Genomic DNA, 52688 nt, shown 5'->3' with positions numbered 1-52688 from the left:
GGCGCCGTCGATCGCGTGATGTCGGTGTCGTGCAGTGATATCGAGGCCAGCGCATCCAGCTCGAGGAGGAGATCGACGGCCTCACGCTCGGCCGCCTCGACCACTCCCCCCGCGTCACCGACTCCGTTCAGGACGATCTCGGTGTCCCAGCCGTCGGCAGGTACCTCGTCGAGTGGCCACGGCAGTCGCAGCACGGGCGCGCCCACCGCCGGCTCGGGCAGACCTCGCGCCTGAAGTTCCGCGCGGGTCCGGGCTGCGTCGAACACGATCGATCCTGTCGTCGACCGGATTTCGACGCGGTCGGACAACGCCCGGACGGACGTGAAGCCGACGCCGTATCGGCCGATCGACCCGCCGTCCTTGTCCGACGCACGCAGCGCCGAGAGCGCCTGCACACCCGAGACTGTCAGGGGGGCACCGACATTGGCGATACGGAGCGTCGTACCGTCGTGCCGGATCGACAGGCGACCGTCGACTCCCGCACGAGTCGCCGCATCGGCAGCGTTCTGCGCCAACTCCGTGACGACGCGGTCGCGGTACCCGCCGGCCACCAGGTCCGCTTCGGTGGCCGCATCCTCACGCAGGCGGGTGGGAGACGACTCCCACGCCGCGAGAACCGACTCGCGAAGTGCAGCGGTCCCGAACGGGTCCGCTAGTCCGCCGACGACGACCCCGCGTCGGACTCGGCAGCGTCGGGAGTGGGGACGGTCTCGAGTGCACCGTCGTCGTACGCCGCGTAGGCGGGCGAACCTGCACCCGTCGGGCCCTCGGTGTCCGAATGGGCTCCGCATCCGTAGGACGCGTGGACGACGCGGCCGTCGGCAGCCAACTCGTTGCCGCAGACACCGAACGCCGCACTGAGCGAGCCCTGCAGAGCCAGGTAGAAGCCACACGTCACGCAGGTGCTGGGTGCGGCCTTGGCCATCGGGGCATCGGGACCGAAGTCGCCCTCCGCCCATCGCTCCGCAGCCTCGAGCCGACCCTCGCGGCTCATGACCTGCTTGCGGCCCAGGCCGAGTTCGAGCGCGACGTCGTCGACCGCGGGATCGCCGGTGGCCAGGTATCCGGGCACCAGACGCACGTCGTCGTGACGAGGAGGGAGCAGGTCGCCGGGCGCCAGATCGCCGGGACGAATCCGTTCGTCCCAGGGGACCCAGGTGGGGGCGACCAGCGCGTCGGGGCCGGGCAGGAGAGCGAGCTCACTGATGGTCACGGACTCGGCGCCGGGGTGGGCGGCGACGACGACAGCCCACTGCCAGCCGCGGTAACCGGGCAGGTCGGCGGCGAAACGGTGGATCGCGGCAGAGTCGTCGACGGCCTCGACACCGAGGTGGTCACCGACAGCGCCCTCGTCCGTTTCGACGACGGCGGCACGCGCCACCTCGGTTGCTCCGGCCAGAAGCGGGCGGATCTCGGTCACGGAAGGGGCACTCACACCTCTATTTTGCAGCATCACCCCGCTGCGCGCGCCCACTGGGCCGTACAGCGCGGAGCCCGACGGTTCGGCCGGGTGGGCTGACAGGATGATCCGATGCGTCCCGGTCGAGCAGTCCACCGTCTGTTGCTCCCGGCCCTGATCGCCGGTGCCGCACTTGCCGCCGGGTGCGCCGGTGATCCCGACGCCGTCTCGACTCCGGCGGACGCGACGCTCGACGTGCGGATCGTCTCGACCCGCCCGCACGATCCGTCCGCCTTCACGCAGGGACTCGAAGTGGACGGGGATCGGCTGCTCGAGGGCACCGGGCGCTCCGGCCGATCGAGGGTGACGGCGTCCGACCTCGCGACCGGCGCGCCGCTGGCCTCCGTCGACCTGCCCGCACCGCTGTTCGGCGAGGGACTGACCGTCGCCGGGGACACCCTGTGGCAGCTGACGTGGCAGGACGGTGTCGCCGTGGCCCGCGACCCCGACACTCTGCAGGAGGTCCGGCGCGTGAGCTACGAGGGCGAGGGATGGGGACTGTGCTTCGACGGCAGCTCGCTGGTGATGAGCGACGGGACGGACACGCTGACGTTCCGTGACCCGGTCACGTTCGAGCCCACCGGCTCCGTCCGCGTCCGCGACGACGGACAGGCGGTCGAGGAGATCAACGAGCTCGAATGCACACCCGACGGTGTGTACGCCAACATCTGGAAGACCGACGAGATCGTCCGGATCGACCCTGCGAGCGGAACGGTGACCGCGGTGATCGACGCGTCGCCGCTGCGCGCGGCACTCGAGGACAGCGGCGCGGACACGTCGGGAATCGACGTGTTGAACGGGATCGCCGCCGTTCCCGACACCGATCGCTTCCTCGTGACGGGGAAGCTGTGGCCGACGCTGTTCGAGGTGGAGTTCGTGCCCCGCGACGCGGATGCGCCGTGAGTCCACCGCACAACCGCGCGTAGGGGACAATGAACGGGTGACAGGTCCGGAGAATTCGCGCCATCCGGGTTGGGACAACTACTCGCCGTCCGAGCGACTCCCCCCACGGCGATCACCGCTGCCCCCACTGCATCCGGTCGACGGCTCCGACGACGTCTCGGCTGCGCATGATGCGCACGCGACGACAGCGGGACCTGCGACCCCGGACGCCGGACCCCGGCGCCCCCGCGTTCCTCGCAAGCTGACCGTCACGCGTGTCGCTGCTATGCGCGGCCGGGAGATCACCGGCAAGGGCATCGCGACGTTCCGGCGGGCGGCGACGGCGGACGGCGCGGACAAGTCCGGCCTGACCGCCCTGACCTACGCGACGATGGCCAACTTCGCCTCGGACGCCGCCATGGCCGTCGCGCTGGCGAACACGTTGTTCTTCTCGGCTGCGACGGGTGAGGACAAGACCAAGGTCGCGCTGTACCTCGTCATCACCATCGCCCCGTTCGCGGTGATCGCGCCGTTGATCGGGCCGATGCTCGACCGCCTCCAGCACGGCAGGCGCATCGCACTGGCCGCGTCGTTCGTTCTGCGCGCGGTTCTCGCGGTCGTGCTGGTCTTCAACTTCGACAGTTGGCTGCTCTACCCGGCAGCGCTGGGGATGATGGTCCTCAGCAAGTCGTTCTCCGTCCTCAAGTCCGCTGTCACACCGAGGGTTCTCCCGCCCGACATCGACCTGGTGCGGGTCAATTCCCGCCTCACCGTCTTCGGCCTCCTCGGTGGCACCATCTCCGCCGGCGCCGTGGCGGCAGCCATCGCGTACGCGCTGGGATCGGCCGGCGCCCTGTGGTTCACGTTCGCCGTCACCCTGTTCGGCGCCTACCTGTCGATGCGCATCCCGTCGTGGGTCGAGGTGACGGAAGGCGAGGTGCCGGCCACTCTCGGGTATCACGCGGATGCCACCACCGATGCGATCGGCGTCGTCCCCGCGCCGAGCAAGCGCCGCCAGCCCCTCGGTCGCGACGTCCTGACCGGCCTGTGGGGTAACGGGACGATCCGCGTCCTCACCGGTTTCCTGACGCTTTACGTCGCCTTCGTCGCCAAGTCGCGCACGGAGCACGAACCTCTGCAGCAGGCGTTGATGTTGGCGTTGGTGGGCGCGGCCGCCGGTCTGGGCAACTTCGGCGGCAACGCGGCCGGCGCGCGCATCGCGCTGGGGCGGCCGTCCCTGCTGGTGCTGCGCAGCACCTTCGCCGTCACGGCGGTAGCCGTCGTCGCCGCCGTCACCGACAGCTTGCTGACAGCCGCCCTGGCCGCTCTGGTCGCGTCCGGCGCGAGTGCGCTGGCCAAGGTGTCGCTGGATGCGTCCCTGCAGAACGACCTGCCTCCCGAGTCGATCGCGTCGGGCTTCGGGCGCAGTGAGACCGTGTTGCAGCTCAGCTGGGTCATCGGCGGAACTCTGGGAGTGCTTCTCCCCACCGAGTACTGGCTGGGTTTCACGGTGGTGTCGGTCATCCTTACGATCGGCCTGGTGCAGACATTCGTGACCTACCGGGGTGGATCGCTCCTCCCCGGCTTCGGCGGCAACAGACCGGTCCGAGCCGAACAGGAGGTCGCGGGTAGTCGACGGCGCACCCCGACCGGCCGGATCCCGAGAGTCGACACCCCCACCACGAAGGATGCAGCTCTGTGACGCGACGGACCCTGATCGCACTCTCGGCGCTGGTCGCCGTCGTCGGCGTCGCCTTCGTCCTGGTGGTGGGCAACGCCATCCTGAGCGCTCCCGAGGAGCCGCCCCGGATCAGCGCCTTCGCCGACGGACGGTACGAGGAAGTCGAGCCGTTCCGGTACTGCCCCGTCCAGGAACCCTTGTGCGACTACGAGGGCACTACCGCGTCGCTTCCGGTCCGCGAGGGATACCCGCTGCAGCTCTCACTGCCGGGCGCCATCTCGGAGAACCCCTGGGGATTCGCCAGCGTCTACGCCGACGAGGCCACCGGCAGCGTCGTCGAAGCGGACGAGTACTACGCACCGGGCAGCCGCAACACCCTGACGGTGCCCGCGGTGAACGACGACGGACTCACCCTGATCGGCGTCGAGATCCGGCTGCCGTCGGGCGTCATCGACGTCGACACCGATCAGGAGGAGATCGTCAGTCACGCGATCTGGTCGATCGCGACGACACCCGAGACCGACAGCTAGCTGTCGAGCTCCCGAGCGACCGCGCGGACCACTTCGGAGATCTTCAGCGCGGTCTTGCGATCCGGGTAACGGCCCTTGCGGAGGTCGGGCTGAACCGTGGCCTCGAGGAGCGTGATCATGTCCTCGACCATCCCGTGCAGCTCGTCAGGTGTGTGCTTGCGCGCAGCGGGTTCCTTGCGGGCGGCAGTGTTCTGACGGACGGACGGCGCCGGTTCGAGCACCGTCAGACTCAGCGCCTGGGGGCCCCGACGGCCGGCGGCCATGCCGAACTCGACGCGCTGGCCCGCCTTCAAGCCCTCGACACCCTGAGGGAGCGCGGACGAGCGCACGTACACGTCCTCGCCCTCGTCCTGCGACAGGAAGCCGAAACCCTTGTCGACGTCGTACCACTTCACCTTGCCGGTCGGCACCGCACTCACCCGTTCAATCCGTTGGTCGTCTCACACGAATAATCGCGCCCGGGTCGCCGACTGCACTGCTCGGTCGGCTTCTGGACGCGACAACTCGAAATGCTACTCCGCACCGGAACGTGCGGGCACCGGAGTTTCTCGGCGCCGACGCCGGTCCGACTAAACTGGCCACCGTGACCGACTCCTCGCGCACCTCCATGCCGCCTCTGCTCGCTGCTGCGTTGATCAGCTTCGGCCTCGGTCTGCTCGCGATCGTCGTCATGTTCCTGGTGCTGCTCCTGTCGGACACGCCCCCCGGCCTGTGGCTCTACCTCTCGGCGATGCTGTGCCCGTTCGGATTCCTGCTGGGCCTCGTCCACGCCTTGCGGAGCGGTCGACGCGTCCGGCGCTGACCGCGGGCGAACCGGGCATACTGGTCACATGCGACTGCTGCTGAACATCATCTGGTTCGTTTTCGGCGGCCTGTGGCTGGCGCTGGGGTACTTCCTCGCCGGGATCGTGTGCTGCATCCTGATCGTCACCATCCCGTTCGGGATCGCAGCCTTCCGGATCGGCGTCTACGCGCTGTGGCCCTTCGGTCGGACCGTCGTCGACAAACCCACGGCCGGCCTCGGTTCGATGATCGGCAACGTCGTCTGGATCATCGTGGCGGGCATCTGGCTCGCGATCGGGCACGTCCTCACCGCGATCGCCATGGCGATCACCATCGTCGGCATCCCCCTGGCCCTGGCGAACCTGAAGATGATTCCGGTGTCGCTGATGCCGCTGGGCAAGGACATCGTCGATTCGGACGCGGTGGGCGTCGTCGGAGCGCCCGCACCGATGCGGTACTGACCACCTCGAAAACCCACCAACCGTAACGAGCGGTCGCGTTTCGGCGTGCCCTGACCGGCTGTCGGCTCCCTTTCGGTCTACGATCCTGTGCGTGATACTGAGGAAATCCGACGACCGCACCTTCGGATCACATAGGATCTTCGTCGCGCTCACGGTCCTCGGCGCCGCGATCGCGGTGTTCGCGCACGACCGGCTGATCCCGTTCGACGTCCCGAAGTTCGGCCTCTTCCAGTTCGGAATCGACGCGCTCGTCTACCGCGCGGGCGGCGCCACGGTGCTGGGCCCCGAACCGCTGTACGCAGGGAATCTCGTCGGCGAGCTGCCCTTCACCTATCCCCCGTTCGCGGCTCTCGTGTTCGCCCCCCTCGGGGTGATGTCCACCACGACGACGCACCTGCTGTTCTGGCTGGGCAACATCGTCCTGCTCTACTTCATCGTCCGGTCCTGCTGGCTGTTCCTCGGCTTTCGCGACGACCGCAGCCTGCGCATCGTCTGCCTCTCGTTGTCGGTGATCTTCACCTGGCTCGAGCCGATCCGTATGACGATCTGGCTCGGCCAGATCAATCTGGTGCTGCTGGCCCTGGTGCTGTGGGATCTGACCCGCCCCGAGGGAAGCAGGCTCCGCGGCATCGGAGTCGGCATCGCCACCGGAATCAAGATGACTCCGGGCCTGTTCCTGATCCATCTCGCGTTGACGCGGCAGTGGAAGGCCCTCCTGATCGGAGCAGTCACCGCCGCCGTGAGCGTCGTCCTGGGATTCGTCGTGCTCTTTTCCGACGCGGTCACGTACTGGTTCGGAGCCATCTCCGACTCGTCCCGGATCGGCGACATCGGCTCGGGCGCGAACCAGTCTCTGCGCGCCTCGATCCCCCGGTGGTTCGGCCTCGACGAAGCGCCGGTCCTGCTGTGGGTCGTGATCGCCGGCGCTGTCGGTGTGGCAGGCCTGTTCGTCGCGGCGGCTGCGCACCGCAAGGGACTTCAACTGCTCGGACTGATCGTCTGCGGGCTGACGGCACCTCTGGTGTCCCCGTTCTCGTGGGGGCATCACTGGGTGTGGCTCCTGCCGCTGCTGATCGTGTGCATGGACGTCGCTCTCCGGGCGAGCAATCCCGTCGCCTGGTTGCTGCCGTTGCTGGCCAGCGTTCCCCAGATCGCATGGTTCTGGGTGGCACCCGACAACGTCTACGCCATCGGCACGTTCATGCTCCCGCCGTCCAACCGACTCGAGGCCGTCGCACTTCAGACGGTGTATCCGACCACCGGCGTCGTGGTGATCGTGGTGGTGGCCGTGATCCTGCGCACATGTGACTTCCGCCACATAACGAAGCGGTCACGAACGGGTGACGACGCGGTAGTCAACACGTCCTCCCCGTCCTAGCTGCGGATACCCGTTGCGACACGTCACAACGGCGACGCGACGCGTACACCAGGCGAAGTTATCGAACAGTGACATCTGTGCCCGATTCGTAATAGTGTCCCCTTCGGCCGGAAGTTCGGCCGACGTTCGGCCCGCCGCGCCAAACCTCGTCCCGCGGGTACCGGACATCCCTCACAGACATGATCAGGGACGAGGGCGGGGGACCCACACGTCCTTCGTAGATATCCGGCCGGCTCTCGCGGCGCCCCACCGGGCCCCGAGCAGTCGACCTAGGGGTGAAGCCTCTCCGCTCCAGCCAGGAGCGCACCGAGGCCGGGCTACCTCTCAGCCCGAATCCGACAGCTGACCTCGCAGGCGCGTGTGGAGAGGATTTCTACCCTTATGAGCGGACGTCATCGCAAGCCGAGCACCACGGGCAAGACCGTCGTCAAGGTCGCCGTCACCGGCGCACTGGTCGGCACCGCAGGTCTCGCATTCAGCGGCACGGCCAACGCAGCCCCCGATTCCGACTGGGACCGTCTCTCGCAGTGCGAGGCCGGCGGCAACTGGGGCATCAACACCGGCAACGGGTTCCAGGGCGGACTGCAGTTCTCCCCGAGCACGTGGACCAGCCACGGCGGCGGCGAGTACGCGGCCACCGCCAACCAGGCCAGCCGCGAAGAGCAGATCGTCGTCGCCGAGCGCGTGCTCGAGTCGCAGGGTTGGGGCGCATGGCCGTCCTGCTCCTCGCAGCTCGGACTGAGCAGCGGCCCGACGCAGCGCGACGCACCGGCGACCACGGCGCCCACCGCACCGGCACTCCCCGATCTGACGAGCATCCCGTCGACCGAGCAGGCCGTACAGGGACTGACCCAGGTCGTCCAGAACTTCACCAACGACCCGGCGATCCTCGGATTCGTCCAGGCCGCAGCCGGAGACCCCCAGATCGCGAGCTTCATCGCCGCGAACCAGGATCTCCTGCCTCGCTGACGCTCCACTCGTACGAGAAGGGCCCCACCGCATGCGGTGGGGCCCTTCTCGTACGTCCGGGTCAGCGGTTGATGACCGTATGCGGATGTGCGTACGGAAGTGACTCGGCCGGCAACGGGAACTCGGTCTCCTCGCCGTACGGCGACAGACTGCCGGCGCGAGCGGACGCCAGTTCCGTCACGGGATGGTCGTCGTCGTCAGCACTGTGAGGCCAGCCCGGATCGACGTATCGCTTCTTCTCTTTGTTCGCCATGCTTCATTTCACCATTACGAAGGGCACGTCTGCCAGTCCTGGTCTGCAGTCGCCGCCACCGAAGTCTCTAGGCTTGACGGCGATGACCGACAACGAGGGCGATCGGGCGGACTCACTCACCGAGTGGCTGTCCTCCCGAAGCGACGACGAACTGGCCGAACTGCTGCGTCTGCGGCCGGACCTGACCATCCCGCCGCCTCCCACCCTCGACGTGCTAGCCGGCAGATCCCACCAGCGGGCGTCGGTGCTGCGTGCCGCGGAGGACCTGGACACTCTGTGCCTCACGGTCCTCGAACTGCTCGCTCACGAAGGCGGCGACACGGACCCGGTACCGCGGAGCCGCCTCGACGAGCTGGTGGACAAGCGCGCGACGAAGAAGGCCGTCGACGCGGCACTGGCTTTGCTCCGCACCCGCGCCCTGATCCGGGGAACGACGTCGCTGACGATGGTGGCCGCGGCGCGGGACGCGGTCCCCTGGCGTGTCGGCAGATTCCTGGACGCCGATTCCGGGTTGACCGCCGAGGTGGTGGCCGACAAGCTCGCGGCCGTCGACGACCGCAGTCGTGACCTGTTGACCACGCTGACACGCTCGTCGTCGATAGGACGCACACGCGACGCGGCGCCGGGCACCCCGGCGGACCGGCCGGTGCAGCAACTGCTGGCCTCCGGCCTCCTGACCTGGCTGGACGACAACACCGTCGAACTTCCGCCGCAGGTGTCCCAGGCGCTGCGCGGAGAGCCCGTGACCGACCCGCTCGCGCTCACGCCTCCGACTCCGTCGACCCAGCAGGTCAAGGTCAAGGTCGCCGACGTCGACGCCGCCGCGGCCGGCGAAGCACTCGAGCTGCTGCGGCAGAGCGAGAACATCCTCGCCGCGCTCGGCCGGACACCTGCCCCGGCGCTCAAGGCGGGCGGACTGGGTGTGCGGGAGATCCGGCGCATCGGGAAGTCGACCGACCTCGACGAGGCGCGGGTCGGTCTGCTGCTGGAGTTGCTGTCCGCTGCCGGACTCGTCGCGGTCGGCCTGCCGGACTCGGGCCCTGCCGGCGACATCGACGACCTCTGGGCCCCCACACCGACAGCCGACGCATGGCTCACGGCCGGCCCGGACCGCCGCTGGGCCGCGCTGGCGGGCGGATGGCTGGACCTCGCGCGCGTGCCGTGGCTCATCGGGATGCGGGACTCGAACGACAAGCCGATCGCGGCGCTGTCCGACGAGGCGAGGTCCGCAGCCGCCCCCCGCGACCGACGCGTCGTGCTGTCGGTGCTCGCGGACCTCCCGTCCGGTCGCGCAGCCACCACCGAGGACGTGGTGCGTATCGCCACGTGGCGACGGCCTCGCCTGGCCGGTCGACTCGGTGTCGGCCCGGTCTCGCGCTATCTCGCCGAGGCGACGACGCTCGGCATCGTCGGACGCGGTGCGCTGTCGACTCCCGGCCGGGCCCTGCTGTCGGATCCGGACACGGCGGCAGCCGCGATGAACCGGGTCCTCCCGGACCCCATCGACTACGTCCTGGTCCAGGCGGACCTGACTGTGGTGGCTCCCGGCCCGCTGACTCCCGAACTGGCCCAGCGCATGGCCGCGGTGGCGGACATCGAATCGGCAGGTGCCGCGACGATGTACCGCGTCGACGAGAAGACCCTCCGCCGCGCGCTCGACGGCGGATCCACCGCGGCGGAGATCCACTCGCTGTTCGGCGTGCACTCGCGCACTCCGGTCCCCCAGGCGCTGACGTACCTCATCGACGACGTCGCGCGTCGTCACGGCCGGCTGCGGGCCGGTGTCGCGTCCTCCTTCGTGCGGTGCGAGGACCCGGCCCTGCTCGCCGAGGTCCTCTCCTCCCCCGCGGCCGAGGCTCTGGCGTTGCGCGCACTCGCCCCGACGGTCGCGGTGTCGCAGGCCCCGCTGGCCGACGTTCTCGCCGGATTGCGTACCGCCGGGTTCGCGCCGGCCGGCGAGGATTCGTCCGGCACCATCGTCGACGTGCGCGAGCGCGGCGCCAGGGTGGTCCCGCGGCGGGGTCGGTCGCCGTACCGGACGCCCGCCGTGCCGACAGACGAGCAGTTGGGTCGGCTGGTGGCGGAGATGCGTGCGGGAACGAAGGCCGGGGACGTCCGGCGCTCGGAACGCGAACGGGTGCGCTCGGACGGCACCCGCGCGTCCGGAGCCGCCACGATCGCTCTGCTGCAACGTGCCGCGGTCTCCCGGTCCCCGATCAGCATCGGATACGTCGATGCCGCGGGTGTGTCGAGCAATCGCGTCGTGGAACCGGTCGGCGTGGGCGGCGGCCAACTGGACGCGTGGGACGCCGATGCCGGTGTCATGCGTCACTTCACCCTGCACCGCATCACGTCGGTTGCTCTGCTGGGGTGAGGCCCTGTCGTACGCAGAGGGCACAATGGACTGGTTGCGCCCCGGACTCGTCCACACGGGGTGCGTGAGGAGACACCCGTGACCGACGGACCGTTGATCGTCCAGTCCGACAAGACCCTGCTGCTCGAGGTCGACCACGACCTCGCGTCGCAGGCCCGCGCGGCCATCGCTCCGTTCGCCGAACTCGAGCGCGCGCCCGAACACGTCCACACCTACCGCATCACCCCGCTGGCCCTGTGGAACGCACGCGCCGCCGGTCACGACGCGGAGCAGGTCGTCGACGCGTTGGTCACCTTCTCCCGGTACGCGGTACCGCAGCCGCTGCTCGTCGACATCGTCGACACGATGGCCCGCTACGGCCGGTTGCAGCTGGTGAAGTCGCCGGTGCACGGCCTGTCGCTCGTCAGCCTCGACCGCGCGGTGCTGACCGAGATCATGCGCCACAAGAAGATCGCGCCCATGCTCGGCGCACAGGTCGACGACGACACGGTGCTGGTGCACCCCAGCGAGCGCGGCCGCCTCAAGCAGATGCTGCTCAAGGTCGGCTGGCCCGCCGAGGACCTCGCCGGCTACGTCGACGGTGAGGCCCACCCCATCGATCTCGACTTCTCGGGCGGCCACTGGGAGCTGCGCGACTACCAGCAGATGGCCACGGATTCGTTCTGGGCCGGTGGTTCCGGCGTGGTGGTCCTCCCCTGTGGTGCGGGCAAGACGATGGTCGGAGCGGCCGCGATGGCCAAGGCCGGCGCGACCACGCTGATCCTGGTCACCAACACGGTCGCCGGCCGTCAGTGGAAGCGTGAACTGATCGCCCGCACGACGCTCACCGAGGAAGAGATCGGTGAGTACTCGGGTGAGCGCAAGGAAATCCGTCCGGTCACCATCGCGACGTACCAGGTGATCACCCGGCGCACCAAGGGTGAGTACAAGCATCTCGAGCTCTTCGACTCGCGCGACTGGGGGTTGGTGATCTACGACGAGGTGCACCTGCTCCCCGCGCCGGTGTTCCGCATGACGGCCGACCTGCAGTCCCGTCGCCGCCTCGGGCTCACCGCGACCCTGGTCCGCGAGGACGGCCGGGAAGGTGACGTGTTCTCCCTCATCGGCCCCAAGCGGTACGACGCGCCGTGGAAGGACATCGAGGCGCAAGGGTGGATCGCCCCGGCGGAGTGCATCGAGGTCCGGGTGACGCTGACGGACGCCGAGAGGATGTCCTACGCCGTCGCCGAACCCGAGGAGCGCTACAAGCTCTGCTCCACCGCCCACACCAAGATCGCCGTCGTGAAGTCGATCCTGTCCAAGCACCAGGATTCGCCGACGCTGGTCATCGGTGCGTACCTCGACCAGCTCGACGAGTTGGGAGCCGCCCTCGACGCCCCGGTGATCCAGGGATCGACCAAGAACAAGGAGCGCGAGTTGTTGTTCGACGCGTTCCGACGCGGCGAGATCAAGACGCTGGTGGTGAGCAAGGTGGCCAACTTCTCCATCGACCTCCCCGAAGCCTCGGTCGCCGTCCAGGTGTCGGGAACGTTCGGCTCCCGCCAGGAGGAGGCCCAGCGCCTCGGTCGGCTGCTCCGCCCGAAACACGATGGTGGACAGGCGCATTTCTACTCGGTCGTGTCCCGGGACACCCTGGACGCGGAGTACGCGGCGCACCGCCAGCGATTCCTCGCCGAGCAGGGCTACGCCTACCGCATCACCGATGCCGACGACCTGCTGGGACCGGCGATCTGACATGAGACGCTTCGAATTCCCGGTCGACCGCCCTCATGCGAAGTCGGTCAACGAAACGCTCGGAGACGTTCGGCGACTGCAGCTGTCGTCCGTCGTCTTCGCGATCGTCCTGGGAGCGGGGGCAGCCTGGCTCTTCGTTCTGCAGCACCCGTGGTCCTACATCCTCGGCGCCGTCCTCGCCGTCGCCGCGGTCATCTCGCTCTGGGTGTCGGTGTGGGCTCCGCGCAAGGTGGGATCGATCGAGGAGCTGTACTCCAGCAGTGCCCTGGTGCCGGCGATGGTGTCGGAGACACGTCCGCGGGGCGCCACCATCCTCGCGCTGATCGACGTGGCGAAGCCGGACACGGCCGTGCCGCACTACGCCCTCGTCGTGCGCAACGTCCGCGCTCTGCCCGGCCACACGTTGACGGAAGGTGAACGGGTTCCCTCGGTAGCCGTCCTCACCGATCGCAGCACCAAGTCGATCTCCGAGACCTGGCAGATGGTCAGCCCGATGCCCATCGCGTGGGGCACCCGCGACCGCACGGTTCTGCGGACCGCGATCGAAGCCATCGACTCGGTGGAGTGGAAGTTGCTGCGCAAGAACCTGTCCCTGTCGGAGAAGGTGCGAACGGCGGAGAACAACCAGATCCTCATCGACCCGCACGATCTCCCCGAGGAACTGCTCCGTCCCGACCAGGGCTGACCCCGGCCGCTAGGCTTTGTCCATGTCCGTGACCGATGGTGAGGCTGTGAACGAGCGCGATATCCCCACGGTGGCCCGCCTTCGTCCGTTCGGCTCGACCATCTTTGCCGAGATGACGGCTTTGGCCGCGACGCACGACGCGGTCAATCTCGGTCAGGGGTTTCCCGACACCGACGGGCCCGCACGCATGCTCGAGGTGGCGCAGGAAGCAATCGCGTCCGGCCTGAACCAGTATCCGCCGGGCCCGGGCATGAAAGTGCTGCGCGACGCGATAGCCGGCGACCGCGCGCGGCGGTACGGCACGCAGTACGACCCGGACTCGGAGATCCTCGTGACCGTGGGAGCCACCGAGGCGATCAGTGCCGCGATGCTCGGACTGGTCGAGGCAGGCGACGAGGTGCTGTTGATCGAGCCGTACTACGACTCGTACGCCGCCGCGGTCGCCCTCGCCGGCGCACGACGACGCACGGTCCCGCTGGTTGTCGACGGCGACCGCTTCGCCCTGGACGTCGATGCCCTGCGCTCGTCGGTGGGGCCGCACACGCGGATGATCGTCGTCAATTCTCCGCACAATCCGACCGGAACCGTCTTCACGACACAGGAACTCGCCGCGATCGCCGAGGTCGCGTGCGAGCACGATCTGCTGGTGCTGACGGACGAGGTGTACGAACGGCTGGTCTTCGACGACGCCGTGCACACCCCTCTGGCGACGTTCGACGGAATGGCCGAGCGGACCATCACAGTCTCGAGCGCCGCGAAGACCTTCAACGCCACCGGCTGGAAGACCGGATGGGCCTGTGGGCCCGCACCGTTGATCGCGGCGGTCAAGACCGCCAAGCAGTTCCTGACCTTCGTGGGCGGCGCACCGTTCCAGCCGGCGGTGGCGCACGCACTCGAGCACGAGAGCGCGTGGGTCGACTCCCTCCGTGCGGGGCTTCAGACCAAGCGGGATGTGCTCTCGACAGCCCTGTCCGACGCCGGCCTGGGCGTCAAGCGCAGCGAGGGAACGTACTTCGTGTGTGCGGACATCGCCCCGCTCGGTGAGCACGACGCCGACGCGTTCTGCCGTGCGCTGCCCGAACGTATCGGTGTGGTCGGGGTGCCGGTGGACGCCTTCGTCGACCACCGCGAGGGGTGGAACACGTTGGTGCGCTTCGCATTCTGCAAGCAGGACGAGGTTCTCGCCGAGGCAGCCGCCCGCCTGGCTCGTCTCGCCGACACGGCATGACGAGCGAGAGTCCGGCGTCTCCGACCATTTCCGTCGAGTTCGTCCGCACCGCCGTGGCCTTGGCCCGCGAGACAGGGCTCGATCTGACTGCGTGTCTGCGCGAGGCCGACATCGACCCGCACGTGCTGTCCCGCCCGGGCGCCCGCCTCACCACCGATCAGGTGACCCGGTTGACGCGAGCGTTGTGGCAGATGACCGGGGACGAGCTGATGGGCCTGGGGTCCGCGCCGGTGCGACGCGGTACGTTCCGCGCCCTCAGCCTGACGATGATCCATCGCCCGGACCTCGGCAGTGCGCTCGAGCGCATGGTCGACGTGGGGCGAGCGTTTCCCGGCGTGCCTCGCGGCGTGCTGATGCGCGGGGGCGGCCGCGCTCGACTCGAACTCACCGACACCCCGACGATGTTGGACGGTCAACTCTCCCCCGAGGTGGCGGCAGCGGCACGACGGATCCAGATCGAGTTCCTGCTGATCCTGTGGCATCGCTTCTCGGCGTGGCTCATCGGCCGTCGCCTGAAACTTCTGTCCGTGGAGATGCCGTTCCCCGAGCCCGCGCAGCCGTCGCCTCGCGTCTACGACGACATCTTCGGGGTGCACGTGAGATTCGGCAGCGACGTCGCCGCCCTCGAGTTCGACGACGCCATCATGGCGTCGCCGTTGGTGCAGACCGAGGAATCGCTCGAGGAGTACCTGCGCGAGTCGCCCAACCGCCTGTTCTCGGAGCGGGACTACGGGTCCAGCGCAGCGAGCGTGGTGCGACGCGCGCTCGCTCTGGGGGCGATGGGCAGGGCGTCGACCACCACCGACATCGCCGCGATGCTGTCCATCAGCGTTCCGCACCTGCGTCGACTCCTGCGCCAGGAAGGCACGTCGCTGGGGGAACTCCGCGACGAGGTGCTCCGGGACGCGGCGGTGGCCGGGCTCGAACGGGGCGAGACGGCCGAGGAGATCTCGACCCGCCTCGGCTTCTCCGAGCCCAGCGCGTTCCGCCGCGCCTTCAAGCGGTGGACCGGAGTGACCCCCGGTTCCTATCGCTCACACGCGTGACGCGCTCAGGATCATCTCCGATGCCTTCTCTCCGATGAGCACCGACGGCGCGTGCGTGTGGCCCCGGATGATCGTGGGCATCACCGACGCGTCGGCGACCCGGAGTCCGGACACGCCGCGGACCCGGAGTTCGGGGTCGACGACCGAGTTCGCATCCGACCCCATCCGGCAGGTGCCCACCGGGTGATACAGCGTGTGCGACATGGTGTCCAGCGATTCGGTCAGCGCCTCGTCGAGGGCCTCGCTGTGGCGCAGGACCGGCCGGACCATCTCCCCCAGCCGTGACTTGAGTGGCTCGGTCTGCGCGATGTCCGCGCAGTAGCGGAGCCCGCTGAGCATGGCGGCACGGTCGATGCCGTCCGCGTCGGACAGGTACCGCGGATCCACGACGGCCTTGTCCAGCGGCTGCGACGACCGTAGCGAGATGCGCCCACGGCTCTCCGGCTTGAGCAGGATCGACCCGAGGATGGCAGCGTGGGAATCGGCCGGGATCAGTCCCTCGTCGAAGAACGGAGCGGGCGCGAACAGCAGCTCGAGATCCGGGAGATCGAGGGAGTCGCGACTGCGCACGAACCCGTACGCCTCACCGACGTTCGAGGTGAGCATGCCGCGACGCCGCGCGAGATAGTTGATCAGCTCCGGGATCTTCTCGGCCGTGAACAGGGTGTCGGACTGCACGCCGTATCCCAACGCGGACACCAGGTGGTCCATGAGATTCTCGCCGACCTCCGGTGCCGCGTGCACCACGTCGATGCGGTGCTCGGCCAGGTGCTCGGGATTACCGATACCGGAGAGCATCAGCAGCTGGGGAGTGTTGATGGCGCCTCCGGACAGGATCACCTCCGCCCTCGCTCGAACGGTGTGCAGCGCACCGTCCTTCGAGTACTCGACGCCGACGGCGCGTGTTCCCTCGAACAGCACCCGCGTCGCCTGCGCCTCCGTCACCACCGTCAGGTTGGGACGTGACATCGCCGGTCGAAGGTACGCGTCGGCGCAACTCCAGCGGGCGCCGCGCTTCTGGGTGACCATGGTCTCGGTCATACCCTTGGGCGCCGGCAGGTTGGCGCGCTCGGTCGACAATCCGAGCGCCGCAGCGGCTTCCAGGTACGCCGCGGTGATCTTGCGAGGACTCCGCTGCTTGGACACGTGCAGGGGCCCACCGGTCCCCTCGTCGGATTCCGTGGCACCTTCCAAGTTCTCGATCCGTCGGAAGGTCTCGACGACGCTGTCGAACGACCAGTTCTGCCCTGCCGCCTCGGCCCAGTCGTCGTAGTCGGCGGCGAATCCGCGCACCCACATCATGGCGTTCATCGACGACGAGCCGCCGAGCATCTTCCCGCGCGGCCAGAAGATCCTGCGGCCCGCCAGTTCCGCCTGCGGTTCGGTGTCGTAGTCCCAGTCCATCTCGGAGCGGAACAACTTGGAGAAGCCTGCCGGGATGTGGACGAACTTGTCCTTGTCCTCGGGCCCCGCCTCGAGGACGACGACGTCGTTGGCGGACGACGCGCTCAAGCGGTTGGCGATGACGCAGCCGGCGGAACCTGCGCCGACGACGACGTAGTCGGTGGTGATCTCGGGCATGTCAGCCTCTCAGAGCGGATGCGAAGATGGCGGGCAGAGCTTTCCAGGACGGTGCCGCCGCGAAGGCCGTGAAGCGCTTCGCCGTGGTGGCTGCCGTGCGATTGGTGACGAACCACGGCGGCTTCGGGGACAGAGTCATCTCGCCCTTCAGGATGGAGCGCGGCGACGGCCGGAACGGTCCGCGGACGACGGTGCGCTCGGGCCGGTCGATCAGGAGAGCGTTGTGCACCACACCGATTCCGCTCTGGACGTCGTCCAGGGTGTGCCCCGGGAACGCACCCCAGGTCGCGGCCGCGGTCAGGAATCCGACTCCGGTCCACGCGTTCAATGCGACGGTTCCGTAGCGGAGGCTCTCGATCATCGTGTCCACCCCGCGTCCCATCTCCGACAGCGTGGCGGGGTGGGCGATGATGTTGACTCCGAGTGTCCCGACGAACTCCTCGTTGGCCATGCGCACTGCCTCGGAGACGTATCGCTCACCGCTGTAGGGGATCTCGATGACGCCGAGGACCGGCGCGAAGTACTCGGTGGTGAGCAGCGCACGGTAGCGGTCGGGGTCGAGATCGCTGACGAGGGTGCGCTCGCCGGCAGGTCCGAGGGACTGCGCGCCGGGGTAGTCCGCTCGCGCTCCGGCGACACGGGTAGCGCTGCCCGGGTAGTAGGCGTCGCGGCCGGGGGCGTCGTGAAGGGCCTTGCGCAGCGCCGCCAGGAACTTGTCGCGCTTGTCCCACTCGGAGGAGATGACGACGACCTGCGCTGCGACACAGTTGTATCCGCCGTTGTGCAGGCGCTGGGTGACCACGTGCTCGGCCTGGAACGCGATGTCCGCGTCCGACCAGTCGCCGGGAAGCACGATGACGGGCGAGACGCCGCCGAGTTCGCTCGAGATGGGCACGTCGAGGACGGGAGTGTTCGCCTTCTTGCGTGCCGCGCCCTCCTCCCCCGTCCCGAACACGATGGCGTCGTGCGTCAGCGAGCTGCCGGTCATGTGGACGTGCGCGACACCGTCGTGACGCACCAGGTAGCCCCCGACATCGGGACCGCCGGTCAGGATGCGGACCGCACCGATGTCGATGAGCGGCGCGAAGGCCGCACGCAGCACCGGTGCCATCGGATCGGTGACCGGGTTGAGCTTGAGTGCCACGACCCGATTGTGGGCGACGAGTTCGTAGAGGGTGTCGAGCGGTGCGATGGACGTGATGTTGCCGGCGCCGAGCACCACACCGATGCCTCCGGTGGTGGCCGGATCACGTTGCGCCAGACCGGCGTTCTTCCTGGCCGTGTCCGCGTCGACACCCGGCTCGAGCCACACCTCGGCGCTGAACCCGTTGAGCAGCAAGGTGTCGAAGATGTTGGAGGGCAGCACCTTCACCGTGGTGCGACCACCGGGAGCAGTGCCCAGATCGACGCCCGTCAACGGACTGCGGCCGGCGTCGAGCTGACGGATGCTCTGCGCGAGCACGCCGCATGCGGTGATCACCGAGTACGGACCCGACAACCATTCCTCGCCCATCAACGGCGACGACGCGGGGAGCTTCTTGAAGACGGCAGCGGCGTCGACCCACGCCTGGGCGTGCTTCGCCGTCAGTGCGCTGACCTCGTCGAGAAGTCGGGCGCGGTCGGCGAGCGAGGTGCGACCCCACACCGTCTCGCCCTGCGCGAGATCGGTCAGGGCGGTGTCGACGTCGGGAAAGGTGGGTGAGTCGGTGGTGCTCGAGGACAATTCGCCTGTGGTCATAGGTTCGATTGTGACGTGCACTACATGCGGTGACCATAGGCACGCGCCGGTGCCTGACCGCGGCGCATTGTGCCCGCGCACAGTAGGGGTGTGGCGCCCGTTACACGCGGCCCGTAGGGTCGAGGAATGTCGACACCCGTGGTCACTCGCCCGACCGGCGCCGCGCCTCTGACCTCGGAGTCGCTCGCTTCCCAGCTACGAGCCCATGTGGGTGAGCTCAGCGACCGGCTCGTCGCCGACATCCTGACGGTCGAGCAGTCCTACCTCGACTCGACGTCGCTGACGCGCGATCAGCTGGACACGGTGTGCACCGGCAATCTCCGATCCATGCTCGACGCCCTGGCCTCCGGCGGTACCGGCGATCTGGAGCCCGCACGAGCAGCCGGTCGCATCAAAGCCGAGAACGGAGTCCCGCTCGCAGCGCTGCTGCACGCGTTCCGTCTCGGCGGGCGGTTGATCTGGCAGGAACTCACCGTGACAGCCGCCGGTCGCACACCGGAAGTGCTGCTCGCCATGGCGACGGACGTCTGGGCGATGGTGGACACGTACTCGGACGCCGCCGCCGACGCCTACCGGGATGCCGCGGACCGCCTGGCGCTGGACGACGCGGACGCACGCCGCCGAGTCCTCCGAGCCCTGTTCGACGAGGCCTCGTCCGACCCGTCGTCGCTGCTCGACGCGTTGCGGACGTTCCGTATCCCCGACTCCGGGCACTTCACCGTGGTCTCGGCGGAGACATCGCTCGAGCGTGGCGCGCTGTCCGGTCGCGCCCGCGACGCCGTGCTCGCTGCCGGTGTCGACTCGGTGTGGGACACCGACGCGGACGGCCACCTGGGCCTACTGGTCGGATCGTCGGATGCGGCCCTGGATCGTGCCGTCGAGACCCTCGGCGCCCTGTACGGCACCAGGGTCGGTGTCGGGACGTACTTCCACCGGTCGCTCGCGACTCCGGCCGCCGTGGCCCAGGCCCGCAGCGCCCGACGATGCGCTCCGGCGGGGAGCGCGCGGGTGATCCGCTACGACGCGTCCCCGATTCCACTCCTGCTGGTCACGACGCCCGACGCGGCCGCCCTGGCTGCCCGTCAGATACTCGGACCGCTGGCCACGTCCGCGGTCGACGACCGCGTGAGTCTTCTCGACACTCTCGATGCCTGGTTCGCCTCGGGGGGATCCACCACGGCGGCGGCCGACGCGCTGCACTATCACCGCAACACGGTGCTCTACCGGCTCCGCCGGATCCACGAGCTGACCGGGCGCGATCACACCGACCCCGCCCAGGCCGCCGAGTTGTACGTCGGACTCCGCGCCGCCGAACTCGCCGGTCTGCGCTGACCACTAGAACATGCGTTCGACTCCGCGCTAGAATGGCTCGATGAGTTACGCACTTCAGGCGTCCCTGTTCGACGATGCCGCGGACGGACCGTCACTCGGCCCGCTGTCGGACATCAGGCGGACGACGCTGACGGACGGGGCGTGGATCGACGTACTGCCGGGGTGGGTCCGTGGGTCGGACGCTCTGTTCGACACCCTGGTCGAGGACGTTCCGTGGCGCGCCGAGCGTCGTCCGATGTACGACCGGGTGGTCGACGTGCCGCGGCTGATCTCGTTCTACCCCGACCCGGCACGGCTCCCGTCACCCGCTCTCGTCGAGGCCGGAGACGCGTTGAGTCGGCACTACCGAGCAGAACTCGGCGAGGACTTCGCGACGGCCGGGCTCTGCTTCTACCGGGACGGCAAGGACAGCGTCGCGTGGCACGGGGACGACATCGGGCGCGGCGCCCGCGAGGACACGATGGTCGCCATCGTGTCCTTCGGCGCAGCGCGGTCGCTGCTGCTGCGACCGCGCGGCGGTGGTCCGTCGGTGAGACATGCACTCGGACACGGTGATCTGATCGTCATGGGCGGTTCGTGCCAGCGGACCTGGGAACACAGCATCCCCAAGACCGCACGACCGACCGGTCCTCGCATCAGCGTCCAGTTCCGGCCCCACGGCGTGCGCTGACCGCGTCGGCGAGCGCGCGCAGTGCCGTGGCCGTGTCGTCCCATCCGATGCACGCGTCGGTCACCGACTGGCCGTAGGTCAGGTCGGCATCGCGTCCGGAGAGAAGGTCCTGGCGGCCCTCGACGAGGAAACTTTCGATCATGACGCCGATGACGGCGCGGTCACCGGCCGCCACTCGGTCGGCGATATCGCCCAGGACCACGTTCTGGCGACGATGATCCTTGGCGCTGTTGCCGTGGCTGACGTCGACGACCACCCGACCCGGCCGACCGGCGAGCTCGAGGCGCCGAGCCGCGTCGGCAACCGAGGCCGCATCGAAATTCGGTCCTGCGGTGCCGCCGCGCAGGATCACGTGGGAATCGGCGTTTCCGTCGGTACGCACGATGGCGACTCGGCCGTCGTCGTCGACACCGGGGAACACGTGCGCCGACGACGCGGACCTGATGCCGTCGACGGCCACCTGGACGTCGCCGTCGGTGCCGTTCTTGATGCCCACCGGCATCGGCAGGCCGCTCACCATCTGCCGATGCACCTGGGAGGACGCCGTTCTCGCCCCGATCGCCCCGTAGGTCACCAGGTCCGACAGGTGACCGGAGATCATCGGGTCCAGGAACTCCGTCGCCGCCGGCAGACCGGCGTCGACGATGTCCGCGAGGATCCGGCGCGCAGCACGGAGGCCGCCGTCCAGATCGTCCGATCCGTCGAGACGAGGGTCGGAGAGCAGCCCTTTCCACCCGACCGTGGTGCGCGGCTTCTCGAAGTACACCCGCATGATCACCTGTATCCGGTCGGCCAACTCCCCCGACAGGACGGCGAGACGCTGCGCGTAGTCCATCGCCGCAGCCGGGTCGTGAATCGAGCAGGGCCCCACGACGACGGCGATGCGATCGTCGTCGCCGGCAAGGATGCGGCGCAGTTCGGCACGACTGTCGGCGACGCGAGCGGGCGCGAACGGCGACGACGGCACGGCAGAGCGAAGCTCACGAGGTGAGAGGAGTGGGCCCGTCAGGATCTGATCGGGCGCGGTGTCCAGAGCAAGAGTCACGATGATTGTCCTCGTCGGGCTCGGGTGACCCGGCACGACCGACGAACGCACTTCCACGCGAGCCGGTCCTGCCGGCTCGTCGGGTGGGGTTGGTCAGCGCATGGTTCCGCTGACCGGACCACCGAGGGCCGGCCTGCTGAACCAAAAATATGCTCGCTGCACATCTGCACTGTAGCGGACAGCGAACGTGGGACGATACGTCGATGTCTGACGCGAGATCCACAGGTGACCGGATACAACGCAGTCCCGGCTTCGAGAAGGCCGCACGGGCAGGTCATCTCGGCAGCGGAGTCGTCCATCTCCTGATCGGCTACATCACCGTGCGACTCGCCCTGGGCGGCGGCGGGAACGCCGACCAGTCGGGCGCACTCGGCGAGCTCGCCTCGCGTCCGGGTGGCGCCGTCGTGCTGTGGATCGCCGTCGTGGCGTTCGTGGCGCTCGCCGCGTGGCGCGCGGTCGAGGCGAGCGTCGGCAAGAAGTCCGACGCCGATTCCGGAGGTGTGACCGACCGCCTCAAAGCGGCGTCTCTGGCCGTGGTCTACCTTGCCTTCGCCTGGTCGGCCTTCACCTTCGCGAGCGGATCCGGGAAGTCGAGCGGGCAGCAGAACGCGGGTATCACCGCGCGGTTGATGGAGTCCGGCATCGGCAAGGTCGTACTGATCGTGGCCGCCGTGGTCATCGTCGCCGTCGGCATCTACCACGTCTACAAGGGTGTTTCCACGAACTTCACGGACGATCTGCAGGGCGGGGTGGGACGGCCGGTCCGGGCGATCGGTGTGGCCGGCTACTCGGCCAAGGGCCTGGTGCTCACCGGCGCGGGTGTGCTGGTGGCCGTCGCGGTGCTGACTGCCGACCCGAGCAAGGCCACCGGACTGGACGGAGCTCTCAAGACCCTGGGATCGCAGCCGTTCGGGCAGGTACTCCTCGTCCTGGCCGGACTCGGTCTCGCGCTGTACGGCGTGTACGCCTTCGTGCTCGCGCGTCACGCCAAGATGTAGGAGTTCTTCGGCGAACCCGTGGGCCGTTCACAGCCTTTTACCAGCGACGTAGTGCACACTACGGGGTATGAGTTTGCTGCACACTCCGAAAACCTCCACGGCACCCGTTACCGAGGGTCACTACCCATCGGTGCCCACCACCCCGCTCACCACGCCGTCGCGTCCGACGGACGACGCCTACCCGGGCATCCTCCGCACCCTCGCGATGTTCCTCTTCGCGCGCTGACCGTCGTCGAGCGTCATTGAGACTATCGCCAGGTGTGAAAGGTTGTGCACAATCTAGTTGTGCACTACTGTTCGGGGAGTGAACGACACACTGGCTCTCGACAAGCAGCTGTGCTTCGCCCTCTACTCGGCGTCGCGCGCCACCACGGCGGTCTACCGGCCGCTGCTCGACGATCTCGGCGTCACCTACCCCCAGTACCTTGTCCTCCTGGCGCTGTGGGAACAGGACGGCTTGGGCGTCTCCGAACTCGGAGCACGCCTGGACCTGGACTCCGGGACCCTGTCACCGCTGCTCAAGAGGATCGAGACGATCGGCTTGGTCACCAGGGAACGATCCCCCGATGACGAGCGTCGCGTCGAGATCCGCCTGACCGACGCCGGCCACGCTCTGCGTGACCGTGCGCGATCCATACCGGAGTGCATCTTCACCGCGTCGGGGCTGACCGCCGACGAAGCCACCACGCTCGTCGCCCTCGTCCGTAAGACGACGGCCGCACTCCGCCACTCCTGAACTCACCCGCAACAGAAAGGCTCACTCATGAAGACCCTGTACACCGCCGAGGCACTCGCCACCGGAGAAGGCCGCGACGGCCACGGACGCACCACCGACGGCAAGGTCGACGTCGACCTGTCGATCCCGACCGAGATGGGCGGCAACGGCAAGGGCACCAATCCCGAGCAGCTCTTCGCTGTCGGGTACGCAGCCTGCTACCACTCCGCACTGCGCATGGTCGCCGGCCAGCAGAAGGCCGACGTCTCCGACTCGTCCGTCGGCGCGAAGGTGAGCATCGGCCCGAACGACGCCGGCGGCTTCCAGCTCGCCGTCGTCCTCGAGGTGACCCTCCCCAACCTCGACCACGACACGGCGCAGGCCCTCGCGGACAAGGCCCACGAGGTCTGCCCCTACAGCAACGCCACCCGCGGAAACATCGACGTCCAGATCACCGTCAGCGACGACTGAGCACTAGATCGGGTACGTCACGCCCGTGAGCTCGACGGACTTGTCCCAGAGCTCACGGGCAGTTCTCTCGTCGTGAGACGCCTTGTTCGAGCCCACCTTCTTCGGATAGCCGCTGAGCTCCTGGAAGCCGTCCGGGCCGTAGTACCCACCCGAGTCGAGTCCGGGCTCGGTGGCTGCGTACAGCTCGGGCAGGCTGCCCATGTACGCCGACTGAGCGAACAACCGGCCGATCGACATAACGGCGTCCTGGAACGACTCGGTGCGCCCCTGCAGTTCGGTCGACGAATATCCGGGATGGGCCGCGAACGACTTCAGCGGTGCTCCTGCCGCACGCAGACGTCGGTCCAACTCGTAGGCGAAGATGAGGTTGGACAGCTTGGACTGCCCGTACGCACCCCATCGGCTGTAGCGACGGTTCTCGTAGTTCGGGTCGGACACCTTCAGCCCCGGCACCTGGTGCATGAAGCTCGACATGGTGACTACCCGATCGGTGATCCTGTCCAGCAACAGACCGGTCAAGGCGAAGTGGCCGAGGTGGTTCGTGCCGAACTGCATCTCGAACCCGTCCGCAGTCTTCTTGTGCGGCAACGCCATCACCCCGGCGTTGTTGATCAGCACATCGATCTCGGGGGTGTTCTCCGCGAACTCCCGCACCGAGCTCAGATCCGCCAGATCGAGTCGACGGACCTGCGCGCGCTCACCGATCTCGGCTGCGATCGGCGCGGCCTTCTCGACCGTCCGGCACGCGAGGACGACGTTCGCACCGGCCCGCCCCAATGCCTTGGCCGCCTCGGCGCCCAGCCCGCTGTTCGCCCCCGTGACGACGAAGGTCCGACCGGATTGATCCGCGATGTCGGTCTCGGCCCATCTACGTGTCTTCGTTGCCATCGTTCATCCCCCAGAATGTTGCTCGTCGACCGATCCTGCTCGTGCGACACGACACTACTGACGCGCACGCGCTTTACTTGATCGGTGCCCGCACCCCTGCCCATCCGCAACGGACTGAATCCGACGCGGATCCGCATGCCCGAGGTGTCGTCCGTCGGCGACACCGTCGTGGGGTACCTGTCCGGCAGGTTCCCGGGCGATGCGGACTCACTGCGCGCGAAGGTGGCGGCCGGCGAGGTGGTCGACAGCGCCGGACGACCGGTGTCCACCGAATCACCGCTGGTCCCGAGGTCGGACATCTACCTCTACCGGGATCCCCCGTTCGAGCCCGAGGTGCCGTTCGCCATGGAGATCATCCACCGCGACGACGCCATCGTCGTGGTGGACAAACCTCATTTCCTGGCCACCACGCCGCGCGGCCGATTCGTCGTGCAGACGGCGTTGACTCGTCTCCGCCGCGTGCTGGGGAACGACGAACTGTCCCCCGCGCATCGGCTCGACAGACTGACCGCCGGTGTCCTGATCTTCACCGCGCGCACCGACGTGCGGCGGGCGTACCAGGAGATGTTCCGCGACCGCACGATGACGAAGGTCTACGAGGCGGTCGCTGCGGAGTCGTCCACGACCACGTTCCCGCGCACGGTGACAAGTCGCATCGTCAAGGAACGGGGGTCGTTGCAGGCCCTGGAGGTCGCCGGCGAGGCCAACAGCGAGACCCTGGTGGAGAAGATCGGCAGCGGGGGCGCGCTGGCGCACTACCGCCTACACCCGCGCACCGGCAAGACGCACCAGCTGCGCGTCCACATGGCGTCACTCGGCTTACCGATCGTCGGCGACTCGCTGTACCCCGTTCCGCGCGAGGTGGCTGTCGACGACTATCGGGATCCCCTGCAACTTCTCGCGCGGAGCATCACCTTCACCGACCCGATCACAGGCGCACCGCGGCACTTCGAGTCTCGGCGGAGCCTCGGGCCGTTCGGATCGTGATCTGGTGCGAGATCGCGGCGAGGGTCAGCAGGCCTATCGCCAGATTGCTCAGGGCCGCGAATCCGGTCTCGGCGAAGTCGACGAGCGCGCCGAGCAGCGCGTAGATCAGCGCGGCGGTGCGCAGCCTGCGTAGCGGCCACTGCGCCCCCGTGCGACGCCGGGCGATCAGCGCGGGGAGCGCGAGAACGACTGTCGCACAAGCGGTCAGCCACAGGATGCCGCCGGACAGGGTCATGCGGTCCAGGGTCACGTCCAGATCGTCGCTCTCGATCACCAGGCCGCCGGTGAGCAGCTGCGCCACCCCGGCCAGCACGGTCGCCAGGGCCGTCACGACCATCAGCCACGACAACACGGTCACCCACCGCGGGCTCGTCAGCATCGACGGCACGGCGCGTGACGTACGCGCACGCCAGACCGTCGTCCGGGACGACGCCGGCGCGCACCGGGTCAGGATAGTGTCGATGCCGGCGACGACCTCGGCGTCGGCGCCCGTCAGCCGCGCCCTGTCCAGAAGCTCCCGCGCGAGTTCGCGGCGCGATTCAGGAAGTCCGCCGATCACACCGTCGGCGGCGATGGCGGCGGCGTTCGCCAGGCACTCACGCGAGGTCGGCTTGCGGAGGTCACGCACTGTCCGGCTGAGGATCAGAACCAGCACGACGGTCACGTACATGATCTCGGCCGACGGTCCGTAGAAGTAGTCGTTGTCCTTGGTCACGAACTTGCCGACTTCGTCGAGGAACAGTCCGAACCCCACACCGCCGAGGACCACCGCGACGGACCGGACACCGTAACCGAGGAACAGCCACCCCGACACGAGCGCTGCCATCATCAGCGCCCCGCCCCACAGCGCGTGCGCGATGTGCAGGGACCCGCCGCCCACCTGCGGATAGTCGGTCAGCTCGAGATACGCCCGGGTGAGGAGAATAGTGGCGACCGCGCCGATGACGAACAGCTCCACGGAGGACGTTCCGTGGGCACTGCGCACGATCGGCGTCCGCACGGGGATCGACACCGTCGGCGGCTTCGTGGTGGCCATCGTCGATTATGGCAACTCACAGCGGGTTTTGGCGGTCGAGTCGCCGATTCGTCACGGTAATGTTCGGTCGATGAAACTCGTCTCCGTCGCGTTCGCCGCAACCGCCGCCCTCTCGCTCGTGCTCACCGGATGCAGCTCCGAAGATCAGCAGTCCGCGCAGGACACCGCGAACAACGCCGCCGAGTCCGTCGGCGACGCCGCTCAGGGCGCCCTGAGCTCCGCACAGTCGGCCGCCCCCGGCATCCAGTCCAGCGCCGGCAACCTGGCCGACGACGCCGGAAACGTCTTCGACGATGCCAAGCGCGCCACCTTCGTCGCCGCGTACAAGGCGCAGTTCTCCACCCTGTCCGAGGGGAAGTCGGACGAGGACATCGAGGGACTGCTGGGCAGCATCTGCCAGCAGATCACCGACGGCAAGGACAAGGACGCCGTCGTCACCGACATCCGATCCGCAGCCACCAACAACGGCAACGAGCCAGGTGTCGACGAGGCCGGCAACATCTACGAGCAGGCCAAGGTCGCCTGCCCCTGATCGCCACAGCAGCACGTGTCGGTGTGCGCGGCTAGCGTGGCGATCGTTCCCCCGACGGAAGGATCGCCATCATGCCGGAGCCTGTCTCGACTCACCGACCGTGCTGCCAGGGCGTAGTCCCGCCCTACCTTCTGCAGCGCCTCGCATCGGCACCGACCGAGCGCAGCGCTCGCCTGGACACGGCCCCCTCCGTCGCCAGTCGCACGCTCGAGCTGGACGACGAGATGCGTCGACGGCGCGATGTGACACGGGAATCGTTGTCACCCAGCGCCTCTCGCGGCGCAGTTGCCGGACGTCTCGTACGGACCGTCGCCGACGCGAAGAACACGCAGACCCTTCCCGGCGACGTCGTCCGGCGCGAGGGTGATCCTGCTGTCGGCGATGCCGCAGCGGACGAGAGCTACGACGGGCTGGGGCTGACGTACGCCCTGTTCGACGAGGTCTACGGATGGGCGAGTCTGGATGGCAAGGGTCTCCCTCTCGACGCCACCGTGCACTACGGCGAGCAGTACGACAACGCGTTCTGGGACGGCGACCGCATGGTGTTCGGCGACGGAGACGGCGAGGTGTTCACCCGCTTCACGGTGTCCCTGTCGGTCGTCGCCCACGAACTGGCTCACGGCTTCACCCAGTACACCTCGCAGCTCGAGTACTCCGGCCAGTCGGGTGCGCTCAACGAATCCATCTCGGACGTGTTCGGCGTCCTGGCCGAGCAGCGCTCACGCGGTGAGAACGCCGAGGACGCGTCCTGGCTGGTCGGCGAAGGCCTCTTCCTCCCCGACGTGCAGGGGTCCGCGCTGCGCTCGATGCTCGCACCCGGCACCGCGTACGACGACGACGTCCTGGGCAAGGATCCGCAGCCCGCCGACATGGCCGGATACGTCGAGACCACCGAGGACAACGGCGGTGTCCACATCAACTCCGGCATCCCGAACAGGGCGTTCGCCGAGGCCGCGGTGGCTCTCGGCGGCCCGGCGTGGGACCGCCTCGGACAGGTCTGGTTCGACACGTTGACCTCCGGAAACATCACGCCGACAGCAGATTTCGCGACTTTCGCTGCTGCCACCGTCACCGCGGCGATCACTCGCTACGGCTCCGGTTCCGACGTTCACCGGGCCGTGCTCGGCGGGTGGACTACCGTGGGCGTCGAGCAGACGGGGTCCGACGCGTCGGACGAGGTGAGCCGAAGGGCGTGACATGGTCATCGTGGTGGTGCGCAGTGGCGGTGTGGCCGGGATGACCCGCCGCGGCAGCGTCGACACCACCACCGTGGGCGACGACTGGCAACAGTTGGTCGAGCGCGCTCTCCCGTTGCTCTCCTCGCTCGACGACTCGTCGACGTCGGTGCGCGACGGTTTCCGGTGGCGACTCCAGATCGGTGACCACTCCTGCGAAACCGGCGATTCGGCGCTCACCGGTCCGCTGCGCGAGCTTGCGGAACGCACCTTGAAGGAGGGGCGTCCGCCGCGATAGCGGCGGCCTCCCTGCGTGCCAGGTTCGCGTTCCACCACGGGTCGCTCCCCGGCTCGTCGAGGATGCAGGCGCGCAACTCCGGTTCCAGAGTGGACACCGCCGGCACCGCGTCCGCGGACAGCGTGGACAGATAGTCGACGTCGATCAGTCCGGTCCGCTCGTAGCGCTCGACTGCCCGCTCCGCGACCAGCGCATCGACGTTCACCACCGCCATCACCAGCACGCCCACTGCCGCCGTACCGACGATCACGGCGGGCAGACGACGCGACGACCATCGCGCACCGGCGACGATGACGGCGAGCACGACGACGCCCAGCCACACCTCGACGGCCATGACACCCACGCGGAGGCGGGTGAGACCGAACTGCTGCTCGTACAACGACATTCGATACACCGCCGACCAGACGACCACCAACGTCAGGACACACAGCGACCCGAACGCGACTCGGGCGAGAACACGGTCGCGCCGCACCTCGGCATCGACCTTGCGCGCCTGAACGGCGACCACGACGAGTACGCCGACGGTCACCGTGACCAACTGCCAGAACCCGGATCGGGCGTGATCGGCGAATGTCAGGTCGTCCGTCGTCATCACATGGTCGTGTCCGCCGAACAACGTGGCCGCCTGCACCACCACGAACGCTGCGAACACGACGACCAGCGCCGAGACCGGCACGGCCCACTCCCACACCGGTCGTCGTCGCCCGGCGCCGGGGGCGAGCGCGTCGAGTGGCACCGCGTGACGCGCCGCGTGGGCGGCACCCAGAATCCACAGCGCGACGCACAGCGCCACGACCGGACCCAGAGGGTCGACATCGACGGACACGGTCGGGATCACCGCGTCGACGAGGGAGGCGAAGCGATCGTCGGCGCCCGCGAACAGCAGCGTGAACACGGTGACCAGCAGGGCCGTGCTCACCACGACGCGCACTGCGCGCATTGCTGACCGCCGCGACGGCAGCGTCACCTCGGCGGCGCCGGAACCGAGCGAGCGGAACACCGCTCCTTGCTCAACGACGGGCATGAGAGGAGAGAGCACCGTCGCGGTGAACGTCGTCGATGTCGTCGTCGACAGGGCCACACACCACACGGCCAGTCCGATCGACGACACGGCGAGCCACCCCGAGTCGCGGACGAACGGCACCAGCAGCAGTGCGAACGCGACGACGATCCACGCCACCGACCAGCGCGATCGCCGGTCGAGCAGCCCTGCGGCGAGAACGGCGGCCACGCCGACGACGAGGTAGGCCACCGACGGGCGGTCGGTCAGCGCGGCGCCGGCGACCACACCGACTGCCGCGGCGATACCCACGGCCCGACGACGCGGAGACTCGGTGACGCTGCGGACCGGCGACTGCGCCGCCGGATCGGGAAGAAGGTCGGTGGTCATCGTGAACCTCTCTCGGGCAGGGGTGATCGCGCGAGCACCGGATGCGGTGTCACGTGGTGAGTGCGGAAGGTGGGGTCAGACGGGAAGGGTGAGCCGGAAGCAACACCCGGCGGCGACGTCGACCACATCGAGTGTGCCGCCGTGCAATTCGGCGGCCCATCGGGCGATGGCGAGCCCGATACCGGTGCCGCCGTCGGTCGACCCGCCGCGGACGAACCGGTCGAACACCCGAGCGCGGTCGGGCGGAGCGATCCCGTCACCGTCGTCGACGACGTCGATGCGCACCGAGTCCTCATCCACGACGGCGGAGACGGCCACCGCACCGTCGGGTGGGCCGTGGCGTACGGCGTTCTCGACGAGATTGGCCACGACCTGTCGCACCCTCTCCTCGTCGGCGGTCACCGTCGCACCGAGTGGCTCGACCGACACCGAGAACCGGGTCGCCGTGCTCTGGGTGACCACGCTGGTCAGGAACTCTCGGAGGTCGAACGTGCTGCGCGACAGCCCGAGTGCGCCACCCTCGAGCTTCGACAGATCCAGGAGGTCGTCCACGAGCCGGGCCAAGCGTTCGGTCTGCTCGAGAGCGACTCCCACCGTCGCAGGGGTCGCCTCCTGCACCCCGTCGGCGATATTCTCGAGCACGGCCTGCAGCGACGCGATCGGCGTCCGGAGTTCGTGCGAGACGTTGCCGATCAGTTCCCGACGGTAGCGATCCGCCTCGGCGAGGTCCGCCGACATCGTGTTGAAGGCGACGGCCAGCTGGCCGATCTCGTCCCGCGACGTGGCCCGGACGCGGTGCGTGTAGTCCCCGTTCGCCATCGCTCGCGAGGCTGCGGTCATCTCGCGCAGCGGCGAGGTCATCCCGTGCGCGACGATCTGTGTGACCACCAGCGCCACGACGAGTGCGAGCAGCAGCGCGTACCGGAAGGGCTGCTGCGCCGCGAGCCAGAAGGTGCCCGACGCCGCGAACAGTGCGATGACCACCACCAGGCCGGTCTTGACCTTGAACGAACGCAGCGAGTCGAGAGGGCGGATCATCCGCGTGCCCGGAACGCGTACCCGACACCGTGCACGGTGCGGACGACGTCGGAACCCAGTTTGCGCCGCAGCGCTTTGACGTGGCTGTCGACCGTGCGGGACGGCACCGATGTCATGGAGTCGTCTCGCGACCACCCCCACACGTCCGACAACAACCGGTCTCGCGCGAAGGCCGCGCCCGGCCGCCGAGCGAGGAAGAGCAGCAGATCGAACTCCGTGCGTGTCAGGTGGACCTCGTCACCGTCACGGAACACCCGTCGCGCATGCTCGTCGACGCGGACGTCGTCGAACTCGTGGACGACGGTCGGCGCCGGCGCGGGATGACGCTCCACCCGGCGCAGCAGTGCGTGCACGCGGGCTACCAGGGTGCGCATCGAGAACGGTTTCGACATGTAGTCGTCCGCACCCACCCCGAGACCCACCAGCTGGTCCGTCTCGTCCGACCGCGCCGTGAGCATGAGGACGGCGACCGGGCCCTCGGGGCGGGACTGGATACGTCGGCACACCTCGAGACCGTCGAACCCGGGCAGCATCACATCCAGGACCACCAGATCCGGATTCGTGCGCGCCACCGTCTCCACGGCGGCCGGTCCGCTCGATGCGAGGTCGACGTCGAAGCCCTCGGAGTGCAGCCGCGCCGCGATGGCATCCGCCAGAGCCTTCTCGTCCTCGACCACCAGTATTCGCCGTCGATCCATGAAACAGACCGTAACGGCATCCTGTGCGCGTCTCGGGGACGCGATGTGAAGATTCCGTGGAGATCACTCTCGGCCCATGAACCGGACGCAGCGTCAGCCGAGCAGGCGTGCCACCTCCGCGGCCGCGCGACCACCCGATACCAGCGCACCCTGGATCGAGGGCGTGTCGCGGTGGTCACCGGCGAGAAGCACGCGGTCTCCCACTCGTAGCGGTCGACGCAGTGGTGTCCCGGGTGCCTGGGCGGGAAGTGCGTGCGACACGTCGTGTCGGACGATCACCCGCCACGACGAGGTCGACCGTCCCCACAGCCGGTCCAGTTCGGCGCGCACCACCGACTCCGCCGCCGGTCCGGCGGCACCCAGGAGTGTTGTCGCTTGCACCAAGGTCTTCCCGGTCGGCGCGTAGCCGGGGGCGATCGCGCTCATCTCGGCCGTGTTGACCACCGAACCGCCCGCGCCCGAGACGCGGAGGAAGGTGTCGGAGTCTGCGCTGTCGGCGTCGAACCACCAGGTGGACAACCCACGCATCGACGAGGTCTCCGTGTCCGTCAGCGCGGCTGCAGCCGGCGCATCCGTTGCCACCACCACGGCGCGGGACCGCAGCACAGTGCCGTCGGCGGTCCGAACCGTCGGCGTGGTGGTGTCGTCGGTGACGCGATCGACCCTGGCCGAGTACATGATGTCGACACCCGCGCCCCGGGCGAGTTGCTCGGGAAACGCCTGCATGCCGGCATTCGGAACGCCCGGGGTGGCCAGCAGGAAGCTGCGGAGTACCAACCTGACGTACCGGTCGGACGTGGCGCCGACGCCGTCGGCGAGCACTCCGCTGAGAAACGGAGCGAGCAGCGCATCTCGCAGAGGCCCGCGGAGACCGAGCCGGTCCCAGTCGTCGGCCAGTGCGGCATCGGGTGCGCTGCCCAGTCGACGGACGGACCCCACTGCGGGCAGTGCCCACCGCACCGCCCCGGCGACCGCTCGGGGCCTGACCAACCCGAGCCGGACAGCGGATCGGGCCGTCTCGAGCAGCAACGTCGGGTGACGGGTCGGATCGGCCACTGCCCGCACGGTGCCCGAGTCGTCGACGATTCGTACGCCTCGACCGGCGACCCGCAGATCGAGCGCATCGATGTCGACGTGCCGCTTCACCGCCGGGTACGACGGATTGAGTAGTTGGAATCCTCGGTCGCACCAGAAGCCGTCGATGACGTCGGTGCGGATGCGCCCACCCGGCGCGGTCCCCGCCTCCACGATCCTGGCGGTCAGTCCGCGTCGCCGGAGGGCTGCAGCGCATCGCAGACCGGCGATGCCCGCCCCCACCACGATCACGTCCGCGTCGATGTCAGTCATGATCCGTCGATGCTATCCGGCCGTCGTCACCACCCGATCCGATACAGCCCTGAAACCACGAAAGCCACCTGCACGCAGGTGGCTTGTCGAATCATGGTCGTTCTTCGGTGGCCAGAGCCGGGATCGAACCGGCGACCTTCCGCTTTTCAGGCGGACGCTCGTACCGACTGAGCTACCTGGCCGTGACATCCGTGGCTGACACCGGATGGTACTGATGCATTCGCACCACCGAGATGATGCGATTGTTGCGACCCTGACGGGACTCGAACCCGCGACCTCCGCCGTGACAGGGCGGCGCGCTAACCAACTGCGCCACAGGGCCATGCTGTGAAGCATGTACTGCGTGGAAGACCCTACTGCATCTTCGTCGTACTTCTTACCACTCGAAGAGTGGCCCAACCCGTTGCGGTGATGTCACACACCGAAACGTACCCCCTACGGGATTCGAACCCGCGCTACCGCCTTGAAAGGGCGGCGTCCTAGGCCGCTAAACGAAGGGGGCCCGTCGAATCGCTCCGACCGTACCCCAACGGCGTTCCGTTGGGAGCTTGGATAGCTTATGACACTGCTTCAGGATTTCCCAAATCAGCAGGTCAGGCTATGAATTGACGCTGACAGCGGTGCGTGAGGGCCACCCGTTGACGCGCCACTTGTCCAGCCATTCGCGGGACGCCATCGCCATCAGCAGAACCTCGAGCGACTCCTCGAACAAGAGCGTGAGATTGGTGTCGTCGGCGGTCAGGTCCGCCATGTAGCGCTGACCGGCGAGGGACGTGACCAGCACGCGGGTGAACATCCGCGGATCGATGTCCGGGCGGAGCAGGCCGGTCTCGTGCGCCTCGGACGCCAGCTTGTGTGCGGTGCGCCCCCAGACGGCGCCGGCGCCTTCACGGATGCTCTCGTGGAACTCGGGTTCGACGACGAGACGGAACTCGGCGCGGACGACGACGTTCTCCTCGAAGGACGTGGCCAGGCTGGTGATCAGGGTGTGCAGCCATTCCAGCGCGTCCGTGCCCTCGGGGCGCGGCGTGTCCATGACGGCGATGTACTTCTCCATCGCGGTCTGCAGCACTGCGCGTGCGAGTTCTTCCTTGGAACTGAAATGGAAGTACATCGCGCCCTTGGTCGCGCGTGAACCTTCCAAGATGGTGTTCACCGATGCCGCGGTGTAACCACGCCTGCTGAACTCGTACGCCGCAGCCTCGACTATCGCGGCCCGAGTGCGTCGAGCGCGTTCCTGCTGTGCCATTGCGCCTATGCCTCCGAAAATGATCACCCAAAGGGGCCCTGATACTCGCCGAAGCTTAACCGACAAACCTGAGAATCCCCTCGGACCTGTCCACGAATGCCGTGTTGTCGCCGGTTCCGACGTCGCTGCACGACCGCCTCACCTGGCAGGCGTGCACCGACTGCCGGTTTTGTCCGGTTCCGTGCTGGCGAGCGTCCGCACTCGCGTCGTAAAGAATGGTGAAAATTCATAAAGCCATTTCAAAGGCAATTGCCCGTCAGCGGGCGGGAGCCGGTGGGCGGCCGCCGCGAACCGGTCCATTACACTCGTCGAGCACTGGCCCCTATAGCTCAGTTGGTAGAGCTACGGACTTTTAATCCGCAGGTCGTAGGTTCGAGCCCTACTGGGGGCACTCGCTCCGCCGTCAGGGCGGTCAGGGTTGCCGGCTGTCGTGCCGCCGGCCGATTCGAGCCACTCCAGACTGACGCCGGTAGCCATCGCCCACGCGATGAGTACCGGCCGCTTCGGCGCTCGGATATCAGCCTCGTACGAGCCGATGGTGCGTCGACTCAGGCCGAGCGCGACCGCCAGCTCGTCCTGGCTCATCCCGGCATGTCGCCGGGCCTTGCCCATGCAATCACCTTGCGTCCATGCCGGCTCGACACCAGTGCCGGAACTCGCTCTCTCAGCCATGCGGGCAAGCTTAACCGATAGGGCTGACATGCATCAATAGTGGAAGTTCACAGTCATGCTTGCCGTTTCTTCCCAAATGGGTAACTATGACCCACATGGAACCGGACCTGATCGGCGCTGCGGAAGTATGCAAGCGCCTCGGCATCGGCAGAACCACACTCCAGCGTTGGGCGATCAAGGGCCGACTGCAACCCGTCACCCAGGCCCCGGGTAGAACCGGACCTCGGCTCTACGACCGCGCTGAGATCGAGCAGCTCGCATTGGAGAAGGCGTCATGACCTTCGACCAAGAGGCCGCGCTGTGGATCGACCAGACCAAGGCGCTCGACGCCGCCCTGGCGTTGACCGACATGGATCGCCGGCGGGTGCTGAATCTGCTGGCTGAGTCCTCCCCCGTCGAGCTGCTCGCCGCGATCGAGAAGGCCGGCCAGTGACCCGCCGAGTTTGGCTGGCGCTGCTGCCGGCACTTTGGACCATCGGTCTCGTCGCTCTGCTCGCCGCTCTGTACGTCCTCGCCCACGGGATGCCGGCATGACCCACGTGCAAGCGCCCGAGGGCATGCGCCACATTGGCTGGTTCTGCGATCACACCAACCGCGCCACGACCCACATGAAGTCGAAGTGGTCGAAGAAACGACGCGAGTGGGTTCTGAAGAAAAGTCCCGCAACTGTCATGTCGATCACGTCCGCAGGGTTTGAGCGCCTGGTTTGCCCGCACGCCGTCCCTACTTTCGTGCAGGTCGAGGTCGAGCATTGATCGCGATCGACGGCCAGCTCGTCGCTGACGCCCGGTCGCTGGGCATGACGCGACTGGAGGCCGAGTGGTTGGCTGAGCGCGCCTGGGGCCGCTCCCTCCACGAGATCAACACAAGCACCGGGCAGCTCACCCCGGTCGGTATCCACGACCAGGAGCGCGCCGCGTACTGGGCCACGCTCGCCACTCATCTGCCGGCGGACGACTGACGTGATCGACCACGGTGACCACCTGAAGCGGACGGTGTGCGACGTGTGTCTGCGCCCGTTCCAGAAGGACCGGCTCATCCCCGTGCCGCCGATCTGCCGGCAGTGCCGCGAGGACACCGAGGCTGCGATGCGAGCCGACGCGTGAGCGCGACCGATGACCCGCGCATCCATCTCGTCGTGAGTGAAGCCGACGAGCTGGAGCGCATGGGGTTCACAGACCGCCGGCCACCTGAGTGGGAGTGGGAGCGCATCTGCGCCCTCTCACCGTGCAGCGCCGGCCCGCAGTGCCATGTCCAGGGCGGTCGCTATGGGCAGTACCTCCACGACATAACGGTGCATGGATACGCGCTCGTTCGGGGCGGTGATGCCGGCGTCTGACGCGATCAAGGCTCCACGGCGCTATCTGGCGGGTCAGCCGTTAACCGACCGCTCTAGGCACGAGTTCCCTTACGAAGCCATCAGACCTAGCTGGTGGGACCGGACCAAAGACTGATCATTGGCGGACCGGTATTACCAAAAGCCTTGTCTCCGAACGGAGACGAGGCCAGAGGCGTTGGGCTGACAACCGGGGAGCGGAAAAACTGGGTGGTTCGGGCTGGGTGGTCAGCTCGACACCGGCACCCTTGGGTGCTCCTTTAGGTAGACCGTAACCCGGTGCATGACAGGAGGTTTCGAGCATGGTGCTCACGTTGGGCGGTGGCACAGTACGTCTCTACAGTCGGTCTGCCCCGATCATCAAGGCAGTGCAGGAGTTGTGTGAATCCCACAACTTCGATCTGGAGCTGAACTCCGGTCCCCGGCCTGAGACGGCCATGTTCGTGATCACCACGAGTGCTCACTCTCGGGACACGGTGGTGCTGGCGAACACGTACTGCACTCCCATCGCTCGCTGCGAAGTGGTGCAGCTGCCTGAGGGCTCGATCTACCTCGCTACGTCCGTTCTCTACTCCGGCCACGTGAACCTGTGCGGGTCGGACCACATCGCTAAGAACCCTGCTGATGTCAGGGACCAAGGAGTGCTGTTCTGATGACCATCCGAACTGATATGTCTACGACGTCCATGCACTGCTGGCGCAGTGATCACGACCTGACGCGTGAGATCCACCAGGCGCGAGAGGCGGCTCACAAGAAGCACGGTGACAACTCGATCGAAGCTCTGCCCTGGCACGCTCACGCGTGGGTGCCGATCTTGATCGAGGAGGTAGGCGAGGTCGCACACGAATTGACCTACGACACACTTCAGCCGGGATCGGCGGACCGTCTCCGCGCCGAGTTGATCGACGTCATGTCTGTGGCCATGGCCTGGGTCGACGCGATCGACGCTGCGAAGCGAGCTGTTCGATGACCGATCTCGCAAGGACCATCGAGGCGCTGTCGTTCGCGGCCGGCGACCTCGTGCAGCCGATCACTGTCGCGTGCGGTGCCGGCAACTACCTGTTGACCGAGCTGGCTGAGACCGACCCGAAGCGGTGGGCTGTGACGCAGGCGCTCGGATCACTGACGGCGGCGCGCAAGTCGATCGAGACGGCCACCGAGACGCTGATGCAGATGTTGGCTGAGGACGAGCTGCCGCGCACTGTCGTCGAGCAGGCCATCGACCTGGACGACGAGCAGCTGCATGCGCTCGGTCGGGTGACGTTCTGATGGCCGGCCATCTGACTTCTCTCCAGGGCTTGCCTGGTCGGTTCGTCGCGACGTCGTTCGACGCTGAGCGGCAGATGATCGTGGTGGAGATCTCGGACGCGGACGGCAACCTCACGGGCTCCATGTCGTGGGGTTACGAGGAGCCGGCCGCTGCGGTGGTGCCGGATGCGTGACGTGGTGATCGCGACTCACACAGCACTCAATGCGTGTGTGGACGGGTCGATCGTGGTGGACCGTGATGACTGGCTGTGGCAGCTGCGCGCCGGCGAGTGGGTGACGTACGGCTGCTCGTTCGAGTCCGTGGCGAATGTCGACACGCTGCTGCCGGTTCGGCTGGTGGCAGTGAGGGCGTACTCATGAGCGCCTGCCGCGTGATCGTGCGCAAGCACCGGTTCATCAGTGGTGCTGTGAGCTGGACGATGTGGTTAAAGATCGGTGAGGGCCAGCGAATGTTGCTCTGTCGCTGCCCTTCGCACGCCGACGCGATGCGTACGGCGCAGTGGTATGCGACCGCGCAAATTCCGGACGCACTGGCGAGGCAGCGGCGATGAGCAACTGCCGAGGGCGCTGGGTGGAGTACGAGTACGACAATGTCCCTGGCGGGCAATGGCGTACGAAGCTCGACGCGGCCGGCCAGCTGTGTGAGGGCTGCCCGTTCAAGCAGCCGTGCGCACGGATGGCGCTGAAGTGCCACGCCCTCGGCATGGTGTGGGCAGGTGTGCCGATCCCTCCGAAGCACAACTCCAAGATGACCGCCCGTGCGCATGAGCTACTGGTGGAGGTGGCGCTGTATGGCTGAGGCAGGGCAGCGCCGGCCACCTATCCCACCGGACATGTACAGCACAGTGGTCCAGCGTGCGGGTGGCGTGTGCCAGAAGTGCGGTAGCGATGACCGCTGCGAGGTGGACCACATCACTCCATGGCACATCGTGAAGGAGCACAGACTTGAGAACCTTCAGCTGCTCTGCCTCTCATGCAACCGCAGCAAGGGCGGCAAGGTGGAGAGCGACGGACGCAAGACGTGGTTCCACTCTGACTACTGGCCGGCCCATGCGTGAGTGCGTGCATAATATGCATGACCGTGGATGGTGGCGAGTGCATGTTATGCATGGCCATGCATGGCGTGAGGTGGCCGCTGCCGGCCTCCCGAGGGTCTCGGTCTTTGCAAAGGGGACGTTAGACACCGAGGGGCTGCCTGGATTTACACCCCCGAGGTGCGTCAGAGGTCGAGTTCCATACAGTGAGACGGCATTTCATGCATGAAACCATGCATGATCCAGTGCATGATATGCAGGCGGTCATGCATGAAATGAGGTGGTGGTCATGGGCTTCGTGATGAATGAGTCCTACGCGGATTCGGTCGTGACTTTCCTGACCGCGAACGAGTGGGTGGGCGATTCGGAGGCTCCGTACCTGGCGTCGTTGATGCATATCGCTCGTCTCCTGGATAAGAACATCGCGGCCGGCAAGGCGTTGCCGGCGGGTCTGACGATGGAGTTCCGGATGCTGTTCTCGGAGCTGCGCAAGTGCGAGCCCAAGGATGAGGGCGACGACGAGGACGAGTTCGACAAGACCATCGCGGACATCTGAGCATGTCCCTGTTGCTGACCCTGCCGGAAGAGTACCGCGAGGACTGGGTCGACGAGGTGCCACCCTGGCTCCCGCGCGTGTACACGCAGCCGATCGAGTGCCCTGACTACTCCGAGGGCGAGAAGCTGATCCGCCTCGCGGAGAAGGTGTTCAGGTTCGCGGCCGGCGACGAGCTGCGCCTCGACGTCTGGCAGAAGTGGCTGATTCGCGAGATCCTCCAGAAGTATCCGGCCGACTATCACGACCAGGCGCTCGCCGGCCAGCTCGTCTACAAGCAGGTCGTGGTGTCGATGGGCCGGCAGAACGGCAAGACGGTGCTCGGTGCGGTCATGGCGCTGTACGGGCTCGTGCTCATGGTTCCCCGTGCACCCGAGGTGATCTCGATCGCGGCTTACGTCGAGCAGGCGAAGAACCTGTACGCGAAGGTTCGGTACTGCGTCGACAACGTCCCGCTGCTCACGCGCCGGTTCAAAACGACCGATCGCAACGGCATCAAGTCGAAGAACCTCAAGAAGCCGGCCTCGTACGTCGTCAAGGCCGCGGGTGACGGTGAGGGACTCCAGGGATTCTCGGGCTGCCTCATGCTGCTCGACGAGCTGCACCTACTGAAGGCCGCGGCGTGGTTCGCGCTGGTGCTCGGTGCGTCCGCTCAGGTCAAGGCGCTGGTCGCCGGGTTCACCACGGCCGGCGACGACAACTCTGAGCTGCTGAAACTGCTCTACCGCATCGGGCGCGACTCGGCTGCGAAGGTGGAGGGTCATGACCCTCGCTTCGGATTCTTCCTGTGGGAGGCGGACCCCACCCTCGCGCTCTACGATCCGAAGGCGCTTCAACAGGCCAACCCTGCCATCGCGTCCGGCCGGCTCAGTCTTGAGGAAGAGTTGCGCGCCGGCAGGAACATGCTCGAATCAGAGTTCCGGCGCTACCGGCGCAACGAGTTCGTCTCCGTGGAGAACGTGTGGATGCCCGTTCCGACGTGGCTCGCAGCGACGCACGGGCCGATCCCGCCGGCCGCCCGCAAGCAGCCGCTGATCATCTCGTTCACCCGCTCCCGCCGCTCCTGGGACTACGTCTCGATCGCCGCGTCGGTGAAGCACAACAACGTCGTGTACACCGAACTCATCGCCACTATGACGTTCACGAACGATGAGGTGCTGCTGAAAAAGCTTGTGGCACTGAGCCATCACGTCCGGATCGACAAGTTCGTCGCGGACGCGGACACCATGAAGCCCACCATTCTCGCGCTGGCGAAGACGCACCACCTGAAGGCCGAGTACATGACCCGCGGCAACGTCGCCAACGCGACCGCCGCGGTGCACTCGATGGTCAAGGATGGTCGCGCTCGCCATGCCGGCGACCTCGAGGTCCAGCAGCAGGTCCCGCGGGCTGTGACGGTGTCCGCCGGCCAAGGTGTGGTGCTCGACATGAACAAATCTCTGGGCCTCATCGACGCGCTGTATGCCACGGTCATGGGCGTTTTCATGGCCGAACAGCAGCAGCCGTACGTGTCGCCTCTCGCGATCTTCTGAGAAAAGTGGGACAGGGAAATCACACGGGTGGGATTAACGTCCCTCAGCAATGAACGCCATCAGCAAGTACTTCGGATTCGGGCGGGACGTGGAGACACGGACCGGCTCGATGGGCTCCGCCGGCGGTGACTCCCCCCTCCCCGGTGTGATGCCCCCTCCCCGAACGGCTTTGGCGGTCAGTTGGCGCGAGGCGCTCAAGGTGTCGGCGTTCTCCCGGTCGATGGACGAGATCAACACAATGATGTCGTCGATGCCGCCGACCGTTCGCGACAATGCCAAGAGATTGGTCGATCCGCTTTCTCGGGAATACCCGCGGCTGGTCGAGCAGCCGAATCTCGACATGGACGTCGAGGAGTTCGTTTCGAGCTCGGTGAACGACATGATGCTCCACGGTGAGTTCTTCTGGCTCCGTGTCGGTGATCCGCAGACGGTCAACCTCATCCCCACGGCACCGGGCGAGATGACCGCGGTGCGCGACCGCCTGCCCGATGGAACCTGGGGCCGCGTCCGGTACGGGCACAATGGCCGCGAGATCCCGCGCAGTCGCGTCATCCACAAGAAGCACACGGCGATCACCGGCGAGGTCCGCGGACTCGGCCCGCGGCATTTCGCGCAGGCCGAACTCCGTGCCGCGCTCGACCTGGCCGACTTTCAGCGGGAGTGGTTCGGCTCGGGAATGCCCTCGGGCACCCTCAACACCGACCAGGCGCTTGCGGCGCACGAGCAGGAGGAGCTGCAGCGCCGGTGGAACAACTGGCTGCGCTCGCACCGCGGCCAGAACGTCATCCTGTCGGCCGGCCTCAAGTTCGAGGCGCTCCAGCTCAAGCCTGCCGACGCGCAGATGATCGAGGTCGGTGACGCGATCGACCGCAAGATCGTCCGTATCTGTGGCACCCCGTCGTTCGACCTGCTGGTGCCCGGTGGCACTGAGTCGCGGACGTACCAGAACCTCGAACAGTCCACGCTCCAGTTTCTCGTGGGCACGCTGGCGAAGTACATGAACGCGTACGAGCGCGGCCTCACTGAGGCCATTCCCCGCGGCCTGAAGGTGGAGCTGGACGAGTCGGGCCTGCTGCGCATGGACTCCAAGACGCGCGCCGAGGTCGACACCGCCAACGTCAACAACCGCACCCGCACCCCTGACGAGCTGCGCGCTCGCGACGGACTCGGACCGCTGCCGAAGTCCGAGCAGGCTCCGGTGCCGGCGGGCGACGACGGCGCGCCGGCACCGGCTCCCAAGCAGGAGCAGGACGCGTGATCACCGTCATCGTCGGACCGCCGTGCGCCGGCAAGTCGACGTACATCACCGAGCACGCCGAGGCCGGCGACACCATCGTCGACTTCGACGCCCTCGCGCAGGCGTTCGGCTCCCCGAACCGGCACGACACCCCGCTCCCGCTGCGCCGCGTCGTCCAGGCCGCACGCGCAGCCGCCGTCACGCAGGTGCTCATGGGCCGCGTGCAGAACGCATGGGTCATCGACACCGACCCCACACGGGCGATGCTCGCGCAGTACCGGCGCGCCGGCGCGAACATCGTCGTGCTCGACCCCGGCCTGACGGTGTGCCTGGAGCGCGCCGCCGCCGACGACCGCCCCGACTGGACCGGCGACCAGATCCGCCGCTGGTACCGGCTCAACATCCCCAGGAGCGAAACAGCATGAGCGAGACACAGTCGATCGAGACGCGCACCGCGCCCGTCGTGGACGAGGTCGAGATCCGCACCACCGCCATCGGCGTCGTGGACGAGCAGACCCGCATCATCTCGGGCATCGCTGTCCCCTACGGCCAGACGGTCGAGATCCGCACTAAGAACGGCAGCTACCGCGAGCAGTTCGTCCGCGACGTGTTCGAGGACGACGCCCCGGCCTCCGTTCACGCCAACCACAGCTGGCAGACCCGCGGTGACCTCCCGATCGGCACCGTCGTCCGCAGCGCGAACCGCGACGACGGCTACTACGTCGAGTGCCACATCGCCAACACCGAGCGCGGCGACGAGGTGCTCGAACTCGCACGCGCCGGCGTGCTCAAGTACTTCTCGGTCGGGTTCCTCCCAGTGACCCACGAGACCCGAGACGGCGTGATCGTCCGCACCAAGGGCGCTCTGCGCGAAGTGTCCATCACCGAAATACCGGCCTACAAGGGCGCGGTCATCGAAAGCGTGAGAAACGCTGTCACAGAACAGGATCAAGACATGACCCCGGAAGAGCTCGAAGCCCTCATCAAGGCCCACCCGGAGCTGGCGCAGCTCCGCAACGACAACCAGGATCTCGTCCGGCGCATCGGCGTCCTGGAGGACGGCGGCGCGGCCGGCGGCTCCGGCCCCCGCGAGTGGCAGACCCGCACCGGCGGCGAGCTGCTCAAGGCCATCCGCTTCGGCGACGAGGACAAGGTCACCGAGATCCGCGAGGTGATGAGCGCGATCGAGAACGAGCGGATCGAAACCCGCGCCTACGACGGCCAGGTCGTCGCGGACGGCGTCGAGCGCCCCGCGTGGCTCGACAAGCAGCTGCGCCTCACCAACCGCAGCCGGCCGCTGTCCACGTTCTTCAGCCGCGAATCCCTGCCCGCCGATGGCAACTCGTTCGAGTACGCCAAGGTGATCTCCGAGACCGGCACCGTCCGCGTCCAGGAGTCCGAGGGTGACGATCTCGCGTACCTGGAGATCAAGCTCGGCACCGGCGCCGGCGAGGTCCGCACGGTCGGCGGGTACACCTCGTTCTCCCGCCAGGCGATCGAGCGGTCCAAGGTCGCAATCCTCGACACCGGCCTCCGGTGGATGGGCATCCAGTACGCCGAGGCGTTCGACCTGTACGTGCGGACGTTCCTCAACTCGCTGCCCACCAACGTCGGCGACACCTCCACGCGCACGAACCTCATTGCGCTGGGTGCGGCCGGCCGGCCGGACACCGCACCCGAGTGGATCTCGGTGTTCATGGACGCCGCGTGGATGATCGACGACAACTCGAAGGGCCTCAAGGCGGACGGTATCCTCGTCAGCCGCGACGTGGCCAAGAGCATCGCTCTGCTCGAGGACAGCACCGGCCGGCCGATCTTCTCCGTCAGCGGAGACGGTCAGAACACCTGGGCCGGCTCGTTCGACCTCGGGTCGCTGGAGTTGGTCGGTCAGGTCGCCGGTCGTCCGATCTTCTGCATCCCGCAGCTGCCGGCGAACTACTGCTCCGTCGCCTCCCGCGACGCCATCACCACGATGGAGTCCGCCGGCGCACCGTTCTCGCTCCAGGACGAGAACATCATCAACCTGACCAAGGACTTCTCGCTGTACGGCTACCAGGGCATCTACAGCGAGCAGCCCAAGGGCATCACCCGCATCACCTGGGACCCGGCAGTCTGATGACTACCCCTGCGCCTGCCGTGCCGACGCTCGACGAGTTCCGCAAGTTCTGCGGTGGCAACTCGACCGACGACGCGCAGCTCACTCGGACCCTTCAGAAGGCCGTCACGCTCGTGGACGACTTCTGCCGCGAGCCGATGCGAGAGATCCCCGATCACATGCTCACCGATTGGTACCTCCAGGTGGGTGCGGAGATTCACGACCAGGCGCAGGGGCCGTCTCAGTACACCGACCGGTTCGACAACGTCGTCAGCGCCCGCTCGTCGCGTGACCCGCTCATCGTGGTCATGCGCGAGATGCGCAGGTACGTGAGCTTCATATGAGGATCGACGAGTTCCGCGCCAATCTGACCGAGGCGCTCACCGAGGCGCTACCGGAGGGGACACCGGTATTCGGTTGGCAGGACACGAAATTCGTCGCGCCCTCGGTGTTCGTCATCCCCGCCGAGCCGTTCATCGACGGCGAAGGGCACACGACCGCATCCGCGCCCTATGCCACGCACTGGCAGATCCAGATCATCGCCGGCCGAGGAAGCGGCGATGAGGTGGTCCGCCGGCTGGAGGACATGGTGGCGACGACGCTCATCGCGATCGGCGGCATCCGCGACCCCGACGCTCGACTCTCGGTCGACTCGGTCGAGTACCCCAAGTTCGGCACCCACGAGAAGGTCGCGTACACCGGCGCGGACCTCGAAATCACAGCAGCACTGAGCCTGAAAGAGAGTTGAGCACAATGCCATTCAAGGGCACCAAGGGCGAGAACCTGTCGATCGTCATCGACACCAAGGAGTACAACTCGTACCTCCACGAGGTGCGCGCCGAGCCGGACGACGGCGAGGATGCGGACTTCATCACGTTCGCGAATGCGGCCACCGGCGACACGGAGCAGTGGTTCCTGCGCGGGACGCTCTACAACGACTACGCCGCGGACAGCCTGTGGACGATGGCGTGGCTCAAGTCCGGCACCGTCGTTCCGTTCGTCATCAAGCCGTACGGCAACGCGGTCGCGTCCGCCGATCAGCCGCACTTCAAGGGTGACGTGCGGATCTCGCGCAAGCCTGGCATCGGCGGAGAAGCCGGCGAGGCGCACGAGACCGAGATCGAGTGGGAGATCGACGGCGTGCCGCAGAGGGTGGTTGCGGCCGCATGATCGTCGTGGACGTAGACGTCGAGGGCGTCTCCGAGATCCTCGCCAAGCTGGCGAAGTTCAAGGCGGACTCTCGGCGTCTACGTCCCGCGTTCGAGCAGATCCGCGACCGCTCGATGGTGATGGGCCGGTTCCAGGCACCCGTGTATGGCGGTCGCACCAAAGCCTCGCTCAAGGGCAAGGCCAGCAATATGCAGACCAAGGTGTCCGCCGGCAACGGCAGCTATAGCAGCCATGGCGGTGGCATCTACGTCGAGCTGAACCACGCCGGCACCCGCTGGGACGGGCAGGCACCAAACCCGTGGCTGTACCGGACCCAACGCGCAGTCACACCTTTCGCCGTGGAGGCAGTGCGGCGCGAACTCATCAGACAGAAAGAAGCAGCGGGACTATGACGATCGACGACGTTCTCTACGACCTCACCGGCGAGCAGATCGACGAAATCGAGGTGACCCTCGGGTGCCCGATCGAGGACGCTCCCTCGTACAAGCTCACGAAGGCGCTCGGCTACGTCCGAGCCAAGGCCAACGAGGGCACCCCCGGCCTCACGTATGCCGAGTACAACAAGCGCACCCTGCGACAGATCCGCAACGACACCGGACTCGACGCAGTGGATACCGACCCAAAAGACGACAGCGGGAACTAGCCGACAAGCAGGCGGAGCGCCTCGCGGCGTTCTGTCTGCTCACCGGCCAGCCGCCCTCGGTGTACCGCGAGATCACCCTCCGAGAGCGCAACGCGTTCGTGAAGGTCGCCAACAAGAGAGCACGCAAGAAGGGTAAGGGCACATGAGCTTTCGCAAGGTGTACGGGTACGAGTGGTCCGAGGCCGGCTGGCGCATGTGCAACCGGGACGAGTGCGTCACCGTCCCCGGCCCGTTCATGGACACCGCACCGCTCCGGCGAGGCGCGCCGGCGGTGATCCTCGGCGCGTTCGTCAACGAGCTGCACCGCGTCGTCGCGCCGATCACATCGCCGGTGTGGGGTTGGTCCCTGAAGAACGACGTGGCGAACTCGAACCACCTCGCGGGTGTGAGCGTGGACGTGTGGGCACCGCGACTCCCTTGGGGTCTCAAGCGCATGCCGGCCGATCAGGTCGCCGCCACCAACAGTCTGCTTCAGCGGTACCCCGAGGTGTTCTGGGGACGCACGTGGAGCAAGCCCGACGAGATGCACTTCCAGATGCGCTACCGCGAGGGCGACCCCCGCAACGACGCCGCCGTCCGGCGCATCCAGGGGCAGCCTGCACCCGCCCCGGGGCCGGCTCCCGCCCCGCCGGCCGGCACCCGACCGATGATCCAGCGCGGCGCGACCGGGCAGCACGTCCGCGACCTCCAGGCCCGCCTCAACCGCGACTACCCGCGCTACTCGAATCTCGCCGTGGACGGCGACTTCGGGCCGGCCACCGAGCGCGTCGTCCGCGAGTTCCAGTCCCGCGCCGGCATCACGGTCGACGGCATCGTGGGCATCGTCACCTGGCAGAAACTCGGCCTGCTGTGAACGGCCGCGTCGTCACCCTCGCGCTCATCCGCGCCGGCCTCATCGCCGGTGCCGTCGTCACCACCGCGATCGCGGTGTTCGGCTACTACGTCATCAGCGCCGACCTCCAGGCGGAGTCGGCCACCCTTGAGGAGAAATCGTGACCGGCCCACTTGACCTTGTCCGGCAAGAGATCATGCGCCGGCTCGGTCCCGAGATCGACGCCCGGTTCGAGCAGTTGACGCCGATCCTCGTGAAGGCGCTTAACCGCAACGAGCCACTGGACGCCGTGCCCGATCCGCCAACACCCGGCACCCCCGCTCCGAAGTCGGCAGCCGGCCGCACTCTCGTGCAGGGCGTGGTCGCCACCGGTCTGGCGACGGTGTTCGGGTTCGCCGTCGAGACCATCTCGAACGACGACTTCCAGGTGTTCGACCTCGGTGACTGGAAGGGACTCGGGACCGGTGCGCTCATCGCCGGACTCATGTCGGTACTCGCGTTCGGGCAGAGGAAGATCGGCCGCTGATGCGCGAGGTCGCGGTGATCCGCGCAGCCCTGATGCTGTCGTGGGTCATGGGCATCATGCCGCTCGCCGCGGGCATTCTCTACGCCGGACCCGAGGTGCTCGTGCGCCGGCCACTCCCACCTGGCCAAGAGACGATCGTGGTCGTCGTCGAGCACTTCTTCCCGGTGTGGCCGTTCCTGTTCGCCACGGCAGGAATCTGGATCGGCGTGGCCGCGGTCCTCCGCCGAGGCTTGCTCGTCGCTCACGGAGTCGCAATCGCAGTATGGGGCTTCTACGGACTGTGCCTCGTCCTGGCACCGCTCCGATCCATACCGCCGTCACCAATTCTGTTCGGCGTGATCGCATGCCTACTGGCACTTGCCAATTGGCGGGTGATGCGCCTGTGGGCCGCTCTCGGGGTGAAATAGTGGACGCCGCAACAATCGCCACCATCATCATCGCGGCAATCGGCGCGACCGCGACCGCCGTCGCGACCGTGGTCAAAGCCCGCGCTTCGGTATTGTCCGGCAACCTCGTGACCATCACCGAGCGCAACACCACGCTCGAACGTGAAGTGACAGGTCTCTACCGCTGGAAGCTCGTCGCCCGCCCGTACATCGTCGTGCTCTTGGGAAAGCTCGACGAGCACACCATCCCACACCCTCCGCCGCCCGCGACCCTCGAGATAGGTGCCGACAATGGCGAGTAACACCGTCGATATCTACTTCAAGGGCCACAACTCGGGTCTGACCGCTGCCATCGCGCAGGTGCAGTCTCAGCTCCGCCAGCTGCGCAACCAGACGATCCGCGTCAAGGTCGACGTGGACGACGCAGCGATCGGCCGGCTCCAGCAGCGCATCCGCGCCATCGGTAGCGAGACGCTGCGCATCCGGGTCGGCACCGAGGACGCCCGCGGCCTTCGCCAGAACGTCCGCGACCTCGCCTCGAACCGCGAGGCCCGCGTCCGCGTAAACATCTCCAACCTCGCGCAGACCGAGGCGCAGCTTCAGCGCCTCACCCGCGACCGCACCGTCAACATCCGCACTCGCGTCAACGTCTCCGAGATCGACCGCCTCGTGCAGGCGCTCAACCGGCTGAACGACGCCGGCGGCGGAGCCGGCGGCGCTGCTCGAGGTATCACCGCGCTCGGCGGCGCAGCGGCCAGCACCCTGCCCAAGCTCGTCGCGCTCGCACCCGCAGTCGGTGTCCTGTCGTCCGGCGCTGTCGGCGCCGGCATCTTCGGCGTGGCCGGCGCACTCGGTGCCGTCACCGCCGCAGCCGGCGCACTCTCGGTCGGGTTCGGTGCCGCCGTCGCCGCCATCCCGATCGCCGCGGCCGCGGCCAGCGACCAGGTCAAGAACCACTTCTCCTACATGGCCGACGACGTGGTCTCAACCATGAAGGAAATAGCGGTCCCGCTTCAGCAGCCGCTCGTAGACCTCGCCACCTCACTCGGTGCCGCCTTCCACCAAATCCGACCCAACCTCGAATCCATCACCACCGGTGTCGCCGGCCTGGTGACCGAGCTGTCAGGCAAACTGCCGGCCATCGCCGCCGAAGTCGGGCCCGCCCTGCAAAGCATGTTCGAGGGCGCTGTCCCCCACATCAAGAACTTCATCGGCAACATGCCGTCCCTGATCAAATCGGTGGGCAGCTTCGCCGCCAAGCTTGGGGACCCGGCCATCGTCGCCGGAGCGCAGCGTGTGTTCTCCGCCCTGCCCGGCATCATCGAAGGTGCCGGCAACGCTCTCGTCGGAATGGGCGAGAAATTCCAGGGCATGATGTCCTACCTGGACAGCGGTGCTCTAGACGGATTCACCGGCGGCATAGGCGATTTCATCACCAATCTCCAGAACACGGACTTCTCCGGAGTGACTTCCGGGCTGACCGATATGGCGAACAGCTTCGGCAACTTCCTCGGCAGCATCGACACCACCAACCTGGCAACGAACCTGACCGGACTCACCGGCTCGCTCACCGACCTGACGAACATCGCCACCGGCGCGGTGGGCGCGTTCCAGAACCTCGACAACGCTTTCCGCGGACTGAACGGTGACGCCGGCGGTGGGCCGATCGAGTGGGGCGGGCAACTCGCTGACGGACTGAAGGCCGCGATTTCCTCCATCACGGGCGGCGCGGAGCCGGTAGAAATCCCCGCGACGGTCGCGCTCGAGGGTGACCCCGTTGCCGGTCAGATCGCCCGCAACGGCCCGATCCCGGTGCCACTCGTCGGCGAGCTGGACCCGACCGCGGGACAGCAACTCCGCAACATGCCGCCCGTGGAAGTCCCCGCCACGGTCGGGCCGGTCACACCTCCTACTGCGCCGATCGCACCCATCGAGATCCCCGCCACGGTCGGACCGGTCGCTCCCCCCACAGCGCCGATCGCACCCATCGAGATCCCCGCCACAGTCGAAACGCTGGAGACACCGGCCGCACCACTCGCACCGGTGGAGATCCCGGCCACCGTCGCGGACGTAGAGGTGAACCTGCCCAACGTGCCGCCGCTCAAGGTGCCGGTGGAGTACGACGTCGGCTCGCTCGGCAACCTGACGATCCAACCGCCGGCCCCCGTGATGGTGCCGGTGCAAATCGACGTGTCCGCCGCGCAGGCCGCAGTCGGCCAGCTCGGCGCGCTCGGCGCTCAGGCCGGCCAGTCGTTCGCGTCCGGTGTCGCCGGCGCGGCAGGCGCAGTCTCGGGCGCAGTGGCCGGCCTCGCCGCCGCAGCGCAGAGCGTCAGCGTGGACCTGTCCGCGCAAGGCGCAGCAGCCGGCGCAAGCTTCGCCGCCGGCATCGCGTCGCAGGCCGGCGCAGTCGCTGCCGCAGCGGCCAACCTCGGTGCCGTCGCCGCCGCGAACAAGGGCCACTACGCAGGCCGCAAGGGCATCGCCGCCGACCGCATCATGCTCATCCCCCACGGCCGCGCCATGGTAGGCGGATTCGTGCGCGGCATGGTCTCGCAGAAGGGCGCAGTGGTGTCCGCTGCCCGCGGCCTCGCCACCGAGGTCTACACCGCGTTCGATGATGAACTCGTGCCGGCCATCGGCCTGCGCGGTGGCATGGAGATGAACCAGACCGTGCACGTGACAGTGCAGGCCGGCCTGGTGTCCGACCCCGTGCGCACCGGCCGCGCCGTTGCGGACGTGCTCGACGCGTACGCCGGCGCAGTCGGCTCGACGTCGGTGAGTGTCAATGTCTAGGTTCATCGACCGCACCATGGTCACCCTCCAGGTCGAGACGGCCAGCCAGGATGTGTGGGTGCCGGACGGCCTCGCGGTCGCCCGCCGCAACTACGACCCCGCCGGGATCAAGATGGTGCCCGGGAACGGCCTCGCGTTCGAGAAGGACGTGACGATCGTGACCACGTCATCGCTGATGACGGTGCGGGCAAACAAGGCCAAGATCGCCACCCCGGTCACCGAGGTCGACCAAAACAGCTCGGGCGACGTGCGAACGTTCAAGTCCCGCAGCCTCGGACCCGTCGTGTTCCAGAACCGAGTGGCCGTCCCGGTGCGCCCCGGCATGCGCGTGAACATGAAAGGCTCACTGTCCCTTCGCCGTACGGGCAAACCTATCCGCGACCAGAACGAGTCCTACACCCCGATCGCGCTGCGCTTCGACCTGTGGGGCACCGGCACCACCGTCGACGAGTACGGCACCGAGACCGACGTGAAGAAACAGATCATGTCCTACCAGGCGACGCTCCAGGGCACCGCCGGCGTCGGCGTCGGGTTCATCGACTTCACCCTCCCCACCGTCTCCGACGCCACCGTGCCGAGCGACGTGGACCGGCTCTACCTGACCGCATCGTTCGTCGCCACGAACACCGACTCCTATCAAGGCGTCGGGTACCAGGCCCGCTACTGGTTCGCGGAGTACCCCGACTACATCCAGTTCGACCTCGCGAATCCGCTGACCATCTACGTGCGCGAGCCGGCCAACACCACGCCCACCATCGAGCACCCCGCCAGCCGCACCGGGTTTGCGTTCCGCAACCGCAAGGTGTTCTCGAACATCAAGCCGGACACCGAAGTTGTGGTGCTCGGACCCCCGTCCGGTGTCGAGTCGATGTTCATCAACATCTACGAGTGGGACGGCACCCGCGGTGTCCGCATCGCCGCTGTCACGGGTCTCGCACCGAACGAGCGGCGCGTCGTGCCGCTCACCTCGAGCACCGGACAGATCGAGCTCGCGGCCACGGTCGACTTCTACGTCGAGTCGGCGACCGCTCGCCCCTACGAGACGCGCATGACCGAGCGCACCCGCACGACCGCGTACACCTACGCGGACGTGATCGACCCCGTGGTGTCGATCGAGTCCGAGACGGTCGAGGCGGACCTCGGTGTGCTCACGGTCCGGTTCGTCTCCGACTCGATCAACGCGGTGGTCTCGGCCGGCCGGCGGGTGCGCCTGCTCGCCACGCATGCGGACGGGTCGTTCGAGCCGATCTTCACCGGGACTATTCGCGGCCGGCGCATCGTGCACGACTTCACCCACCAGGCGCAGGTGCAGATCTCGGTGCACGACGCGTTCGGCCGCGCCGGCCAGTCGACGATGCCCGTCGCGCACGACCGCCTCGCGGAGTACGGGCACCTGGTGCACACCACCGGCGTGCCGATCCTGATCGACGGCACCGACTACTCGGGTCCGCCACGCGCCCTGCCGGACGGATGGGACTACTTCCCGTCCTACGCGGACGACGCGATGACGATGAACGATGCGCTGATCAAGACGCGCAACGCCCGCAAGGCGTTCCTGTACGTCGACCGCCGAGACCGCATGGTCGTCACGTCCGCACTGCCGACCACCATCGCGCTCGACCTGTCCGACAAGCCGGGGCAGGGCGACATGAGTTACAACCGAGATATCGAGTTCTCCTCGGACACAGAGAATCTCGTCAATACGGTTCAGGTGGTGGAGCACATGCTCGACCGCAAGGAGTTCATCGAGCGTGAGGTCGGCGGCGCTGATCCGCCGGCGCTGCTGGGCGACCTGACGCCCAAGACGCAGCGCATCGATTACCGCCGGCAGGGGTCGATCGACACGTACGGGCAGCACCGCGTGTCGATTGACGTGATTCGCGGATCCGGTTCGTGGGCGGACGTGCAGGCGGACCGGTTCGGTGCGCCGTTCGCGGAGTGGGCCGCGGCCATCCTCGA

The 52688-nt window shown here is 67.6% G+C and carries 66 protein-coding genes, 4 tRNA genes, 1 pseudogene and 1 riboswitch (2 of these 72 running past the window's edge); of the genes and pseudogenes, 52 read left to right on the top strand and 19 right to left on the bottom strand.

Translation table 11 applies throughout. From position 1 onward, the window contains the following. Both AC0IX4_RS13970 and AC0IX4_RS13965 read right to left on the bottom strand, forming a co-directional pair. On the bottom strand, positions 1-551 hold the start of the coding sequence (locus AC0IX4_RS13970; RefSeq protein WP_471829459.1) for a sacsin N-terminal ATP-binding-like domain-containing protein. The gene continues 2056 nt to the left of window position 1, outside the view; the window shows 551 of its 2607 coding nt (coding positions 1-551); the start codon lies at positions 549-551; its stop codon lies beyond the left edge, outside the window. 101 nt (positions 552-652) lie between these two features. Then, the gene (locus AC0IX4_RS13965; RefSeq protein ID WP_471829457.1) at positions 653-1453 is read right to left on the bottom strand and encodes a DUF3027 domain-containing protein; all 801 of its coding nucleotides are present in this window, start codon (positions 1451-1453) and stop codon (positions 653-655) included. 78 nt (positions 1454-1531) lie between these two features. Here AC0IX4_RS13965 and AC0IX4_RS13960 point away from each other — a divergent pair, with 78 nt between their 5' ends. The 3 genes from AC0IX4_RS13960 to AC0IX4_RS13950 are packed head-to-tail and all read left to right on the top strand — an operon-like array spanning position 1532 to position 4552. Next, on the top strand, positions 1532-2362 hold the full coding sequence (locus AC0IX4_RS13960; RefSeq protein WP_471829456.1) for a glutaminyl-peptide cyclotransferase: 831 nt from the start codon (positions 1532-1534) through the stop codon (positions 2360-2362). Continuing rightward, positions 2352-4043, top strand: a complete 1692-nt coding sequence (locus tag AC0IX4_RS13955) for an MFS transporter (RefSeq protein ID WP_471829454.1) — start codon at positions 2352-2354, stop codon at positions 4041-4043. The genes AC0IX4_RS13960 and AC0IX4_RS13955 overlap by 11 nt, the downstream gene beginning before the upstream one ends. Beyond that, positions 4040-4552: a DUF2771 domain-containing protein gene (locus tag AC0IX4_RS13950; protein ID WP_471829452.1), complete on the top strand. Its 513-nt coding sequence runs from the start codon at positions 4040-4042 to the stop codon at positions 4550-4552. The genes AC0IX4_RS13955 and AC0IX4_RS13950 overlap by 4 nt, the downstream gene beginning before the upstream one ends. Here AC0IX4_RS13950 and AC0IX4_RS13945 read toward each other — a convergent pair. Then, the gene (locus AC0IX4_RS13945) at positions 4549-4962 is read right to left on the bottom strand and encodes a cold-shock protein (RefSeq protein WP_471829922.1); all 414 of its coding nucleotides are present in this window, start codon (positions 4960-4962) and stop codon (positions 4549-4551) included. The genes AC0IX4_RS13950 and AC0IX4_RS13945 overlap by 4 nt on opposite strands. Positions 4963-5135: 173 nt before the next feature. Between AC0IX4_RS13945 and AC0IX4_RS13940 the strand changes: the two genes are divergently transcribed. From AC0IX4_RS13940 to AC0IX4_RS13925, 4 genes are all read left to right on the top strand, one after another. Then, positions 5136-5354 (top strand): hypothetical protein, encoded by a 219-nt coding sequence (locus tag AC0IX4_RS13940; protein ID WP_442970471.1) that lies wholly within the window; start codon positions 5136-5138, stop codon positions 5352-5354. A 28-nt stretch (positions 5355-5382) separates the two neighbouring features. Continuing rightward, positions 5383-5796, top strand: coding sequence for a YccF domain-containing protein (locus AC0IX4_RS13935; RefSeq protein ID WP_056070333.1), 414 nt, complete (start codon positions 5383-5385; stop codon positions 5794-5796). A 91-nt stretch (positions 5797-5887) separates the two neighbouring features. Continuing rightward, the gene (locus tag AC0IX4_RS13930) at positions 5888-7174 is read left to right on the top strand and encodes a glycosyltransferase 87 family protein (protein WP_471829450.1); all 1287 of its coding nucleotides are present in this window, start codon (positions 5888-5890) and stop codon (positions 7172-7174) included. A gap of 166 nt (positions 7175-7340) precedes the next feature. After that, positions 7341-7547, top strand: a riboswitch (cyclic di-AMP (ydaO/yuaA leader). A gap of 8 nt (positions 7548-7555) precedes the next feature. Continuing rightward, positions 7556-8143: a transglycosylase family protein gene (locus tag AC0IX4_RS13925; RefSeq protein ID WP_471829448.1), complete on the top strand. Its 588-nt coding sequence runs from the start codon at positions 7556-7558 to the stop codon at positions 8141-8143. Between the two features lie 61 nt (positions 8144-8204). On the opposite strand, the gene AC0IX4_RS13920 is transcribed toward AC0IX4_RS13925, so the two are convergent. Continuing rightward, entirely contained in the window at positions 8205-8396 is a 192-nt protein-coding gene (locus AC0IX4_RS13920) for a hypothetical protein (RefSeq protein WP_042573846.1), read from the bottom strand. A gap of 82 nt (positions 8397-8478) precedes the next feature. On the opposite strand from AC0IX4_RS13920, the gene AC0IX4_RS13915 reads away from it, so the two are divergent. The 5 genes from AC0IX4_RS13915 (at position 8479) to AC0IX4_RS13895 (ending at position 15463) form a co-directional block, all read left to right on the top strand. After that, positions 8479-10770: a helicase-associated domain-containing protein gene (locus AC0IX4_RS13915; RefSeq protein WP_471829446.1), complete on the top strand. Its 2292-nt coding sequence runs from the start codon at positions 8479-8481 to the stop codon at positions 10768-10770. 78 nt (positions 10771-10848) lie between these two features. After that, on the top strand, positions 10849-12504 hold the full coding sequence (locus AC0IX4_RS13910) for a DNA repair helicase XPB (RefSeq protein WP_042573912.1): 1656 nt from the start codon (positions 10849-10851) through the stop codon (positions 12502-12504). A gap of 1 nt (position 12505) precedes the next feature. Continuing rightward, a complete protein-coding gene (locus AC0IX4_RS13905) occupies positions 12506-13189 on the top strand; it encodes a DUF3239 domain-containing protein (protein WP_471829444.1) in 684 nt (227 codons plus the stop codon). A 22-nt stretch (positions 13190-13211) separates the two neighbouring features. Next, positions 13212-14417, top strand: coding sequence for a pyridoxal phosphate-dependent aminotransferase (locus AC0IX4_RS13900; protein ID WP_471829442.1), 1206 nt, complete (start codon positions 13212-13214; stop codon positions 14415-14417). Next, the gene (locus tag AC0IX4_RS13895; protein WP_042573850.1) at positions 14414-15463 is read left to right on the top strand and encodes an AraC family transcriptional regulator; all 1050 of its coding nucleotides are present in this window, start codon (positions 14414-14416) and stop codon (positions 15461-15463) included. The genes AC0IX4_RS13900 and AC0IX4_RS13895 overlap by 4 nt, the downstream gene beginning before the upstream one ends. Here the strand turns inward: AC0IX4_RS13895 and AC0IX4_RS13890 are convergent. Both AC0IX4_RS13890 and AC0IX4_RS13885 read right to left on the bottom strand, forming a co-directional pair. Beyond that, positions 15452-17044: a GMC family oxidoreductase gene (locus AC0IX4_RS13890; protein ID WP_471829440.1), complete on the bottom strand. Its 1593-nt coding sequence runs from the start codon at positions 17042-17044 to the stop codon at positions 15452-15454. The genes AC0IX4_RS13895 and AC0IX4_RS13890 overlap by 12 nt on opposite strands. Position 17045: 1 nt before the next feature. Beyond that, on the bottom strand, positions 17046-18782 hold the full coding sequence (locus tag AC0IX4_RS13885) for an aldehyde dehydrogenase family protein (protein WP_471829439.1): 1737 nt from the start codon (positions 18780-18782) through the stop codon (positions 17046-17048). Between the two features lie 126 nt (positions 18783-18908). On the opposite strand from AC0IX4_RS13885, the gene AC0IX4_RS13880 reads away from it, so the two are divergent. Together AC0IX4_RS13880 and AC0IX4_RS13875 are read left to right on the top strand one after the other, a co-directional pair. Then, positions 18909-20114, top strand: a complete 1206-nt coding sequence (locus tag AC0IX4_RS13880) for a PucR family transcriptional regulator (RefSeq protein ID WP_471829438.1) — start codon at positions 18909-18911, stop codon at positions 20112-20114. Between the two features lie 40 nt (positions 20115-20154). Then, positions 20155-20784, top strand: coding sequence for an alpha-ketoglutarate-dependent dioxygenase AlkB (locus AC0IX4_RS13875; protein ID WP_471829436.1), 630 nt, complete (start codon positions 20155-20157; stop codon positions 20782-20784). Here AC0IX4_RS13875 and AC0IX4_RS13870 read toward each other — a convergent pair. Continuing rightward, positions 20750-21832, bottom strand: a complete 1083-nt coding sequence (locus tag AC0IX4_RS13870) for a 3-deoxy-7-phosphoheptulonate synthase (protein ID WP_471829920.1) — start codon at positions 21830-21832, stop codon at positions 20750-20752. The genes AC0IX4_RS13875 and AC0IX4_RS13870 overlap by 35 nt on opposite strands. Positions 21833-22032: 200 nt before the next feature. Here AC0IX4_RS13870 and AC0IX4_RS13865 point away from each other — a divergent pair, with 200 nt between their 5' ends. The 4 genes from AC0IX4_RS13865 to AC0IX4_RS13850 all read left to right on the top strand — a co-directional run bounded on the left by AC0IX4_RS13865 (position 22033) and on the right by AC0IX4_RS13850 (position 24013). After that, the gene (locus tag AC0IX4_RS13865) at positions 22033-22827 is read left to right on the top strand and encodes a DUF1206 domain-containing protein (protein WP_056070363.1); all 795 of its coding nucleotides are present in this window, start codon (positions 22033-22035) and stop codon (positions 22825-22827) included. 67 nt (positions 22828-22894) lie between these two features. Next, positions 22895-23053 (top strand): hypothetical protein, encoded by a 159-nt coding sequence (locus AC0IX4_RS13860; protein ID WP_471829434.1) that lies wholly within the window; start codon positions 22895-22897, stop codon positions 23051-23053. A 78-nt stretch (positions 23054-23131) separates the two neighbouring features. Next, positions 23132-23563: a MarR family winged helix-turn-helix transcriptional regulator gene (locus AC0IX4_RS13855; protein ID WP_471829433.1), complete on the top strand. Its 432-nt coding sequence runs from the start codon at positions 23132-23134 to the stop codon at positions 23561-23563. A gap of 27 nt (positions 23564-23590) precedes the next feature. Continuing rightward, positions 23591-24013 (top strand): organic hydroperoxide resistance protein, encoded by a 423-nt coding sequence (locus tag AC0IX4_RS13850; protein WP_056070367.1) that lies wholly within the window; start codon positions 23591-23593, stop codon positions 24011-24013. A 3-nt stretch (positions 24014-24016) separates the two neighbouring features. On the opposite strand, the gene AC0IX4_RS13845 is transcribed toward AC0IX4_RS13850, so the two are convergent. Continuing rightward, the gene (locus AC0IX4_RS13845; RefSeq protein WP_471829432.1) at positions 24017-24901 is read right to left on the bottom strand and encodes an oxidoreductase; all 885 of its coding nucleotides are present in this window, start codon (positions 24899-24901) and stop codon (positions 24017-24019) included. A gap of 135 nt (positions 24902-25036) precedes the next feature. Here AC0IX4_RS13845 and AC0IX4_RS13840 point away from each other — a divergent pair, with 135 nt between their 5' ends. Continuing rightward, entirely contained in the window at positions 25037-25888 is an 852-nt protein-coding gene (locus AC0IX4_RS13840; RefSeq protein WP_471829919.1) for a pseudouridine synthase, read from the top strand. On the opposite strand, the gene AC0IX4_RS13835 is transcribed toward AC0IX4_RS13840, so the two are convergent. Further along, entirely contained in the window at positions 25830-26924 is a 1095-nt protein-coding gene (locus AC0IX4_RS13835) for a hypothetical protein (protein ID WP_471829431.1), read from the bottom strand. The genes AC0IX4_RS13840 and AC0IX4_RS13835 overlap by 59 nt on opposite strands. 70 nt (positions 26925-26994) lie before the next feature. Between AC0IX4_RS13835 and AC0IX4_RS13830 the strand changes: the two genes are divergently transcribed. The 3 genes from AC0IX4_RS13830 (at position 26995) to AC0IX4_RS13820 (ending at position 28929) form a co-directional block, all read left to right on the top strand. Further along, positions 26995-27456 carry a hypothetical protein gene (locus tag AC0IX4_RS13830; protein ID WP_156148828.1) on the top strand — a complete coding sequence of 154 codons (462 nt, stop codon included), beginning with the start codon at positions 26995-26997 and terminating at the stop codon, positions 27454-27456. A 71-nt stretch (positions 27457-27527) separates the two neighbouring features. Further along, positions 27528-28652, top strand: a complete 1125-nt coding sequence (locus AC0IX4_RS13825) for a M4 family metallopeptidase (RefSeq protein ID WP_042573861.1) — start codon at positions 27528-27530, stop codon at positions 28650-28652. 1 nt (position 28653) lies between these two features. After that, positions 28654-28929, top strand: a complete 276-nt coding sequence (locus AC0IX4_RS13820; protein ID WP_042573862.1) for a protealysin inhibitor emfourin — start codon at positions 28654-28656, stop codon at positions 28927-28929. Here AC0IX4_RS13820 and AC0IX4_RS13815 read toward each other — a convergent pair. The 8 genes from AC0IX4_RS13815 to AC0IX4_RS13780 all read right to left on the bottom strand — a co-directional run bounded on the left by AC0IX4_RS13815 (position 28868) and on the right by AC0IX4_RS13780 (position 34651). Then, a complete protein-coding gene (locus AC0IX4_RS13815) occupies positions 28868-30319 on the bottom strand; it encodes a DUF4153 domain-containing protein (protein ID WP_471829429.1) in 1452 nt (483 codons plus the stop codon). The two genes, AC0IX4_RS13820 and AC0IX4_RS13815, sit on opposite strands and share 62 nt — an antisense overlap. 75 nt (positions 30320-30394) lie before the next feature. Continuing rightward, positions 30395-31357, bottom strand: coding sequence for a HAMP domain-containing sensor histidine kinase (locus AC0IX4_RS13810; RefSeq protein WP_471829428.1), 963 nt, complete (start codon positions 31355-31357; stop codon positions 30395-30397). Further along, positions 31354-32055: a response regulator transcription factor gene (locus AC0IX4_RS13805; protein ID WP_471829427.1), complete on the bottom strand. Its 702-nt coding sequence runs from the start codon at positions 32053-32055 to the stop codon at positions 31354-31356. Before AC0IX4_RS13805 ends, AC0IX4_RS13810 begins: the two co-directional genes overlap by 4 nt. A gap of 93 nt (positions 32056-32148) precedes the next feature. Then, positions 32149-33402, bottom strand: a complete 1254-nt coding sequence (locus tag AC0IX4_RS13800; RefSeq protein ID WP_471829425.1) for an FAD-dependent oxidoreductase — start codon at positions 33400-33402, stop codon at positions 32149-32151. Positions 33403-33510: 108 nt separating this feature from the next. Next, a tRNA-Phe gene (locus AC0IX4_RS13795) sits at positions 33511-33584 on the bottom strand. A 66-nt stretch (positions 33585-33650) separates the two neighbouring features. Next, a tRNA-Asp gene (locus tag AC0IX4_RS13790) sits at positions 33651-33724 on the bottom strand. 107 nt (positions 33725-33831) lie between these two features. After that, positions 33832-33904 (bottom strand) — tRNA-Glu (locus AC0IX4_RS13785). A 96-nt stretch (positions 33905-34000) separates the two neighbouring features. Next, a complete protein-coding gene (locus AC0IX4_RS13780) occupies positions 34001-34651 on the bottom strand; it encodes a ScbR family autoregulator-binding transcription factor (RefSeq protein WP_471829423.1) in 651 nt (216 codons plus the stop codon). Positions 34652-34969: 318 nt separating this feature from the next. On the opposite strand from AC0IX4_RS13780, the gene AC0IX4_RS13775 reads away from it, so the two are divergent. Then, positions 34970-35042: transfer RNA gene (locus tag AC0IX4_RS13775), tRNA-Lys, on the top strand. Positions 35043-35110: 68 nt separating this feature from the next. Here the strand turns inward: AC0IX4_RS13775 and AC0IX4_RS13770 are convergent. After that, positions 35111-35263, bottom strand: a pseudogene (locus tag AC0IX4_RS13770) (helix-turn-helix domain-containing protein); the annotation flags it as partial. Between the two features lie 155 nt (positions 35264-35418). On the opposite strand from AC0IX4_RS13770, the gene AC0IX4_RS13765 reads away from it, so the two are divergent. From AC0IX4_RS13765 to AC0IX4_RS13745, 5 genes are all read left to right on the top strand, one after another. Next, positions 35419-35601 carry a helix-turn-helix domain-containing protein gene (locus tag AC0IX4_RS13765; RefSeq protein ID WP_471829422.1) on the top strand — a complete coding sequence of 61 codons (183 nt, stop codon included), beginning with the start codon at positions 35419-35421 and terminating at the stop codon, positions 35599-35601. After that, positions 35598-35756 carry a hypothetical protein gene (locus AC0IX4_RS13760; protein WP_471829420.1) on the top strand — a complete coding sequence of 53 codons (159 nt, stop codon included), beginning with the start codon at positions 35598-35600 and terminating at the stop codon, positions 35754-35756. Before AC0IX4_RS13765 ends, AC0IX4_RS13760 begins: the two co-directional genes overlap by 4 nt. Positions 35757-35853: 97 nt before the next feature. After that, complete coding sequence (locus AC0IX4_RS13755) at positions 35854-36078, top strand: hypothetical protein (protein WP_471829419.1); 225 nt, start codon at positions 35854-35856, stop codon at positions 36076-36078. Beyond that, entirely contained in the window at positions 36075-36284 is a 210-nt protein-coding gene (locus AC0IX4_RS13750; RefSeq protein ID WP_471829418.1) for a hypothetical protein, read from the top strand. Before AC0IX4_RS13755 ends, AC0IX4_RS13750 begins: the two co-directional genes overlap by 4 nt. Position 36285: 1 nt before the next feature. Beyond that, entirely contained in the window at positions 36286-36429 is a 144-nt protein-coding gene (locus AC0IX4_RS13745; RefSeq protein ID WP_471829417.1) for a hypothetical protein, read from the top strand. Between the two features lie 116 nt (positions 36430-36545). Here AC0IX4_RS13745 and AC0IX4_RS13740 read toward each other — a convergent pair whose 3' ends face one another. Continuing rightward, entirely contained in the window at positions 36546-36671 is a 126-nt protein-coding gene (locus AC0IX4_RS13740) for a hypothetical protein (RefSeq protein ID WP_471829416.1), read from the bottom strand. A 290-nt stretch (positions 36672-36961) separates the two neighbouring features. Between AC0IX4_RS13740 and AC0IX4_RS13735 the strand changes: the two genes are divergently transcribed. From AC0IX4_RS13735 to AC0IX4_RS13620, 24 genes are all read left to right on the top strand, one after another. Next, positions 36962-37312 carry a hypothetical protein gene (locus tag AC0IX4_RS13735; protein WP_471829415.1) on the top strand — a complete coding sequence of 117 codons (351 nt, stop codon included), beginning with the start codon at positions 36962-36964 and terminating at the stop codon, positions 37310-37312. Next, entirely contained in the window at positions 37312-37629 is a 318-nt protein-coding gene (locus tag AC0IX4_RS13730; protein WP_471829413.1) for a nucleoside triphosphate pyrophosphohydrolase family protein, read from the top strand. Before AC0IX4_RS13735 ends, AC0IX4_RS13730 begins: the two co-directional genes overlap by 1 nt. Further along, positions 37626-37928 carry a hypothetical protein gene (locus AC0IX4_RS13725; RefSeq protein ID WP_471829411.1) on the top strand — a complete coding sequence of 101 codons (303 nt, stop codon included), beginning with the start codon at positions 37626-37628 and terminating at the stop codon, positions 37926-37928. Before AC0IX4_RS13730 ends, AC0IX4_RS13725 begins: the two co-directional genes overlap by 4 nt. Next, complete coding sequence (locus tag AC0IX4_RS13720) at positions 37928-38101, top strand: hypothetical protein (protein ID WP_471829409.1); 174 nt, start codon at positions 37928-37930, stop codon at positions 38099-38101. The genes AC0IX4_RS13725 and AC0IX4_RS13720 overlap by 1 nt, the downstream gene beginning before the upstream one ends. Beyond that, positions 38094-38288, top strand: a complete 195-nt coding sequence (locus tag AC0IX4_RS13715; protein ID WP_471829407.1) for a hypothetical protein — start codon at positions 38094-38096, stop codon at positions 38286-38288. The genes AC0IX4_RS13720 and AC0IX4_RS13715 overlap by 8 nt, the downstream gene beginning before the upstream one ends. 211 nt (positions 38289-38499) lie before the next feature. Beyond that, on the top strand, positions 38500-38727 hold the full coding sequence (locus tag AC0IX4_RS13710; protein ID WP_471829405.1) for a WhiB family transcriptional regulator: 228 nt from the start codon (positions 38500-38502) through the stop codon (positions 38725-38727). After that, entirely contained in the window at positions 38693-38986 is a 294-nt protein-coding gene (locus tag AC0IX4_RS13705) for an HNH endonuclease (RefSeq protein WP_471829918.1), read from the top strand. The genes AC0IX4_RS13710 and AC0IX4_RS13705 overlap by 35 nt, the downstream gene beginning before the upstream one ends. Positions 38987-39290: 304 nt before the next feature. Then, the gene (locus AC0IX4_RS13700) at positions 39291-39518 is read left to right on the top strand and encodes a hypothetical protein (RefSeq protein ID WP_471829403.1); all 228 of its coding nucleotides are present in this window, start codon (positions 39291-39293) and stop codon (positions 39516-39518) included. Positions 39519-39520: 2 nt separating this feature from the next. After that, positions 39521-41047 carry a terminase large subunit domain-containing protein gene (locus AC0IX4_RS13695; protein ID WP_471829401.1) on the top strand — a complete coding sequence of 509 codons (1527 nt, stop codon included), beginning with the start codon at positions 39521-39523 and terminating at the stop codon, positions 41045-41047. A 49-nt stretch (positions 41048-41096) separates the two neighbouring features. Beyond that, the gene (locus tag AC0IX4_RS13690) at positions 41097-42305 is read left to right on the top strand and encodes a phage portal protein (RefSeq protein WP_471829400.1); all 1209 of its coding nucleotides are present in this window, start codon (positions 41097-41099) and stop codon (positions 42303-42305) included. Then, positions 42302-42709: an AAA family ATPase gene (locus tag AC0IX4_RS13685; protein WP_471829399.1), complete on the top strand. Its 408-nt coding sequence runs from the start codon at positions 42302-42304 to the stop codon at positions 42707-42709. The genes AC0IX4_RS13690 and AC0IX4_RS13685 overlap by 4 nt, the downstream gene beginning before the upstream one ends. Next, positions 42706-44400: an HK97 family phage prohead protease gene (locus AC0IX4_RS13680; protein WP_471829397.1), complete on the top strand. Its 1695-nt coding sequence runs from the start codon at positions 42706-42708 to the stop codon at positions 44398-44400. The genes AC0IX4_RS13685 and AC0IX4_RS13680 overlap by 4 nt, the downstream gene beginning before the upstream one ends. Next, positions 44400-44723, top strand: a complete 324-nt coding sequence (locus AC0IX4_RS13675; RefSeq protein ID WP_471829395.1) for a hypothetical protein — start codon at positions 44400-44402, stop codon at positions 44721-44723. The genes AC0IX4_RS13680 and AC0IX4_RS13675 overlap by 1 nt, the downstream gene beginning before the upstream one ends. Beyond that, the gene (locus AC0IX4_RS13670) at positions 44720-45127 is read left to right on the top strand and encodes a hypothetical protein (RefSeq protein ID WP_471829394.1); all 408 of its coding nucleotides are present in this window, start codon (positions 44720-44722) and stop codon (positions 45125-45127) included. Before AC0IX4_RS13675 ends, AC0IX4_RS13670 begins: the two co-directional genes overlap by 4 nt. Before the next feature lie 5 nt (positions 45128-45132). Then, the gene (locus tag AC0IX4_RS13665) at positions 45133-45549 is read left to right on the top strand and encodes a hypothetical protein (RefSeq protein ID WP_471829393.1); all 417 of its coding nucleotides are present in this window, start codon (positions 45133-45135) and stop codon (positions 45547-45549) included. After that, positions 45546-45941: a hypothetical protein gene (locus AC0IX4_RS13660; RefSeq protein ID WP_471829392.1), complete on the top strand. Its 396-nt coding sequence runs from the start codon at positions 45546-45548 to the stop codon at positions 45939-45941. Before AC0IX4_RS13665 ends, AC0IX4_RS13660 begins: the two co-directional genes overlap by 4 nt. Continuing rightward, the gene (locus tag AC0IX4_RS13655; RefSeq protein ID WP_471829390.1) at positions 45938-46192 is read left to right on the top strand and encodes a hypothetical protein; all 255 of its coding nucleotides are present in this window, start codon (positions 45938-45940) and stop codon (positions 46190-46192) included. Before AC0IX4_RS13660 ends, AC0IX4_RS13655 begins: the two co-directional genes overlap by 4 nt. A 142-nt stretch (positions 46193-46334) precedes the next feature. Next, on the top strand, positions 46335-47045 hold the full coding sequence (locus tag AC0IX4_RS13650) for a peptidoglycan-binding domain-containing protein (protein ID WP_471829389.1): 711 nt from the start codon (positions 46335-46337) through the stop codon (positions 47043-47045). Next, positions 47042-47188: a hypothetical protein gene (locus AC0IX4_RS13645; protein WP_471829388.1), complete on the top strand. Its 147-nt coding sequence runs from the start codon at positions 47042-47044 to the stop codon at positions 47186-47188. Before AC0IX4_RS13650 ends, AC0IX4_RS13645 begins: the two co-directional genes overlap by 4 nt. Beyond that, entirely contained in the window at positions 47185-47550 is a 366-nt protein-coding gene (locus tag AC0IX4_RS13640; RefSeq protein ID WP_471829386.1) for a hypothetical protein, read from the top strand. The genes AC0IX4_RS13645 and AC0IX4_RS13640 overlap by 4 nt, the downstream gene beginning before the upstream one ends. Next, positions 47550-47957, top strand: coding sequence for a hypothetical protein (locus AC0IX4_RS13635; RefSeq protein ID WP_471829385.1), 408 nt, complete (start codon positions 47550-47552; stop codon positions 47955-47957). Before AC0IX4_RS13640 ends, AC0IX4_RS13635 begins: the two co-directional genes overlap by 1 nt. Then, the gene (locus AC0IX4_RS13630) at positions 47957-48238 is read left to right on the top strand and encodes a hypothetical protein (protein WP_471829384.1); all 282 of its coding nucleotides are present in this window, start codon (positions 47957-47959) and stop codon (positions 48236-48238) included. The genes AC0IX4_RS13635 and AC0IX4_RS13630 overlap by 1 nt, the downstream gene beginning before the upstream one ends. Beyond that, positions 48228-50729 (top strand): phage tail family protein, encoded by a 2502-nt coding sequence (locus AC0IX4_RS13625; protein ID WP_471829383.1) that lies wholly within the window; start codon positions 48228-48230, stop codon positions 50727-50729. The genes AC0IX4_RS13630 and AC0IX4_RS13625 overlap by 11 nt, the downstream gene beginning before the upstream one ends. Next, a protein-coding gene (locus AC0IX4_RS13620) for a hypothetical protein (protein WP_471829381.1) crosses the window boundary here: on the top strand, positions 50722-52688 show its 5' portion. 361 nt of this gene lie beyond the right edge of the window; 1967 of the gene's 2328 nt are visible here — the first part of the coding sequence; it begins with the start codon at positions 50722-50724; the stop codon falls past the right edge of the window. The genes AC0IX4_RS13625 and AC0IX4_RS13620 overlap by 8 nt, the downstream gene beginning before the upstream one ends.

It is taken from the genome of Rhodococcus sp. AC861 (genome assembly GCF_979256035.1).
The sequence above is the reverse complement of the archived record's forward strand: the minus strand, read 5'-3'. Positions and strand labels throughout refer to the sequence as shown.

Bases quoted from the DNA above. Each gene is read 5' to 3' on its own strand.
- AC0IX4_RS13805 (WP_471829427.1), bottom strand. From the start codon at position 32,055: ATGGATCGACGGCGAATACTGGTGGTCGAGGACGAGAAGGCTCTGGCG.
- AC0IX4_RS13635 (WP_471829385.1), top strand. From the start codon at position 47,550: ATGCGCGAGGTCGCGGTGATCCGCGCAGCCCTGATGCTGTCGTGGGTC.
- AC0IX4_RS13690 (WP_471829400.1), top strand. From the start codon at position 41,097: ATGAACGCCATCAGCAAGTACTTCGGATTCGGGCGGGACGTGGAGACA.
- AC0IX4_RS13850 (WP_056070367.1), top strand. From the start codon at position 23,591: ATGAAGACCCTGTACACCGCCGAGGCACTCGCCACCGGAGAAGGCCGC.
- AC0IX4_RS13720 (WP_471829409.1), top strand. From the start codon at position 37,928: ATGGCCGGCCATCTGACTTCTCTCCAGGGCTTGCCTGGTCGGTTCGTC.
- AC0IX4_RS13820 (WP_042573862.1), top strand. From the start codon at position 28,654: ATGGTCATCGTGGTGGTGCGCAGTGGCGGTGTGGCCGGGATGACCCGC.
- AC0IX4_RS13670 (WP_471829394.1), top strand. From the start codon at position 44,720: ATGAGGATCGACGAGTTCCGCGCCAATCTGACCGAGGCGCTCACCGAG.
- AC0IX4_RS13890 (WP_471829440.1), bottom strand. From the start codon at position 17,044: ATGCCCGAGATCACCACCGACTACGTCGTCGTCGGCGCAGGTTCCGCC.
- AC0IX4_RS13755 (WP_471829419.1), top strand. From the start codon at position 35,854: ATGACCCACGTGCAAGCGCCCGAGGGCATGCGCCACATTGGCTGGTTC.
- AC0IX4_RS13760 (WP_471829420.1), top strand. From the start codon at position 35,598: ATGACCTTCGACCAAGAGGCCGCGCTGTGGATCGACCAGACCAAGGCG.
- AC0IX4_RS13955 (WP_471829454.1), top strand. From the start codon at position 2,352: ATGCGCCGTGAGTCCACCGCACAACCGCGCGTAGGGGACAATGAACGG.
- AC0IX4_RS13875 (WP_471829436.1), top strand. From the start codon at position 20,155: ATGAGTTACGCACTTCAGGCGTCCCTGTTCGACGATGCCGCGGACGGA.
- AC0IX4_RS13835 (WP_471829431.1), bottom strand. From the start codon at position 26,924: ATGGCCACCACGAAGCCGCCGACGGTGTCGATCCCCGTGCGGACGCCG.
- AC0IX4_RS13650 (WP_471829389.1), top strand. From the start codon at position 46,335: ATGAGCTTTCGCAAGGTGTACGGGTACGAGTGGTCCGAGGCCGGCTGG.
- AC0IX4_RS13735 (WP_471829415.1), top strand. From the start codon at position 36,962: ATGGTGCTCACGTTGGGCGGTGGCACAGTACGTCTCTACAGTCGGTCT.
- AC0IX4_RS13885 (WP_471829439.1), bottom strand. From the start codon at position 18,782: ATGACCACAGGCGAATTGTCCTCGAGCACCACCGACTCACCCACCTTT.
- AC0IX4_RS13915 (WP_471829446.1), top strand. From the start codon at position 8,479: ATGACCGACAACGAGGGCGATCGGGCGGACTCACTCACCGAGTGGCTG.
- AC0IX4_RS13660 (WP_471829392.1), top strand. From the start codon at position 45,546: ATGATCGTCGTGGACGTAGACGTCGAGGGCGTCTCCGAGATCCTCGCC.
- AC0IX4_RS13965 (WP_471829457.1), bottom strand. From the start codon at position 1,453: ATGCTGCAAAATAGAGGTGTGAGTGCCCCTTCCGTGACCGAGATCCGC.
- AC0IX4_RS13765 (WP_471829422.1), top strand. From the start codon at position 35,419: ATGGAACCGGACCTGATCGGCGCTGCGGAAGTATGCAAGCGCCTCGGC.
- AC0IX4_RS13865 (WP_056070363.1), top strand. From the start codon at position 22,033: ATGTCTGACGCGAGATCCACAGGTGACCGGATACAACGCAGTCCCGGC.
- AC0IX4_RS13840 (WP_471829919.1), top strand. From the start codon at position 25,037: ATGCCCGAGGTGTCGTCCGTCGGCGACACCGTCGTGGGGTACCTGTCC.
- AC0IX4_RS13680 (WP_471829397.1), top strand. From the start codon at position 42,706: ATGAGCGAGACACAGTCGATCGAGACGCGCACCGCGCCCGTCGTGGAC.
- AC0IX4_RS13900 (WP_471829442.1), top strand. From the start codon at position 13,212: ATGTCCGTGACCGATGGTGAGGCTGTGAACGAGCGCGATATCCCCACG.
- AC0IX4_RS13730 (WP_471829413.1), top strand. From the start codon at position 37,312: ATGACCATCCGAACTGATATGTCTACGACGTCCATGCACTGCTGGCGC.
- AC0IX4_RS13815 (WP_471829429.1), bottom strand. From the start codon at position 30,319: ATGACCACCGACCTTCTTCCCGATCCGGCGGCGCAGTCGCCGGTCCGC.
- AC0IX4_RS13665 (WP_471829393.1), top strand. From the start codon at position 45,133: ATGCCATTCAAGGGCACCAAGGGCGAGAACCTGTCGATCGTCATCGAC.
- AC0IX4_RS13905 (WP_471829444.1), top strand. From the start codon at position 12,506: ATGAGACGCTTCGAATTCCCGGTCGACCGCCCTCATGCGAAGTCGGTC.
- AC0IX4_RS13920 (WP_042573846.1), bottom strand. From the start codon at position 8,396: ATGGCGAACAAAGAGAAGAAGCGATACGTCGATCCGGGCTGGCCTCAC.
- AC0IX4_RS13825 (WP_042573861.1), top strand. From the start codon at position 27,528: ATGCCGGAGCCTGTCTCGACTCACCGACCGTGCTGCCAGGGCGTAGTC.
- AC0IX4_RS13655 (WP_471829390.1), top strand. From the start codon at position 45,938: ATGACGATCGACGACGTTCTCTACGACCTCACCGGCGAGCAGATCGAC.
- AC0IX4_RS13725 (WP_471829411.1), top strand. From the start codon at position 37,626: ATGACCGATCTCGCAAGGACCATCGAGGCGCTGTCGTTCGCGGCCGGC.
- AC0IX4_RS13715 (WP_471829407.1), top strand. From the start codon at position 38,094: ATGCGTGACGTGGTGATCGCGACTCACACAGCACTCAATGCGTGTGTG.
- AC0IX4_RS13830 (WP_156148828.1), top strand. From the start codon at position 26,995: ATGAAACTCGTCTCCGTCGCGTTCGCCGCAACCGCCGCCCTCTCGCTC.
- AC0IX4_RS13935 (WP_056070333.1), top strand. From the start codon at position 5,383: ATGCGACTGCTGCTGAACATCATCTGGTTCGTTTTCGGCGGCCTGTGG.
- AC0IX4_RS13960 (WP_471829456.1), top strand. From the start codon at position 1,532: ATGCGTCCCGGTCGAGCAGTCCACCGTCTGTTGCTCCCGGCCCTGATC.
- AC0IX4_RS13925 (WP_471829448.1), top strand. From the start codon at position 7,556: ATGAGCGGACGTCATCGCAAGCCGAGCACCACGGGCAAGACCGTCGTC.
- AC0IX4_RS13705 (WP_471829918.1), top strand. From the start codon at position 38,693: ATGAGCTACTGGTGGAGGTGGCGCTGTATGGCTGAGGCAGGGCAGCGC.
- AC0IX4_RS13780 (WP_471829423.1), bottom strand. From the start codon at position 34,651: ATGGCACAGCAGGAACGCGCTCGACGCACTCGGGCCGCGATAGTCGAG.
- AC0IX4_RS13810 (WP_471829428.1), bottom strand. From the start codon at position 31,357: ATGATCCGCCCTCTCGACTCGCTGCGTTCGTTCAAGGTCAAGACCGGC.
- AC0IX4_RS13895 (WP_042573850.1), top strand. From the start codon at position 14,414: ATGACGAGCGAGAGTCCGGCGTCTCCGACCATTTCCGTCGAGTTCGTC.
- AC0IX4_RS13675 (WP_471829395.1), top strand. From the start codon at position 44,400: ATGACTACCCCTGCGCCTGCCGTGCCGACGCTCGACGAGTTCCGCAAG.
- AC0IX4_RS13695 (WP_471829401.1), top strand. From the start codon at position 39,521: ATGTCCCTGTTGCTGACCCTGCCGGAAGAGTACCGCGAGGACTGGGTC.
- AC0IX4_RS13800 (WP_471829425.1), bottom strand. From the start codon at position 33,402: ATGACTGACATCGACGCGGACGTGATCGTGGTGGGGGCGGGCATCGCC.
- AC0IX4_RS13860 (WP_471829434.1), top strand. From the start codon at position 22,895: ATGAGTTTGCTGCACACTCCGAAAACCTCCACGGCACCCGTTACCGAG.
- AC0IX4_RS13880 (WP_471829438.1), top strand. From the start codon at position 18,909: ATGTCGACACCCGTGGTCACTCGCCCGACCGGCGCCGCGCCTCTGACC.
- AC0IX4_RS13845 (WP_471829432.1), bottom strand. From the start codon at position 24,901: ATGGCAACGAAGACACGTAGATGGGCCGAGACCGACATCGCGGATCAA.
- AC0IX4_RS13625 (WP_471829383.1), top strand. From the start codon at position 48,228: ATGGCGAGTAACACCGTCGATATCTACTTCAAGGGCCACAACTCGGGT.